Below are 57,671 nucleotides of genomic sequence, written 5' to 3' on the forward strand. Positions count from 1 at the left end.
TCGCTGTTGCGCTCCAGCCCGCGCACCCGGATGTCGGCGACGACGCCGACGATCGTGCGATCTTTCGTCGCGAAGTTGAAGTGGTGGCCGATGGCGTCCTGCCCGGGCCAGTAGCGCTTGACGAAGGACTCGCTGACGACCGCCACCATCTGCGTCTTCATCGTGTCCGAGTCGCTCACGTCGCGGCCCGCGCGGACCGGAATGCTCATCGTCTGGAAGAAGCCCGGGGTGGTGAAGCGCAAGCTGGCGGTGTTGTTCTGGCGGCGCTCCAGCTCGGCGCCGTTGATCCCGACCGGCCAGATGCCGCCGCCCCAGACCATCGGCAGGCCGCTGATATAGGCGGCGCTCGTGACGCCAGGCAGCGCGCGGATCTGATCGAGCAGACGGAGGTAAAAGGTACTGCGTTTGTCGGTGCCCGCGTACTTCGCGGACGGCAAATCGGTCTGCAGGGTGAGGACGCCGTCCGCACGGAAGCCCGGATCGCGTCCCTGCAGGGTCCACAGCGCGCGCACGAGCAGGCCGGTGACGACGAGCAGGACGACCGTGCCGACGACTTCGGCGGCGACCAGAACGCCGCGCAGGCGCTGCCTGCGGCCGCCGATCGCCCGCGCTCCCTCCCGCAGATCCTGGACGCCCGCATCGGAGCCGGCACGCAGCGTTGGCGCGAGCCCGAAGATCGCCGCCGTTGCGATGGTGAGGACGGCGGCGAACACCAGGACGCGCACGTCGACGCCGGGCCCCGCCGGCGTCGGCATCTCGATCGGAATCATCCGCCAGATCAGCGGGACCAGGACGGCCGCCAGGGCGACGCCTATGGCGCCGCCGATGGCCGACAGCACGACGCTCTCGGTCACGAGCTGGCGGATCAGCCGTTCGCGTCCGGCGCCAATCGCCGTGCGCACGGCGAGCTCCTGGCGGCGGCCGAGCGCGCGTGCGATCAGCAGGTTGGCGAGATTGGCGCAGACGATCAGCAGGACGCACAGGGCGGCACCGCTGAGCGCGAGGACCGTCAGGCGCGAATCGTCAGACAGCTCGGATCGGAAGTCGCGCACCAGCGCATCGGTGTCCGCGTCCTCCTTGGGGAACTGCCGGCGGCTCTCCCCGGCGCGCACCGAGAGCTCGCTCTGCGCCGACGCGAGTGTCGCGCCGGCGTGCAGCCGTCCGACGCCATAGAGGAAATTGTTGGACCGATCCTGGTAGTCGCCCTGGTTGAGGCGCAGCGGCCGCCAGAATTCCGCCTCGGCCGACGGAAACGTGAACGATGGCGGCATGACGCCGATGATCGTGTAGGGCTCGTCATCGAGCCTCGCGGTCTGCCCGATGACCGCCGGATCGCCGCCGAAGGTAGCGCGCCACAGCGAATCGCCAATGATGAGCACCGGCGGTGCGCCCTCGCCGTCTTCGCCGGCGCGGAACACCCTGCCGAGCGCGGGCTGGACGCCCAGCGTCGGCAGCAGGTCGGCCGTCACCCAGGCGCCGGATACGCGCGAGGGTTCACCGGTGCTGGCGAGGTTGGCCGACACCGGCGTGTAGGCGCCGGACCGATCGAGCGAGCGGCTGCCGCGCCGCCAGTCGTCGAAGTTGGCCGGCGACAGTTCCATGCGCCCGTAGCCCGGCTGCCGCTGCCAGATCATGACGAGGCGATCGGCATCCGGGAACGGCAGCGGCCGCAGCAGGACGAAATCGGCGACGGAGAACGCGGCCGTGGTCGCGCCGATGCCAAGCGCGATGATCACGATCGCGGTGAAGGCGAACCCGCGTGCGCGGGCGAGCGTGCGGGCGGAGTAGCGCAGATCCTGGCGGAGGATGTCGGCGTGCACCGCCAGGGCGTTGCCGAGCACTTCGGGAATCGCCGCGGCGAGGAGCCAGGCGCGCCCCCAGGGCCCGTCGGCTTCGCGCCGCCGATCCGCATAGGCGAGCGTCATCTCGCCGCCGTACTCGTGGCGGAATGACGCCGGGTAGAGATGGAGGAGCCAGCGATAGAGACGCATCACGCCTTCCCGGGCGCGAGCCCGCTCGCGCGCGCCAGCCTGAGCATCTGCGTGAGCCGCCGCGCCTCCGCTCGTGCCACTTCGCGCCCGAACGGGGTCACCCGGTAGTAGCGGCGACGCTCATCGTCGTGCCGGGCCGGCCGCGACGCGAGTTCGACGATCAGCCCCTGCTCGAGCATCCGCTGGATCGAGCGGTAGAGCGTTCCCGGACTGAGCGTCAGCTCGCCATCGGTCCGGCCGGCGATGTCCTGCATGATCGCGTAGCCGTGCCGATCGCCGTCGACGAGCGCCACCAGGATCTGGAACGTCGCCGGCGGCAGCGGCATCAGCGCGTCGGTGTCGGGATTAGTCACAGGGTGATTATATCCACACTGATGATAGTTGGACGTGGGACGCCGCCGCTGGGTTCACCGGTCAGGAGCGCCGGCCGCGGCGAGCCGGAAGTCGGACCCTATGGCGCGATCGGCAGCCGCACCGTGAACGTCGATCCGCGTCCGGGCGTGCTGACCGCGTCGACGGTGCCGCCGTGCGCCGTGACGTAAGCCTTGACGAGCGAGAGGCCGAGGCCGAGGCCGCGTTCCGAACGGCTCGGATCGGCTCGATACAGCCGGTCCCAGATGCGCGGCAGGTGCGTATCGGCAATGCCGACGCCGGTGTCGGCGACCGTCACCGTCGCCCACCCATCGTCACGGTCCGCCGCCAGCCGCACCTCGCCCCCGTCGGGCGTGTACTTGATGGCGTTGTCGAGCAGGTTGGCGAACACCTGCCGCAGCCGATCGCGGGCGCCATCGACGATGACGTCGGCGCCGGGCTCCAGCCAGACGCGCACGTGCCGGGTCTCGGCCACGTCTTCGTAGAGCTCGACGACGTCGGCGAGGAGATCGCGGAGCGGCACCGCCTCGCGCCGCAGCCGCAGTACGCCGGTCTCGGCCTCGGAGATGTCCATCAGGGTGTTCACCATCGACAGGATCCGCTCGGCTTCTTCGAGGCAGTCGGCCAGCGCCTCGCGCTGCTGTTCGGGGTCGCCCGACTCCAGCCCGCGGCCGGCGACGGCGCGCAGCCGCGCGATCGGCGTGCGGAGGTCGTGGGCGACGTTGTCGAGCGATTCGCCCATCGCGCCGATCAGCCCGTTGATCCGGTCGAGCATCGTATTGAACAGCGTGCTCAGCTCGTGGACCGCGTCCCCCTGGCCGTCGCGGGCCGGCACGCGATCGTCCGTGCGCCCCGTGCGGATGATGGTCCGCACGACCTCGATCAACTGATAAATCGGGCGAACCGTCGAGCGGGTGAGCACCAGTCCGCCGGTGACGCCGACCGCCAGCGCCACGAACGAGACGAGCCCGACGACGATCTCGAAGCGCCGGAGCAGGGCCAGCCGGATCTCGTTGGTCTTGCCGACTTGCAGGATCGTGCCGTCGGGCAGCTCCGCCGACGCCACCTCGAGCACCGCCCGTCGATCGTGTCCGAGCTGCTCGCCGCTCGTGTTCGCGCGGTCTTCGAGCTCCTCGACGTCGTAGCTGCGCCAGGCCTGCGGCTCGCGCACGAATACGGCGTCGCCGCCGAACGGCCCGAACACCCGCACGAACAGGCGCTCCTGGTCGCCGGTCCGCTCCTCGAGCTCGACGGCGCGCTGGAGCGCGCCGAGACCGCCGAGCTCGTAGCGCGAGCCGTACTCCCGCAGCGTGGCGCGGATGATGTCGTGGTCGCGCTGGGCCAGCGACGAGGCAAGCAGCGCGTAGGTGATGGCCACCAGCCCGATCATGCTGATGGTGAAGACCGCCGCGTACCAGATCGACAGCCGCAGCCCGAGGGCGCGGCGCAGGGTACTCATGCGGACGCACCGGGCGGCCCGGCGGCCGCGGGCCGGAGCACGTAGCCGACGCCGCGCACGGTGTGCAGCATCTTGTCGGCGAACGGCTTGTCGACGCGGTCGCGCAGCCGGGAGACGAGGACGTCGACGACGTTGGTGTTGGGATCGAAGCTGTAGCCCCAAACGTGCGACAGAATCGACGTCTTCGAGACCACGCGGCCGCCGTTGCGCATCAGGTACTCGAGCAGCGCGAATTCGCGCGGGCGGAGCTCGATCTGGCGCCCCTCCCGCTGCACCTTCCGGGTCAGCAGATCGAGGGAGAGATCGCCGACGCTCAGCCGCGTCGGCTCCGACGCGCCGGTGGCGCGGCGGATCAGTGCCTGGACGCGCGCCAGCAGCTCGGCGAAGTCGAACGGCTTGGTGAGGTAATCGTCGCCGCCCGCCTGCAGCCCGCGGACGCGGTCGTCGACCGTGCGCTTGGCGCTGAGGATCAGCACCGGGATCCGGATCCCGCGCGCCCGCAGCGCGTCGATCAGCGCAAGCCCGCCGAGCTGCGGCAGCATGACGTCGACGATCGCCGCGTCGAACGGCTCGGCAGCGGCCCGATCGAGTGCGGTGCGTCCGTCGGCGGCGTGCTCGACCGCGAAACCGGCCTCGCGCAGGCCACCTTCGACGAAGCCGGCGATGGTCGGGTCGTCTTCCACCAGCAGCACCCGCATCTGCCGATCATGCCACGCGTCACCTTTCACGTATGTAACGGTCGCGACAGCGGCCGGCAAGGGTCCCCGCCGTCTAATAGTTCAGAGGTGATTCGCAACGATGACTAACGGATATTTCAGAAAGGGCGCCGTCGCAGCCATTGCCGCTGCCGCCGTGTCCCTCGCGGCGTGGAAAACGCCGCAGGCCAGCAGCTATCTGTTGGCTGCCGGCTCGACCGCCGCAGTCGCGACGGCGCCGGCTGGCGTGGTGCCTCCCGCTGTCGCCAGCGCCAGCTATGCCCCGGTCGTCGAGCGTGTGATGCCGGCGGTCGTGACGATCCGCGTCGAAAAGCGCGCGTCGTTCGCTCCCGCCGACCAGCAGATGCCCGACGAGCTCTTCCGCCGCTTCTTCGGCGAACAGGCGCCGCAGCAGCGCGGCCGCCGCATGCCGTCCCCCGTGGAGCGCGGGCTCGGCTCGGGTGTGATCGTCGCCAAGGACGGTTACATCCTGACCAACAACCACGTGGTCGACGGCGCCGATTCGGTCAAGGTCGACCTGCCCGACCGCCGCACCTTCAATGCCAAGGTCGTCGGCACCGACGCCGCGACTGATCTGGCGGTGGTCAAGATCGACGCGGCAGGCCTGCCGACGCTGGTCGTCGGCGATTCGGACGCCGTGCGCGTCGGCGACGTCGTGCTTGCGGTGGGCAACCCGCTCAACGTCGGCGAGACGGTCACCTCCGGCATCATCAGCGCCAAGGGGCGCCAGACGCCCACCGGCGACGACAGCTACCAGGATTTCCTGCAGACCGATGCGGCGATCAACCACGGCAACTCCGGCGGAGCCCTGGTCAACGCGGCCGGCGAGCTGATCGGGATCAACTCGCAGATCCTGTCCCCCTCTGACGGCAACATCGGCCTCGGCTTCGCCATTCCGTCGAACCTGGCCAAGCACGTGATGGACGAGCTCGTCGCGAACGGCTCGGTCCGCCGGGCCAAGCTGGGCGTCACGATCCAGGGCATCTCGCCCGACATGGCGCAGGCGATGAACCTGCCGAACACGCGCGGCGCGCTGGTCAGTACCGTCGACGCGGGATCGCCCGCGGAGAAGTCGGGGCTGAAGCAGGGCGACGTCATCACGCAGTACAACGGCAAAGACGTCCCCGACAACAACCAGCTGCGCAACGTCGTCGGCAACACGCTGCCCGGCACGAAGGTGCCGGTGACGGTCCTCCGCGACGGCCGTACCGAGCACTTCGACGTGACGCTCGGCACGCTGGACGCGCCGAAGGCGAGCGCGCACGGCCGCTCGAACGGCGAGCGCAGCAGTGAAGGGCGCTTCGGCATGGCGCTGCAGGACGGCGACAAGGGCGTGGTCGTCGCCCAGCTCGATCCCAACGGCGTCGCCGCCGAGAACGGGCTGCAGGAAGGCGACGTGATCACCAAGGTCGACGGTAAGGCCGTGAAGTCGGCGGTCGACGTCAAGGACGCGCTCGACCGCAAGGACGGGAAGCCGACGCTGATGGTCATCGAGCGCTCCGGACAATCGCTGTTCCTGACGTTGCGCGCGCAGTAAGGGACGGCTGCCAGCTCCCGGTCTCCGGCTGCCGGTTCCAAAACAGCCGTTGTTCATATAGCGAGGGCTCGTGGTTCATGACCACGGGCCCTTTTTGCGTGCATTGACACGGGCGGCAGGCACAGACAAGGATGGGCGAAGGCGGAGTGGGGCACATCGGAGACCGGCCGCCGTGTCCGCTTCTATCGGCTGACGCCGGGCGGACGCAGGCAGCTCGAGTCGGAGATGAGCGATTACGAGCGCGTCAACGCGGCGATTCGCGCCGTGCTGAGGACGGCATGATCGAGTGGCTCGCCGGGATCGGGCGCCGGGTCTGGTTCCTCCTGAACCGCGCCCGTCTCGAGCGCGAGCTTCGCGAGGAAATGGCGGCCCGCGGGCCGACTAGCGGTGCCGCCATTTCGCCGCCGGGCCCCCCGTTACTCGGCGCGCAGCGCGATGATCGGATCGACCTTGCTGGCGCGCCGCGCCGGCAGCCAGACGGCGACGAAAGCAACCGCTGCGAGCACGAGCGGCACGCCGCTGAAGACGAGCGGATCCTTGGCCGTCACGCCGAACAGGAACGCGGTGATCAGCCGGGCCAGGCCGAACGCCGCCGCCAGGCCGATCGCCACGCCGATGAGCGACAGCGCCATCCCCTGCGCGATCACCATCCGCCGAACCTGCGCGAGCGGCGCGCCGAGCGCCAGGCGGATGCCGATCTCCTGCGTCCGCTGTTCGACCGAGTAGGCCATCAGCCCGTAGATGCCGATCGCGGCGAGCAGCAGCGCGCACGCGCCGAACACCGTCATCACCCACATGTTGAAGCGCTGACGTGAAATCGACGTCGAGACGATCGAATCCATCGATTCCACATCGGTCACCGGCAGGCCGGTCGCCTGCCGCACCGTCTCCTGGATCTGGCTGCTGAGCGATTGCGGCGGCACCTGCGTCCGCACGACCCACGCAATCGGCGTCAACCCGACGTTGAGGGCGTTGGCGAGATCGGGCACCTGCGCCTGCGGGATCCACATTTGCGGCTGCGGATCGCTGTCGAGACCGCCCGCCTTGGTATCGGCGACGACGCCGATGATCTGCCGGTCGGACTCCGCTTCGAACTCGCGCATCACTCCTTTGCCGATCACCAGCTTGTCGGTGAGCGGATCGCCCTTGGGCCAGAACTGCTTCGCCATCGCCTCGTTGATGACCACGACCTTGGTCGCCGCGGCGGTGTCGCGATCGGTGAACGTGCGCCCGCGCTTGACCGGAATCCTGAAGACTTCGAAATATCCGGGCGAGACGGTCGCCCAGCCGCCGCCGCCGTGGTACGGGCCCTGGCTGTCGGCCGCGAGCGGGCGGCCGACGATGCGGAAGGGCAATCCGTAGCCCCCCTGCAGCGGCACGCAGCACGTGGCGCTCGCCTCGACCACGCCGGGAATCGCTTTCAGGCGGTCGACGCCGTTGTGAATGAGCTGGTCGACCGCGACCGACTTGTCGAACTGCGCGCCCTTTAGCGACATCCGCATCGTCAGGACGTTGTGCGTGTCGAATCCGGGATCGATGCGGCCGAGCGCCATCGCCGTGCGGATGAGCAGCGCCGAGCCGATCAGCAGCACCATCGCCAGCGCGACCTCGACCACCACCAGCACCGAACGTACCTTGTTCTGCCGGAAGCCGGTGCCCGACCGTCCGCTGCTCTCCTTCAAGGTCGTCGTCAAGTCGGTCTTCGAGCTCTGGAGCGCGGGAATCAGTCCGAACAAAATGCCGGTCCCGAGTGACACGGCCACCGTGAAGGCGACGACCCGCCAGTCGAGGCCGACGTTGACGCCGTCGGTGCCGAGGCGCGGCAGGCCGGCGGTGTTGATCGACAGCAGCGCGCGGATGCCGGCCCAGCCGAGCACCAGGCCGAACAGGCCGCCGGCAATCGACAGCACGACGCTCTCGGTTAGCAGCTGGCGGATGATCCGCGCCCGCGAGCCGCCGATGGCCGCGCGGATGGCTATCTCGCGACGGCGTCCGGTGGCCCGCACGAGCAGGAGGTTGGCGACGTTGGCGCAGGCGATGAGCAGCACGAACCCGACGGCGCTGAGATAGACGTAGAGCGACGATTTCACGTCGCCGCGGACGAGCGCGTCGCGGACGGTCAGCACGCCGAAGCCCCCCTGCGGGCCGATCCCGCTCTTGGGGAACTTGGCGCGGAAATTGGCCGCCGAGGCCTGCATCCTGGCGTAGGCCTGCTGCACCGTGACGCCCGGCTTGAGCCGCGCCATCACCTGGAAGTAGTGCCCCTGATCGTTCGTGTTCGGATCGAACTGAAAGAGCGTCCAGACCTGCGGCGTCGGGCCGTACTCCCGGAAGTCGAAGGTATTCAGCACGCCGACGATGGTGTACGGATCGTTGCCGAGCGAGATGCTCTTGCCGATGGCGTTGGGATCGGCGTTGAAGCGCGACTCCCAGAGGGCGCGGCTGATCACGACGACTTTCGGACCCTGTGGCTGGTCCTCGTCGGGGGTGAAATTGCGTCCGAGCAGGATCGGCGCTCCGGCCAGCTTCAGGAAATCGGCGGAGACGCGCGCCGATTTCAGCTGCTCGGGGAACGTCCCGCCGGTGTAGTTCATGACGCCGGTGTTGAACGCCGACACGTCCTCGACGATGTCGGTCTGCTGGCGGTAGTGCATGAACTTGGCAGGGGAGGCGGCCGGTCCGCCGGGGCCGCGCGGCGACGTGTTGATGAACACGACCACCCGTTCCGCGTCCGGCATGCTGACCGGCTTGAGCAGCACGGCGTCGACGACGGAAAAGATGGCCGTGTTGGCGCCGATGCCCAGCGTGAGCGCGGCGACCGCCGCCAGGGTGAACGCCGGGCTCTGCGCGAACATGCGCAGCGACTGCCGGAAATCGCGGATGAAAGACTCCATTGGCCCTTAGACGTCAGGAGGGGCTAATTTGTTGGGAGATCGGTCAATCCGGGCCCCGGGCGGATAGGAAAGGCGTCGGGCGTCCAGGCCTGAACGAAGCGCGCCGTGTCGGACGCTGGGACGAGTGCCCAGACGGCGCCGCCGAATCCAGCGCCGAAGCTGCACGCCGCAAAGGCGCCGGCAGCGCGCGCCGCGCGGGCCACCGCGACGGATTCGGGGATCTGGTTGCCCAGCAGATGCTCAGCGTCGCGCTGGGAGTCGTCGGCGAGCCGGCCGACCTCGTGCGCGTCGCCGCGTTCGAAGGCGGCCAGCGCCGGCAGGACGCGGCCGCTCTCGCGAATGAAGTGATCGAGGCGGTTGCGGCGGCCGCCCGCCGTCTGGCGCAGCCAGTCGAGGGCGCCCGGCGCCTCGAGCGCCGCTGCCAGGGAGATTGCGGGTGTCTCAGCCGCGGCGTGGGCGTTCCAGGCCTCGAGCAGCGCGGCGGCGTCAGACGAAAGACGGTTGAAGGCCTCCTGCACGCGGCCGGTCTTGTTGGCCTTGACGCCGCACGTCCCGACCACGAACTGCCAGTCGACCGGAACCCGTGCGGCGCCGAGCCCGCGCGAGGGGAGGAAGCCGAAGGCGAGCACCCGTTCGGACGCACCCGCGACGATGGCCGAGTGATCTTCGCTCCCGCCTTGCGTGCCGACGCCGACGTCGCCCGCGAGCGTCCCGAAATCACGGCCGTTCTCGATGCAGGCGTAGTAGCCGGCGGCGTCGAGCCGGTTGCGGATGTTGCGCTGCCACTGCGCGGTGTCGTGCACGCCGCCGACGCGACAGAGCGCTTCGGCGATCGCGATGACCAGCGCGCTCGAACTGCTCATGCCCGAGGCCGGCGGCAGATCGCTCGCGATGACGACGTCGGCGCCGAAGCGTTGACCAGGAAAGTTCGCGGCAAGGCGGCGCGCGGTCGTGTCGACGTAGTGCCGCCAGCCGGAGAGCCGCGTGCGGGCGCGTCCGGGCGCGAGCAGCAGCGACTCGCCGCGTCCCGCGTCGACCACGCGAATCGCGTCGTCGACGCGCGGCGACGCGGCGACGGCGAAGCCGCGCGGGGCGGCGGCCACCAGCGCGTGGCCGCCGCCATAGTCGGTATGTCGGCCGAATACTTCGAGGCGGCCAGGGACGAACCACGCGTGCCCAGGCACGTCGTCCCGAGTCGTGTGCCAGGCGGCGAGGAGGCGGGCGAACAGCGCCTGCTTGCGATCGCGCTCAGCGGCATCGAGACCACGATCGACGAGCGCCTCGACGAGCGCCGCCACGTTCATGGCCGCGGCACCGCGCCGGCGAGCCGGTGTTCGACGTCGCGCGCATCGGCGCGACGAGAGAGATCGAGGACCGGACCGCGCGCCGGCAGGGCGCGGAACCGCACGCCGCGCCGCATCGCCAGCGCCACCGCCTCGGGCAGCTCGAATTCCCCACGCGGCGATCGGTCCACATCGCGGCACGCGGCAAAGATGCGTCGGTCGAAACGCCACAGGTTCATCGACACCCCGCCGGCGTCGAGGATCGGATCCGCTACGGTGCCGATCGCGTCTGCCGGTTCGGGCGGCAGAGGGACGGCGGGCTTTTCCACGATGCGGGAAAGATATCCCGACTCGTCGACCGCGACCAGCGCGAACGCGCGGACGCGATCGGCCGGAATATTTCCGGTGCGGACGAGATCGGCCGCGTCGAACACCGGGAGTCCGGGTTCGCCGAGCGAGATGAGATCGCGCAGCACCGCGGCGGGATACAGGTTGTCGCCGTTGGCGACGAGGAACGGCTCGCCGCCGCTCCAGGCCTCGGCGGCCAGCACGGCGTCGGCCGTGCCGCGCGGCTCGGGTTGGACGACGAATTCCAACGCGACGCGCGAGGGTGGATGCGCGGCATAATGCGCCGTGGCGGGGCCATGGTCGGGCGCTACGACGACCCCGACGCGCGAGACACCGGCGTCGGCCAGCGCGCTCAGCGCGTAGTCGAGAAACGGACGACCGGCGATCGGCATCAGGGCCTTCAGCCCGGCCTCGGCGGCGCGCTGCTGATCCGGTGTGAGCGCCGCCGTTGTGTCGCCCTGCCGCATGCGCGTGCCGAGGCCACGCGCCAGTACCAGCGCGCGCGCTGTCGAAACGGCCATCTGCGTCAAAATATCTCACTACGAGGCAACTCAGCCCTGAAATACGATCCGAGCGAGCGAGGCACCGGAAGGTATCTCGCTATCAGCCCACGCAGCCGCGAAAATACGATCCGAGCGAGCGCCGCGAGCGAGGCGCCGGAGCGGAGCGAGCCGGAGCGGAGCGAGCCGGCGAAGCGGCGAGCGATCGAGGGTGTAGGGGAGTCCGAGGGACGAAGCCCCTCGGATGAGATCGAATGAGATCAGATGTGGACGATCGGAAGCGGCGGCGACGTCTTCCAGCGGCCGCGTGTAAAGTCCGGGAAGTCGATGGCGGATGATTTCCTGGCGACCGACTGCACGCTGAGGTGCACGACGGCGCTCAGCGAGGCGGCGTCGTATACGTTCATGTCGGTCGGCTGTCCTTCGCGCAGGCACTTGATCAGGCGGTAGTCTTCGATGAAATCCATGCCGCCGTGCCCGGCGCCTTCAGCCGCGGCGGCGATCTCCTTCCAGATCGGGTGTTCGAACTCCGCGAGCATCGTCTCGGCCTCGACCCACTGGTCGTCCTTGCCACGCCCTTCGACGTAGAGGCGGCTCGGATAGCCTTGGAACAGCCCCTTCGTGCCCTGCACCATGTGGATGCGGCTGTAGGGACGCGGCAGGTTCGTGCAGTGCTCGACGAGGACGGTCCTGCCCCTCGCGGTCCTGATCAGGCTGCAGTTGACGTCCCCCTCGACGTAGCGCTCACGGCGCTTGGGGGAATCGGCCGCGACGTGATCCGACGCCCAGTTCTGAAGGCCGCGTGCCGGGCCGCTCATCGACACGAGGTAGTCGAACCGATCGCCGCGGTTGATGTCGAGGCAGTTGGCGATCGGCCCGAGTCCGTGCGTCGGGTAAGTGTTGCCGTTGATCTTCGTGTCCCAGGCCCGCCGCCAGAGCCCTTCCCCCTCGTCGGCGAACTTGATCTCGCGCAGATCGTGGAGGTAGCCGCCTTCCGCGTGCAGCACTTCGCCGAACACGCCCTGACGGACCATGTTGTAGACCATCATCTCCATGCGGTCGTAGTTGCAGTTCTCCATCAGCACGCAGTGCTTCTGGTGCTTCTCGGCCGCGTCCACGATCGCCCAGCAGTCCTCGATCGTCATCGCCGCCGGCACCTCGGTCGCGGCGTGCTTGCCGTTCTTCATCGCCGCGAGCATGACGGGAACGTGCCATTCCCATGGCGTGGCGGTGTAGACGAGATCGAGCGACTCGGTCTCGCACAGGCGTTCGAAGTCGCGCGGGTCCTTGCCGTAGACCGCCGGCTTCGCGAACCCCGCCTCGGTGATGGCCTTGACCGCCCAGTCGGTGCGGTCGGAACGAACGTCGCACACGGCGATGATCTGACACCCTTTGATCTTGAGCAGGTTGCGGACGTGGCTCGAGCCCTGGCCGCCCACGCCGACGTAACCGATGCGGACCGTCGGGATCGGCGGCGCCGCGAACGCGGCCGTGCCGGCGGGCTGCGTCTGGGCGGCGGCAGAGTCGCGCGCCGCCAGAGCGCCGGCCGCAACCGCCGTGGTGCCGAGCTTGAGGAAGTCGCGTCGTTCCATGCGTGAATCTTAGTGCACGCGAGACGTGAGCTGCGAGGCGCGGGCCACCCGGCGCGCGGACGCGGGGCGCGCGGGCGCGGGGCGCGGACGCGGTGCGCGCGGGCGCGGACGCGGTGCGCGGACGCGGTGCGGTTATCGGCCGACCCCACCGTTATTCGCGCGGCTCTGCTAGAATCCGCTCACGATGAGACTTCGCACCGCTGCACTCCTGTCCGCGCTCATTCTTGCCGCCGCGCCTGCCAGCGCGCAGCGGGGAGCAGGAGCGCCGGCTCCGCCGCCGAATCCGAACGGGCCGTATGCCGCCACGCTGGTGGCACCCGTGCACGGCAAGGTCACACTCTCGCCGTCGCTGCCGGCTGACGGCAAGTATCCGAAAGGCACCGTCGTCACCGTCACCGCGACGGCCGACTCCGGCTTCGCGATCGATTCGGTCTGGTACTCGGTTCCAGGGCGCTTCGGGCAGATGTATCACGAGTCTGCGGGCCCGTCGTTCCAGGTGACGATGGACCAGGACAAACACCTCGGCGCGTCCTTCGTCGACGCCGCGGCGGTCAAGAACATTACCGTCACCAGCGACGTCGTTTACGCCAAACCGGGTGTCAAGCCGCTCAAGTACGACGTCTATGCGCCCACGGGCGCGCGCAACCTGCCGCTCGTCATCATCATTCACGGCGGCGGCTGGCAGGCGAACGACGAGGACGTGATGCGCGGCCTGGCCCGCGAGTTGACCCGGGACGGCAAGTTCGTCGTGTTCAGCATGGACTATCGCTGGGCCGGCAAGGAAGACGGCGACGCGGTTCCGAACACGATGGCGGATCTCATCGACGACGTGTACGGCGGGATCGCGCACATCATGGAGCACGCCTCCCAGTACGGCGGCGACCCGACGCGCGTCGGGCTGACCGGCGACAGCGCCGGCGGACACCTGTCGGCGGCCGCCTCGCTGATGACGAACATGATCGGCTCGAAGGGCTTCGGCAAGACGCCGGGCGTGTTCGAGTTCATGCCGTCGTATCTGCCCAAAGGCAAGAGCGCCGAGCAGGTGGCCGGCGAGATGTCGAAGGCGATCAAGGCGGCGGCGCCGAGCTACGGCGTCTTCAGCGCGGCGCAGCTCAATCCGTACGATGCCGACCACACCAACGACCAGGCGTGGAAGGAAGCGATCGCGCCGCTCAGCCACATCCCACCCGCTACCGAGCGCTCGGTACCGCAGTTCCTGACGCGCGGCACCGTCGATCCGCTGATCAAGGACGAGATGGTGAAGGAGTTCACCGACGCGCTCGTGAAAGCGGGGCAGCGCGCCGAGTACATTCAGGTTGGCGGCGCCAGCCACGCGTTCTTCGACTGGAAGCCGGACGACCGCACGAAGGCAACCTTCGCGAAGTACGGGGTCTACTACGCGGCCCGCATGAAGGACTTCTTCGAATCGACTCTGTATTAGTCAGGAAGGGCACGAAGGAGTTCGGCGAATCATAAAGGCCCATACAGTGTGAACTGCATGGGCCTTTTCGAGTTCGTGGAGGGGCGTCGGGACTGGCGTGTCCGAGTTGGCCTGCTATTGCCCGCCACGGCCGGCGCCACCGCCGCGGCCGGCCGGCTGCGGCAGGAGCGAGATCAATTTTGCGTCGTTGAGCGCCACCGATTCGCTCTGCGTGTCGAACACCATCGCCTGCGAGCTTTCCTTCGTGTACGGCTTCCACGCCAGCGACGGCTGGTTCGGGTTGCCCGTCTTCGCGAAGTTGATCCAGGCCTGCGACACCTTGTCCTGCAGCGCCATCGCGGCCGGACCGCCGCCCGTCGCCGTCTTGATCTGCGGCACGCTCAGTGCGTGGAAGCAGAACGCCAGCTCCGAGCAGTGGAACGCGGTGATGCCGCCGTTGACCGGATACTCCCACGCGAACACGTAGTTGTAGGTGGGCACTTTGCTCTTCTCGACCTTGCGGTCGAGCAGGTTCTTCACGCCCGGGCGCGTCGTCCCGGCATAGAACAGCACGTCCTGCGCCTTCTTGTGCGGGAAGGCCTTCTGGAATTCGGCGACGATGGCGCTCCTCTTGTCGCCGTAGGCGCGCGTCAGGTGCTCGTCGATCTCGCTTGGCGTCCAGGCGTTCTTGTTGTCCCCGCTCTGGAGATTGCCGGCGAATTCGCTGAAGACCGAGCCGGCGATGAGCGGGATGTTGTCGGCCCAGTCGCAGAACTCGCGCGTCACGGACTCGTCGTCGGCAATCGGATTCCAGCCGCCGATGTTGGGGAGGCCGAGCTCCTGCGCGGCGGAACGCAGCGCGGCCGTGCCGGCCGTGATCAGCGTGTAGTAGGGCACCGTCTTCAACTTGTCGAGGTCGGCGCTGGTCAGGTTCAGCTGCTTCAACACGTGCGCCGCGATGGTCCGCTGCGCCTTGATGCTCGCGGCGACGTCGCTGCCGCGGTAGTTGTTGTTGCCGCCGCTCTGCGCCGACACGCGATGGAAGAGGCCCTTCGCCTCCGGCATGTGCATCAGCCGCACCACTTTGCCGCCGCCGCCGGACTGCCCGAAGATCATCACGTTGTCCGGATCGCCGCCGAAGGTGGCGACGTTGTCCCGCACCCACTGCAGCGCAGACACGAGGTCGGCCATGCCGGTCTGACGCGAGTTCGCGTACTGCGACCCGTATGCCGAGAGATCGAGCGTGCCGAGGATGTTCAGGCGGTGGTTCATGCTGACGACGACGACGTCGCCGAACTCGCTCAGCGAGCGCCCGTCATAGGCATACGATTCCATCGAGGAGCCGTTGGTGAAGCCGCCGCCGTGCATCCAGACCATCACCGGCTTCTTCGTCGCCGGGGTCAGGCTCTGCGTCCAGACGTTGAGATACTGGCAGTTCTCGTTGGCGATGTAGTAACGGTGCGGGAAGACCAGCTCGTCGGCGCCGACGGCGGTCTGTTCCGGCGAGGGGCAGACGGGCCCCCACACCTGGGCGTTCTTGACGCCCGACCACGGCTTGACCGGCAACGGCGGCCCGAAGCGCTCGGCCTGCGCGTACTGGATGCCGAGAAACGACAGCGTCCTGCCCTCGCGCAGGCCGCGCAGCTTTCCACCCTTGATCTCGACCACCGGTGGATCCAGGTTCGGGCCGGCTGAGGTCGAAGGCGCCCCCTTCGCGGCGGGCTTGTCCTGCGCAAACACGTCTGCGGTGACGCCGGCGAGCGCGCCGCCGATTACCGCGGTGGTCGTCCCCAGCATCTGCCGGCGGTTCATCTCATTGGCCATGCATCTCCTCCATCTTCCAGACGGGTCATTTTACACGGTCGTTCAACGCCGCGACTGCGTCACAGCCGCATCGCGTCGAGACGGTTACGCGCCGCGACGATGTCCCGCTTGAGCCGGCGGACCTGCTCGGCGATCAGGTCCTTCCCGCGTGCCGCGGCCTGGTCGACCATCGCCCGCAGCTTCCACAGCGGTGACTCGTGCAGCTCCGCGAGTTCGCCTTCGCAGACGGCGAGCTGCTGCTCGGCCTGCGCGATGCGGCGGAGCAGCCGTTCGCGGGCGGCGTCCACGTCTTCCCCCAGCACCGCCTCGGGGGCCGTCTCCCAGGCCTGCAGGATCCGGCGCAGCCTCGCTTCGTCGCCCATGGCATAGGCGCGGTTGGCTTCCACCATCAGCGCGTGCCGTCGATCGCGCGCCGCGTCATCCTCGCCGAGGTCCGGATGGATGGCCTTGGCGACGTCACGGAACAAGCGGCGAACGGCATCGGACGTCAGCGCGCGGGTCGAGCCGGCGGCTGGCACGGACGCCTCGGCTGTCCTGGTGCCTCCTCCTTCCTCGTCGAGGCGCCTCGCGAACTCGCCGATCTCGAGCTCCGCGATGGCGCGCTCGAGCTCCTCGAGTTCCTCGTGCAGCAACCCGACGTCGCGTCGATAGCGCAGACGAAAGGCGGCGAGCTGGTGCTGCGCGCGGACGGCGCCGTCGCGGCCGGCGGCGAGGGCGCGCTCGAGATCGGCAAGGCGCGCGCCGAGCGCGTCGATGTCGTCATCGCGGCGCGGCCCAGGAACGAGAGCGGCCATCCCGATCGGCTACCAGGTGAAGAACGACCGGATCCCCGGCGCCACGGCGCCCGCCCCGAGCCGCGCCCGGCGTTCGCTTCCGGCGCCGGTCAGCGTCGTGGTCAGCTTCTGGATCACGAGCGGTGTCGACGCGCCGATCTGCAGCGCGGCGATGGCCTGCGCCTGGTGGCCGAAGTAGACGACCGCGAGCGCGCCGCCGGCCGCGATCATCGCGAGCGTCAGCCCCCAGTAGAGCGGACTGGCGGCGTAGGCGGGAAGGTCGGGCGCTTCGCGCAGGCCCCACCAGTGGAGCAGCTCCGCCAGCATCCCGCCGGCGCAGCCGACCCAGAACACCGCGGGCGCGCTCTCGAGAGTCATAGGCTCCTCCGGTGAGTGAGTCTAGCGGATCCTCCAGTCGCCCGAGGGCCGAACCGCGGGCGCGGCGCTGCTTCACGACGCGCGGGCAGCGTCGATCCATAATGCCGCCGCATGAAGCGTCTGCTTGCCGTCATGGCCGCCCAGGCGGTGCTCACCCAGGCGCCGCCGCGCCTGGCCGGCCAGCCGATCGTCATCACTCCGGCTCACTGCACGGCCGCCCGGCTCGGATCGATTCCGGCCAGCGTCATCGGCGAGCCGGTGTCCGGCGTGACGATCGCGGAACCGCGCTGGGTCGGCGCCGCCGATGGGCAACTGGCGCGATGTGAGGTCGACGGCACGCTTCTGCCGGTCGATCCCGCCGCCCGGCCGATCAGCTTTCGGGTGTGGCTGCCGGCCGCGTGGAATGGGCGGGCCGCCCAGCAGGGGGGCGGCGGGATGAACGGCGTGATACCGGACCTGCGGGGCGGCGGCTACACGATCGATGGGAAGACACCCGCCGATCTCGGATTCGTCACCTACGGCAGCGATTCCGGGCACGCCGTCCGCGAGTCACCGGTGTGGGCGCTCAACGACGAGGCGATCCGCAATCTCGGCTATGCGCAGCTGAAGAAGACGCACGACGTCGCGATGGCGATCGTCCGCCGCGTCTATGGCGAAGCGCCGCGGTATTCCTACTTCACCGGCACGTCGCAGGGAGGCCGTGAAGCGCTGACCGTGGCGCAGCGCTATCCCGCCGACTACGACGGCGTGATCGCCAACGTTCCGATCGTCGGTTTTTCGTCGCTGATGCTCGCGCCCGAGCTGATTCGCATCCACGAGAAGCCGCTCGCCAACTGGGTCACGCGCGCCAAGGTCCCGGCGATCCGGGCCGAGTTCCTGCGGCAGTGCGACGGCCTTGACGGCCTCGTCGACGGCGTGATCAACGACTACCCGGCCTGCAGAGCCATCTTCGACGTCAGCCAGGGCCTGCCCGACCGCCATCCCTGGTCGGCGAAGCGATGCCCGGACAACGTCGACCCGGATCCGTCCAATGCGACGGCGAACGCCTGCCTGACGGACGGGCAGATGTCGACGCTCGAACTCGTGTACGGCCACTACCGTTTTGCCGCGCCGCTCGCGCACGGCGTGGCGTCGTTCGGCATGTGGACGCCGACCACGGATCCCTCGGGCAGCGGCCTCATCGCCGCGACGCGCTTCCGCGGACAGGAGGGCGCCGCGCCAGACGCCGCGCTGCACACGCATCTCGGCGTGCTCGGCGTCACCGGATTCCTGATGCGCGACCTCGCCGCCAATCCGCTCGACTACGTCGAAGGGGGCCCGCTCAACGGGCGGCGCGAGGAGCTGTCGGCGATCCTCGATTCGACCGACCCCGATCTCTCCGCGTTCGCGCGCCGCGGCGCCAAGCTGATCGTGACGATCGGCACCAACGACACGCTGGCCTCGCCTGGCGCCCAGCTCGATTACTACCAGCGCGTCATCGACACGATGGGGCGGAAGACGGTCGATGAGTTCGCCCGCCTGTTCGTCGTACCGCAGGCGAACCATGGACTGATGGCATCGACGGCGGACGTCGACGGCAACGGCCAGCCGGTGGTTCGGGCCACGTTGCCGACCGCCTACGAACGCTTCGCGGTGCTGCTCGACTGGGTGGAGCGAAAGGCGGTGCCGCCGATGGCGTTGACCCTGACCGGCGGCGGCCGCACGATGCCGCTCTGTTCGTTCCCGTCGTACCCCAGATATCTTGGCGGCCCGGCCGCCGCCGCGGCCTCGTACACGTGCGCGATGGAGGCGGGCCGGTAAACGTCGCGGCGGTTTGCCGAAGGGCTCATGGTTCCCTGGAAGACTCTGCCCGTCCGGGGTGCGACCGGCCGAAGAGCAGCTGTCGCGCGCGGCTCTTGCCCGCCAGATTGACCAGGAACGACATCGCCACGATCCGGCAGTCGAGAATCAGGCACTGGCGGCGGCGGTAGCACCGGTCGAAGACCAGCGCCTCGTGCCGCGAACGCGCGGCGAGCTGCGCCAGCCCGGTGAGGCCGGGCGGCACGGCCCAGCGCGCCCGCGCCGACGGTCCGGTCCATCCAAAGCGCAGCGCGTCTTCCGCGGTAATCGGACGGGGACCCACCGCGCTCAACTCTCCGCGCAGGATGTTGACGAACTGCGGCAGCTCGTCGAGGCCGGTCGCGCGCAGGAAGGTGCCGATCCTCGTGATCCGGCCGTTGCGCATCGTGCGGAACTTCAGAATCGAGAAGGCCCGCCGCCCGCGTCCGAGCCGCGTCTGCCGGAACAGCACCGGCCGGCCGTCGTCGAGCAGGATCAGCGCCGCCGCGATCAGCATCACCGGCGCGAAGCACACCAGTCCGGCCGCGGCGCCGGCGAGATCGAAGGCGCGCTTGCCCGGAAACATTACTTTACGATACCAAGTAATGCTTTATAATGCAAAGCGTGACGCCATTCCATCGTCCGCTTCGCGTGAAGTTCGTTCTGCCGGCGCTGACCGAGGCCACCAGCCCGTTCTGGCGGCCGATCAAATACTCGCTCTTCCCGCCGCTCGGACTGGCGACGCTCGCCGCGTTTCTGCGTTCCGACGACGAGGCCGTCATCGTCGACGAGCACGTCGAACGGCTGGCGCTCGACGACGAACCGGACCTGGTCGTGATCCAGGTCTACATCACCAACGCCTACCGCGCCTATCGCATCGCCGACCACTATCGGGCGCACGGCGCGTTCGTCGCGCTCGGCGGGCTGCACGTCACCTCCCTCCCAGAGGAAGCGGCACAGCACGCCGACGCGATCCTGCTCGGTCCCGGCGAGCAGACGTTTCCGCAGTTCCTCCGCGACCTGCGCGACGGCTGTCCGCGCGGCGTCTACCGATCGACGGGCGGGCGAACGATCGAGGACGTGCCGCCACTGCGCCGGGACCTGATCCAGCGCCGCCGCTATCTCGTGCCGAACTCCATTGTCGTGACGCGCGGCTGCCCCCAGCACTGCGACTTCTGCTACAAGGACGCCTTCTTCGAGGGAGGACGCTCCTTTTACACGCAGCGCGTCGACGCCGCGCTGGCCGAGATCGGCCGCCTGCCCGGGCGGCACCTGTATTTCCTCGACGATCACCTGCTGGGCGATCCGCGCTTCGCGCGCGCGCTCTTCGACGGGCTGCGCGGCATGAACCGTCTCTTTCAGGGGGCGGCGACGGTCGACTCGATTCTGCGGGGCGATCTCATCGAGCGCGCCGCCGAAGCGGGCCTGCGCAGCCTGTTCGTCGGCTTCGAAACGCTGACCCCTGAGAACCTGCGCCGCAGCCGCAAGCACCAGAATCTCGGACGCGACTACTCGGCGGTGGCGCGGCGCCTCCACGACCTCGGCATCATGATCAACGGCAGCTTCGTTTTCGGGATGGACGACGACGGGGAAGACGTCTTTCCGCGTACGGTGGGCTGGGCGATCGATCACGGTCTCACCACCGCCACCTTCCACATCCAGACTCCATATCCCGGAACCGGGCTCCACGCCCGCCTGGCGGAGCAGGGCCGCATCGTGACGCGCGACTGGGACCTCTATGACACCCGGCACGTGGTCTTCCGTCCGGCGCGGCTCTCGCCGCGAGCGCTCGAAGAGGGATACTGGCGCGCCTACGCGGATTTCTACCGGTGGAGCGCGATCGCCCGCGCCTCGTTCACGCACGGCACGCTGAAACACCAGATCAAGCACTTCGGGTATGCCGCCGGCTGGAAGAAGTTCGAGGGATGCTGGAATCTGCTGATCCGCGCGCGTCAGCTGTCGGTGATGACGCCGCTGCTCGAAGGAGTACTCTCGAAAGTGTCGTCGGGAGGGACCACGAAGGCGGTCCACAACGTGGCGGCGCCGACGGCGGCGCTGGAACGGGGCAGTGACGTAGTGTGATCGGCGGCCGCGCCGCTACTCGGCGCGCAGCGCCACGATCGGATCCACTTTCAAGGCGCGCCGCGACGGCAGGTAGCTGGCCGCCGCCGCGACGAGCAGCAGCAGCGCCGACACCCCCGCCAGCGTCAGCGGATCACTGGTCCCGACGCCGAACACGAACGCCGACAGCGCGCGGCCCGCCGCCACGGCCGCGACGACCCCGCACGCGATCCCTGCCAGCGCCAGCACCACGCCGTCGGTCACCGACGGCAGCAGTACCTGCCTGGGGGCCGCGCCAAGCGCGACGCGGATCCCGATCTCGCGTGTGCGCTGCGCGACCGTGTAGCTGATCAACCCGTAGAGTCCGATCGCCGCCAGCGCCACTGCCAGCGCCGCGAACAGCCCGATCAGCAGCGTCCGGAAGCGCGCTTCGGCGAGGCTGCCGCGCACCTCTGTCTCGAGCGGATTGATGTCGCCAAACGCGAGGTCGGGGTCGACGGCGGCCAATTCCGCTTTCAACAGCGCGACGACCGAGGCCTGCGGTAGCCCGCTGCGGACCGCGACGGTCGTGAAGGGCAGCGAGAACTGCTCGTAGGGAACGTACAGGAGCGGCGGCGGCGCTTCCTTCAGTCCCAGCTGCCGCGTGTCGACGACCAGCCCGACGACGGTCGTCCAGGGCGTCTTCGGGTCGTCGTCGGTGCGGATCCGCTTGCCGATCGGATCCTGGCCTGGCCAGTAGCGCCCCGCCAGCGTCGTGTTGACGATCGCGACGTCCGGCCCTTCGGCGCGGTCGCGATCGTCGAAGGCCCGTCCGGCAATCCGCGGGATGCCCATCGCGGCGAAGTAACCGCCCGACACGGCCGCGATGTTGGCGCGCGGCCGTTCCCCTTTGGCGTGCATGTCGTCGCCTTCGCGCACGAACGAGCCGCTGGCGTTGGCGCCATGGAACGGACCGGGGAAGCCGACGGCCACCGCCTGCAGGCCGCCCCGCGCCGCGAGCCCGTCGATCAGCCGATGGTACAGGCGTGCCTGGTCGGTCCCTTTCGGATACCGCGTCTGCGGCAGCATCAGGTCCGCGACCGTGGCGTGTTCGACGGCGAATCCCGGGTCGACCTGTTGGAGACGCACGAAACTCCTGCCGAGGACGCCGGCGCCCGCGAGGAGGACCAGCGTCAGCGCGATCTCGCCGATGACCAGCGCGGCGCGTCCCCGCGTTCGCGACGAACCGCGATCACCGGACTGCTTCAGCGCCTGCGCCGAGTCGACCCGCGACGCCTGCAGCGCCGGCACGACGCCGAACAGGACACTGGTCGTCAGCGCCGCGGCAAGCGTCACCAGCATCACCGGCACGTCGACGCTCACGCTTGCGGCGCGCGGTACGCCGTCGGGCATCAGCCGGACGAGCGCCTGGACGAGCCAGAGGCTGGCCAGCAGTCCGAGAAGGCCGCCGCCGAGGCCGAGCAGGGCCGTCTCGGCGAGCAGTTGCGAGACGAGCCTGGCCCGCGAGGCGCCGAGTGCGGCGCGGATGGTGAGCTCGCGCCGCCGTCCGGCGCCGCGCGCGATCAACAGGCTCGACACGTTGGCGCAGGCGACCAGCAGCACCAGACCGACCGCCCCCTGGATGACGAGCAACGCGTCGCGGACGTCGCCGACCAGGTCCTCTCGCACCGGAACCAGGCGCACGTCGCGGCCGCCGTTGTCGGGATGATCGCGCTGGATCGTGGCCGCGATTGCGTGCAGATCCTGCTGCGCCTGGGCGATCGTGACGTCGGGCGCCAGATGCGCCACCGCTTCGAAGTAGTGGCTGTCGCGATTGGTCAGCGGATCGGCCTCCTTCACGTCGAGCGGCGACGGGGGCACCGGCTGCTGCGCCAGCAGCCACAGCGACGAGCCGTCGATCCATTCGAATCGCTTCGGCATGACGGCGACCACGGTGCAGGGCTCGCCGTTGATGCGGACGCGCCGGCCGACTGCCGAGGCATCGCGATCGAAGAGCTTCTGCCAGGCCTCGTCGCCGATGACGACCTGGCGCTCGCCCCTGAGGTCGGCCGCGCCGGTGAACGTGCGCCCCAGCGCCGGAGGCGTGCCGAGCACGTCGAAGAAGTCGGCGGTGACGTGTTCGAGGCCGAGCTGCACGGTCTCACCAGGCTTGGCGCTGGCGGCGGCAAGCTCGCCGCGATAGCCGGCGATCGCGGCGAGCGAACGGTTCTCACGCTTCAAATCGAGGAAGTCGCCGGCCGAGTGGTTGCTGCGTTCGCCGCGCGTGTTCGTCGTCCACACCCGGACGACGCGAGCCTCGTCGCGGAACGGCAGCGGCCGCAGCAGCACGGCGTTGACCACACTGAAGATCGCGGTATTGACCGCGATGCCGAGCGCCAGCGTCGCGATCGCGACGACGGTGAACCCGGGGGTTGCGAGCAGCGCACGGGCAGCGTAGCGCAGGGAAGCCATGCGGTTATTCCAGGCCGGCAGGCGTCACCGAGGACTGCAGGAGCCGCGCGAACTCGGGCCCTTTTCCCTGTTCCTCGTGCTTGAAGTAGACGAACGCGTCGCGCGCCGCGGACAGCCCGGCGATCGTCGCCCCCCAGCGGCGGATGTCGTCGGGCTGATAGCCTTCGTCGCGCAGACGGAAATACGAATAGTCGGCGGTGGCGACGACCGGCGTGCTCATTTTCTCGCTGTCGGCCACGCAGAGCGCCAGGTTGCGGGCGGCGAGGGCCGCGAACACTGCTTCGTCGTGCCACGATTCGTGACGGAACTCGAAGGCCGCACGGGTGCGTTCGGGCAGCGAGTGCAGAAACGCGGCGAGCACCTCGTCGTTGCGCTTGAAGTTCGGCGGCAGCTGGAAGAGCAGGACACCCAGCTTGCCGCCCAGCGTCGCCGCGGTGCGCACGAAGGTCTGGGTGAGCTCGGCGCAGTCGCGCAGCTTCGCGTCGTGGGTGATGCGCCGCGGCGCTTTCAGCGTGAAGGTGAAACCGTCGGGGGTGCCGGCCGCCCAGCCGTCGAGAAGTTTGTCGGTCGGCATGCGGTAGAAGGTGTAGTTCACCTCGACCGTGGTGAAGCGTTCGGCGTAGAAGCCGAGCATCCGGTTGGCGGGGAACTTCTCGGGATAGAAGCTGCCGCGCCATTCGGGATAGTTGTAGCCGGAGGTGCCGATCCAGTAGCGCATCAGCACTGATGGTAGTGCAGCCGGGCGGCGGCGTGCGTCAGTTGGTGACCGATGCCGCGAAGCGCACGATCTGGCGCTCGGCCCAGTAGCCGTCGTCGTCGGCGCCGTCGCCGGCGGCGAGGAATCCACAGTGCCCGCCGTGCGCGGAGACGACGACCCTGATGTGGTGGTTGGCGGCCAGCGCCGGATGCCCGAAAGAGTCGTACGGCACGAAAGGGTCGTCCTTGGCCGCGATGACGAGCGCCGGCACCCGGATCCGATCGACGACACGCAGCGCGGCGGCACGCGCGTAGTAGTCCTCGGCGCTCTCGAATCCGAAGTACGGTGCCGTGTAGGCCGCGTCGAACTGGCGGACGGTGTGGATCGCATCGAGCCGGGACAGGTCGAAGCGACCCGGATGGTGCGCGGCTTTCCGGCGCATCCGGTTCTTCAGGTTGCGGACGAAATTCCACTGATAGACGAAGTTCGACCGCCGCTCGAGCGCCTGCACGCAGGCTTCCAGGTCGATCACCGGCGAAATGGCGCAGACGCCCTTCAAGGTCGGCAGCTCGGCGGGGGAATGGGTTCCTGCCAGCCGCAGCGCCAGGTTGCCGCCGAGCGAATAGCCCGCTGCCACCACGCGGCTGAGGCCGTCGCGATCGGCGAGCTGCCGGATGAGCAGCGCGGCGTCCTCGACGAGCCCCGAGTGGTAGAGGCCCGGCCCGAGATGCTCGGTGCCACCGCAATTACGCTGATTGAGCAGCACGGCGTTGAACCCGGCGCGGAGCGCCTTGTCGGCGATGCCGAGCATGTAGTGGGCGGAGCTGGAGCCTTCGAGGCCGTGCAGCGCCAGAATCGTCGGATGCGCGGCGCGATCCGGCTGCCAGTAGCAATGGGCCAGTACCTGGGTGTCGGCGGTGACCTGCAGCAGCCGCGCTTCCGGCGCGGGCAGCGAGAACTGCCGCCGCGAGCCCCAGCAGTAGACGGTCATCAGGTGCCCGTGCGCCAGCCGCCGGCGCGGGACGAAGTCGGACGAGGTGCTCACCGCGATCCGGGATGACGAAGATCCTGCCGGCCGGAGCGGCGGCAGGTCGAAGCGGCGCAGCGGACGTTATCCCTCGTCAGCGGTCGGTCCGTAGACAGAGGGGAGCGGCACGTCGCGCAGCCGCAGATACACGGAGAGCTGGCCGCGATGATGGATCATGTGATTCATGACGAAGCTGCGCAGCACGGCGATCCGCGGCATCGTGAACACGTCCTGGCCGCCGCTCTTCAGCGTCCAGGGCACGAGCAGTGACGCGTCGGTCTGCTCGGCAATCTTCTCCCTCGCCTTCCGGACGTTGGCGTCGAACGTCTCGAGCAGCGCGCCGACCGACGCCGGCGGCCTGGGGCGCGCGTCGTCTCCGGCGGCGGCGACGTCGAAGGACGTGCCGTCGAGCGTGATCTCGACCCAGCGCGGGATGTTGCCGAGATGCCCGGCCAGGTGTCCGAGCGGAAACGACTTCTGATGAGGCGTCCAGGCGAGGTCCGCTTCGGGCACGCGTTCGAGCATCCGCCGCGTCGTGCCCATCTCGTGGTCGAACTCCGGAAGGATGCTGTCCTTGAGTGCCATCTACTTCTTTCCGAAGTCGACCTTCGGGACTGCCGTCGCCGACGGGGGCGCCTCGAAGTACGGATACTGCTTGAAGCTGAACATCTTCGCGGTGACGTTGCCCGGGAACCGGCGCGTGGCCGCGTTGTATTCCTGGATGCGCTCGTTGTAGCGCATCCGCGCCACGGTGAGGCGATTCTCCGTGCCCGACAGCTCGTCCATCAGCCGGTTGAACTGCTCGTTCGCCTTGAGGTTCGGGTAGTTCTCGACCACCGCGAGCAGCCGGCCGAGAGCGCTCGTCTGGCGGTTGGCGGCCTCGATCGTCTCCTCCGGCGACTTCGCGGCGAGCAGCTGCGACCGGGCGTCGGCGATCTCTTTATAGATGCCCTCCTCGTGCGCCGCATATCCCTTCACCGTCTCGACAAGATTCGGAATCAAGTCGCTGCGGCGCTGGAGCTGGTTCTGGACTTCCGCCCAGGCCGCCTTGATCGCCTCTTCCTGGGTCGTGAACTTGTTATACGAGCAGCCCGACAGCGTCGCCGCGACCCAGACGACCAGTGCGAGGCGCGCGGCGAACAACGCTTTCTTCATGGATGTCTCCGTTCCCCATCTCCACGTTTCCACATTTCGTGATTTCCACATTTCGGCGTCCGCTCACCAGCCCCCCGAGGCGCCGCCGCCGCCCGAGCCGCCGCCACCGAACCCTCCGAAGCCGCCGCCGCCCCCCCCGCCCCCGCCGCCGCCAAACCCGCCAAAGCCACCACCGCCACCGAAACCGCCGACGCCGCCTGTCCAGCCACTCCACGGGCCGCCCCAGTAGCGGCGCCGTCCCGGACGGTTGTTGTTGATCAGGAAGATGATCGCCATCACGATCCAGAAGAGCAGCCCAAATGGAAACCCGCCGCGTCCGCCGCCGGTCCGGACCGGACGATCGGCCGGCACGTCCGGGACGGTGACCCCGCGCTTCTCGGCGATCCGGTTGATGAGCGCGGTCGTGCCGGCCAGGAGGCCCGCGCCGTACTGCTCCTGCCTGAAGTACGGACGGATGATGTCGCGGACCTCGCCGGCGAAGCCGTCCGGAACGATCGCCTCGAGCCCGTACCCGACCTCGAGCCTGAGCGCGCGATCCTGGACGGCGACGACGATCAGCAGGCCGTTGGCTTTGTCCTTGTCGCCAATCCCACGGCCGCCGTTCTCGAACATCTTGACGGCGTACTCGTCGATGCTGCCGTACGGCTTGAACGTGGGCACGGTTGCGACGACCAGAGTGTCGCCGGTCGCTTGACGCATGGCCCGGATGCGGCGATCGAGCTCGGCGCGGCTCGACGCGTCGACGATTCGGGCGAAGTCGTTGACTGTGTCGGTGAGCGCCGGCGGCGCCGGCTGCGCGACGGCGCGCGCCGCACCTGCCAGGAGGAGAACGCCGACGGCGACGGCGGCCGCGAGCCTCTGCCGCGCGCCGCCCGGATGCGACATCAACGCATTATATCGGCCCGGGTGACTCCTGGCGCCTCGCCCACCTGACTATGCGGTCCAGCCGTCGACGAAGCTCCAGATTCGCTCGGAGGCCTCGACATAGAGCGCGAGCAGATGGCTGGGATCCGTGATCATCGAGGAACCCTCGGTGGAGGCGGCGAGCACGTCGCGGATCACTCCGGGCGACACGCCCATCCGCGTCTCGGCCATTCCGGCCAGCGCGTCATCGTTGATCGTCGCGTTCATCGTCGTGGCCGGCCCGTCGACGAGCCGCGCCAGGTTGCTGAGCAGCGCCCGCAGCGAGGGGGTCGACGCGGCAATCAGGCGCGCGACGCGCGTCGTCTCGCCGTGCGACTCCAGGTAAGCCTCGCGCAGATGGATCAGGTGGCTCTTCGCCTGGGCTTCGGTCGCGCGGCGCAGATCCGCGGCCGGGACCACGAGCCCGGCGAACGGATCGGCGCCGCGAAGGACGAGGTGATCGGCCGCGATCGCGGCGTACTCGAGCGGAAAGATGTCGAGCGTGCGCGGCAGCTCGTCCTGCGACAGCATCAGCGGGACGGCGATGCGGCGCTGGTGCCACCGGCTCGTGAAGGGCAGGCACTTGCGCAGATCCTCGAACGACAGCGCGTCGACGATCGCGCAGGAGTGGACCGAGCCGTCGCCGTGCGATCCCGGATACGCGACCAGCGCGCGCAGCCGGGCGCCGAACACATCGTCGAGATCCCGGGCGAACGACTCGAGCGCGCTGTGCTGCGACGTGGTGAAGCTGGGCATCAGTGGATTGTATTCCGTGGCAGAATCGTTTGTTCGCATGCAGTTCAGGACCTTCAACATCGGGTGCTTCGGCGGCGGAACAGGGCTGCCCAGCCTGCTCGGGGGGCTCAAGTCCAACCCGTGGCTGCTGGTCCACGCGGTGGTGACGATGTTCGACAGCGGGGGGAGCTCGGGTGTCCTGCGGGATGAGCTCGGCGTGCTGCCGCCCGGCGACGTGCTGAAGTGCGCGCTGGCGCTGGCGCGCAACGAGCGCGAGGCGCGGCGCGTCCTGCTGGCGCGGCTGCCGGCGCTCGAGCATGCGCGCCTCGGCGGACACACCGGCGGCAACCTGCTGCTCTCGATGATGCAGCAGTACAGCGGCGATTTCCTGGCCGCGGTCGACGGACTGCGGGGGTTGCTCGGCTGCGATGGACGCGTGTGGCCGGTGAGCATCGAGCAGGCGAGCGTCTGCGCGGAGTACGGCGACGGCCTGCGCACCCGCGGCGAGGCGGAGGTGGACGCGGCGCACCGCTTCGGGAGTGGCGTGACCCGGCTCTGGCTCGAGCCGGGCGTCCAGATCCTGCCGCAGGCGGCGCAGGCGATCGCCCGGTTCGACGCGGCGGTGATCGGGCCGGGCAGCTTCTACACCAGCTTGATGCCGATCTTTCTCGTCAACGGGGCCGCCGACGCCATCCGCCGCGTGCGCGGACCGATCGTGCTGGTCACGAACCTGCTGACCGAAGGCCGCGGCATGACCGGCTTCACCGCGGCGGACGCGGTGCGGGTGCTGGGCGACACCATCGGGCGCCCCATCGACGTCGTCGTCGTCAACACCGCGCGCCCGTCTGCCGCGACACTCGAACGCTACGCGCAGGAAGACAAGGCGCCACTCGAACCGGGCGATCTGCCGGCGGCTTGCGAGGTTGCGTCCGGCGAGTTCTGGTGCAACGAGATCGCGCGCCACGATCGACGCCGCCTGGCGCAGGCGGTCTGGGCGGTGCTGGCCCGCCGGTTGCTCTGACGGGCGAATCCCCGGCGTTCCAATTTCCAACCACCAACTCCAGCCTCCACCTTCCAGATCGTGCCGCTGCTCCATCTTCAGAACGCGTCGCTGGCCTTCGGGCACCTGCCGCTCTTCGAGCGCGCCGATCTTCGGATCGAGTCGGGCGAGCGGATCGCGTTGATCGGACGCAATGGCACCGGGAAGTCGTCGCTGCTGAAGGCGATCGCCGGGGACATGCCGCTCGACGCCGGGACTGTCTGGCGCCAGCCGGCGCTGCGCGTCGCGCGACTCGATCAGGAAGTGTGGCAGGACGGCGCCGATCGCACCGTCCGCGACGAGGTTGCGCGCGGCCTCGAGTCGCTGGCGATTCGCGAGCCCGACGAACGCTGGCGCCACGAGCAGAAGGTGGCGCTCGTCATATCGCGTCTGTCGCTGCCGGCGGAGCGCCGGGTTTCCGAGCTGTCGGGCGGCTGGCGCCGCCGGACGCGGCTCGCCCAGGCGCTGGTCGGCGAACCGGATGTGCTGCTCCTCGACGAACCGACCAATCATCTCGACATCGACGCCATCGCGTGGCTCGAAGCGTTCGTGGCGGAGTACGCCGGCACCGTGCTCTTCGTCACGCACGATCGGGCGTTCCTGGCGCGCCTGGCGACCCGAATCGTCGAGCTCGATCGCGGGCGCCTGACCTCGTGGCCGGGATCGTATCCGTCGTATCTGGAGAAGAAGGCCGCGGCGCTCGACGCGGAGGCGCGCGATCTCGATCGGCTCGACAAGAAGCTCGCGCAGGAAGAAGCGTGGCTGCGGCAGGGCGTGAAGGCGCGCCGGACGCGCAACGAAGGGCGCGTCCGCGACCTGATGAAGCTGCGTGCCGAGCGGGTGGCGCGGCGCGATCACCTCGGCGCCGTCCGGATGGCCGTGGACGGCTCGGAGTCCTCCGGACGCCTCGTCTTCGAGGCGCGCGACCTCGTCAAGCGATTCGGCGAGCGTACCGTCATCGATCGTTACACGCAGCGGATCGTGCGCGGCGACCGCGTCGGATTGATCGGCGCGAACGGTTCTGGCAAGTCGACCCTGCTGAAGCTGCTGGTGGGCGAGCTCGAGCCCGACGCCGGCGAGGTGCGCCGCGGCACCCGCCTGCAGGTCGCCTATTTCGATCAGCAGCGCGAGCAGCTCGACCCCGATGCGACCGTCATGGACACCGTCAACGACGGCAACACGACCGTCACCGTCAACGGCCAGCCGAAGCACGTGCTCGGCTATCTAGGCGACTTTCTCTTCCCCAAGGAGCGCGCGCAGTCGCCGGTGCGATCGCTGTCCGGCGGCGAGCGCAACCGCCTGCTGCTGGCCCGCCTGTTCGCGAAGCCCGCCAACGTGCTCGTGCTCGACGAGCCGACCAACGATCTCGACATCGAAACGCTGGAGCTGCTCGAGGAGCTGGTCGGCGACTTCGCTGGAACCGTCCTGCTGGTGTCGCACGATCGGGTGTTTCTCGATCGAGTGGCGACCAGCACGCTGGCGTTCGAAGGGGAGGGACGCGTCATCGAGTACGTCGGGGGGTATGAGGACTATTTGAGACAGCGCCGTACGGGCGGTGCCAAGGGGGGTGCTCAAGGTGCTGGTGCCAAGGGTGCTATGGGTGCCGGGGGTGCTGAAGGTGCTGGTGCCAAGGGTGCTATGGGTGCCAAAGGTGCCGAGGGTGCCGACACGCGACGCGACCGGCCGCGGCGTCTGTCCTACAAGCAACAGCGCGAGCTCGAGGCCCTGCCGGAACAGATCGCCGCGCTCGAGGACGAGCAGTCGCGGCTGAAGGCCGAAGTGGCGTCACCGGAGTTCTACAAGTCGCCGGCGGATCACATCCACGCCGTCCTCGCGCGCGTCGACGCCGGGCACGCCGAGCTCGACGCGGCGCTGGCCCGCTGGGTGGAGCTGGAGGCGATCGGCGAGTAGACGGAGCTTGTCAGCGTCGGCCGCCGGTTACCCAGTGACCCGGTGAGCGGCCAGTTCCGTCCGCGGAAACTGTTCTCCCCGTCAGCGGAAGCTGTTCTCGAAGAGCGCCTCGATCGCCTGCCTGCCGGCGCCGTGAATCTGCCGCGTACCGGTGCCGGTGAAATGCGGATGGCTGATCTTCGGGACCCCCTCGGCTTCCCACGCCGACCCGCTCCAGGAGAACCAGCTGTTCTTCTCTTCGTCGAACACCGAGAGCGGCTTGTTACAGAGCTTGGCGAACTCGGCGCCCCAGCCGGTGCCGCCGCGGACCGTCCCGTCCGGCAGGATCACGCCGATGACGTAGATCTCCTGGCCGTGGTTGACCTGATACCAGATCGTCTGCAGCACCCGGCGCAGCGTCGGGCTGTCGGTGTAGCGGCGGTTCATCAGCTTCGACACGTATTCGAGGCTGACGTCACCCGCCTGCAATTCCTCGTGATTGAGGACGCGGATCCCGCGCCGCCGCGCCTCGGTGTGGCCGTCGAACGTGAAGTTCACTTCCTCGACGCCATGGCGCTCGGCGCATTCGCCGAACGCCGCCTCGGCGCCAGGCGCCGCACCGCTGAACAGGATGAAGTCTGATTTGGTCATCGCGTCTTCTTCCCCGTTGGCTTCTTCGCCGCAGGCTTTTTCGCTGGCGCCCTTCTGGTTGACGGCTCCTTCGGTCGCTTCGGCTTCTTCGTGCCCGTCGTGTCCTTCGTGTTCTTCGTGAGCTCCAGTGCGCGGGCGATGATCTTTTCGAACATCGCGCCGGTTTCGCCGCCCTGGGCGGGACGGTTCGACGTCCAGATGTCGGGGTTGCCGCCGGCGAGGATGTCGGCGAAATCTCCTTCGCTCTTGACGCTGAGCGGTGCGAAGGTGGCGATGTCGACGTCGCCGGCCCATTCGTCTTTGTGCTTGATGAGTAGCCACGAACGATCGCCGCTCCCGCCAGGGTAACGGCCGCCGGTGCGCACGAGCACCCACGATCCCTTGAGCTTGTAGCCGTCGAGCGTGAGCTTGAGGTCTCCCTTCTTGAGGGCGGCGTCGACGTCTTCCACTTCCGGCCGCCACGTGCCCTGATCCCAGAGCATGACGATGCCGGCGCCGTAGCCGTCCGGGATGACCCCCTCGAAGGTGCCGTACTCGATCGGATGGTCTTCGACGTGCATCGCCAGGCGCTTCGTCTTCGGATCGAGCGACGGGCCCTTCGGCACCGCCCAGGAGAGGAGCACGCCCTTGTATTCGAGCCGGAAATCGTAGTGGAGATGGCTCGCCAGGTGCTTCTGCACGCAGAAGAACAGGCCGTCCTGCGGCGATTTCTGCGCGCGCTCGCCGGCGAGCCGGACGTCGCCGGAGGGTTCGGGCGTCGAGGTGAAGTTCCGCTTCTGCTTGTACTTCTCGAGGACCATCAGCGGACGTCTCCCATCAGCCGCTTCGCGGGCTTCACGGCGAGGAACATGACGACCGCCGCCCCGAGCAGCACCGCGGTCGTAATCGTGAAGAGCTGGTTGAGCGGCATCGAGCTGAAGAAGCCCGCCGCCCAGCCCGCCAGCTTGTTGCCGAAGGCGTTCGAGAGGAACCACACGCCCATCATCAGCCCGACGATCCGCAGGGGCGCGAGCTTGGTCACCGCGCTCAGGCCGATCGGACTCACACAGAGTTCGCCAATCTCCGACACGAAAAACGCCACGACCAGCCACATCGGGCTGACGCGGACGCCCTGTCCGCTCGCGATCGCGCCGGCCGGAATCAGCACGAGGAACGACAGACTCATGAAGAGCAGGCCGAGCGCGAACTTCGCCGGCACCGACGGTTCGCGCGATCCCAGCCGCAGCCAGAGCCAGCCGAAGAGCGGCGACAGCACGATCACGAACACCGGCTGGACGGACTGGAACCACGACGAGGGGAACGAGACGCCCAGGATCGACAGCCGCGTGTACCGATCGGCAAACAGGTTGAGCGTCGAGCCGGCCTGCTCGTAGCCGCCCCAGAAGAGCGACGCCGCCATGAAGAAGATGACGATCGCGCCGATGCGCTTCCACTCCTCGCGGCTCAGGCCGCCGCGAGCCTCGGTGCGCTGTGCCGCCGCGGTGTCGGCCGTCGCCACCGTCGACGGCCGGCCGAGCCGGGCGATCCCCGCCTCCAGCTTGTGCCGCCCGAGCACGTACTGGATCAGCCCCGCCGTCATCCCGACGCCGGCGCAGGCGAACCCGATGTGCCAGCCGACCCGCTGCGCCAGGTAACCGGCGATGAGCGGACCAAACAGCGCGCCGAGGTTGATCCCCATGTAGAAGATCGAGAATCCGGCGTCGCGGCGGCTGTCCCCCTGCGGGTAAAGCGAACCGACGAGTGTGCTCACGTTCGGCTTCAGGCAGCCGGTGCCGAATGCGATGAAGGCGAGCCCGGTATAGAAGAAGGGGAGCGCGTGGAACGCGAGCGTGAAGTGCCCGGCGGCGATGACGATGCCGCCCAGCAGCACGGTGCGGTACTGGCCCAGGAGGCGATCGGCAATGAGGCCGCCGAGAATCGACGCCGCCCACGCGCTTCCCGTGTAGGTGCCGTAGATCGATGCCGCGCTCGCGTCGCTGAAGCCGAGCCCGCCGCTGGCCCCCGGCGCGACCATGTAGAGGATGAGGAACGCGCGCATCCCGTAGTAGCTGAAGCGCTCCCACATCTCGGTGAAGAAGAGCGTCGAGAGACCGCGCGGATGGCCGAAGAAGCCGCTGTCGACGTCGCTCGTCATCGCCGGCGAGTGTAACCTATCGTGCGAGGCCGGATGTCCGATAGCCGAGGCGGGAATGGCGGCGGCGTCGCCGCCACTTCGTCCCAGCCGATCATCTGCTTGCCGTGCGCAGCGACGATCGCCTGGACGCGCTCGACGAAGGCGCGATACTGCTCCGCGCCAGGCGAGACGAGCGACGCGTGCGGAGCCCGACGAGCGACCCGCGTCGGACAGGCATAGAATCTCAAGATTGCGCGTCGTCCTCATCAGCACCTACGATCTTGGCCGCCAGCCCTTCGGACTGGCGTCGGCGGCCGCCTGTCTTCGGGGCGACGGGCACGACGTGTCGTGCGTCGACGTCAGCCGGGGCGCGTTCAGTGGAGAGGCAGCCGCGGGCGCCGATCTGATCGCGTTCTTCCTCCCGATGCACACGGCGACGAGGCTCGCGCTGCCCCTGATGGATCGGGTGCGCGAGATCAACCCGTCCGCCCGGCTGGCGGCATATGGCCTCTACGCGCCGCTCAACGCGGGGTTGCTGCGCGAGCATGGCATCGACGTCGTGCTCGGCCCCGAGTTCGAGGACGATCTGCTCCAGCTCGCGGGCGGCGGCCCGCTGGCGGCGGGCTCGCCGGCGAAGGGCGTCGGCCGTGTTCGATTCCTCACACCCGACCGGGCCGGGCTGCCGCCGCTCTCCCGCTATGCGTCGCTGCAGATAGGTAGCGCGCGCAAGGTGGTGGGATACACCGAGGCCACGCGCGGCTGCAAGCATCGCTGCCGCCACTGTCCGATCGTGCCGGTGTACGACGGACGGTTTCGCGCCGTGCCGGCCGGGATCGTGCTGGCCGACATCCGTGCGCAGGTCGCCGCCGGCGCCGAACACATCACCTTCGGCGATCCCGACTTCCTCAACGGTCCGGCGCACGCCCGCGCCATCGTCACCGCGCTCGCGGAGGAGTTTCCGCGGCTCACCTACGACGCCACCATCAAGGTCGAGCATCTGCGGCGCCATGACGACCTGCTTCCCGTGCTCGTGTCGACGGGCTGCGCGCTGGTGACGACGGCGGTTGAATCGTTCGACGACCAGGTGCTCGAGCGGCTGCAGAAGGGCCATACCTTCGCCGAGTTCGAAGCCGTCGTGGCGCGGTGCTCGGCGCTGGGGCTGCCGCTGTCGCCGACCTTCGTCGCCTTCACGCCGTGGACGTCGATCGACGGGTACCTCGAGATGCTGCGCGCGATTGCGCGGCTCGATCTCGTGCCGGCGGTCGCCGCGATCCAGTACGCCATCCGGCTGCTCGTGCCGGAGGGGTCGCTGATGCTCGAGCTGCCGGAGATGCGGCATCTCGTCGAGCGGTTCGACAGCCGATCGCTGACCCACGTGTGGCGGCACTCCGATCCGCGCGTCGACGCGCTGCAGCGCGAGGCCGAGCGGCTCGTCGGGGCGCGACTGAACGCGCCGCGCGCCGAGGTGTTCGCGCGCCTGTGGGCGCTGGCACACGACGCGGTGGGACGCCCGGCGCCCGACCTGCCGCTGCTGCCGTCGCGCGCGACCGTTCCGTATCTCAACGAGCCCTGGTACTGTTGAGCGGAGCCGACGTCGGAGCAGGTGGCTCTGATATGAACGGCGGACTCCATCCATGACGATCCCTCGAGTGCTGCTCGTCTCGCACACGACCGGATATCAGTTGCGGGCGTTCAACGACGCCGCCGAGCAGCTCGGGATCGAGATCGTCTTCGCGACCGATCGCTGTCATCGCCTCGAGGATCCCTGGCAGGACCGCGCCGTCGCGGTCCGCTTCCACGAGCCCGCCGCCGCCGTGGCGGCGATTGTCGCGCGGGCGGCGTCCGCGCCGATCGACGGCGTGCTGGCGGTCGGCGATCGGCCGGTGCCGCTGGCCGCGCGGGCGGCGGCGGCGCTCGGGCTGCCGTGGCATTCGGTGGCCGGCGCCGATGCCAGCACCGACAAGCGCCGCTCGCGGTCGACGCTCGCCGCCGCCGGCCTTCCGGCGCCGCGCTTTGGCGTCCTCCCGGCGACGGCGGCCATCCCGTCCTCCGAGCTCCGTCCTCCGTATGTGCTGAAGCCGGTGGGCCTGTCCGGCAGTCGCGGAGTGATCCGCGCCGACAGCGCCGAGCAGTGTGTCGCGGCGTTCGAGCGGATACGCGCGCTGCTCGCGCGTCCGGCGATCCGGGCGGCCCGCGCCGGGCTCGAGGACGAGATCCTGGTGGAGGAATACATCGACGGCGCCGAGTTCGCCGTAGAGGGCGTGATGACGCACGGCCGGCTGCTGACGCTGGCGCTCTTCGACAAACCGGACCCGCTCACCGGTCCGTTTTTCGAGGAGACGATTTACGCCACGCCGTCGGTACAGCCCGCCGAGGTCCAGGGGCGGATCGTCGAGCACGTGCGGCGCGCGGCGACGGCGCTCGGACTGCGCCATGGGCCGGTGCACGCCGAGTGCCGTGTGACGCCGGCCGGAGACGTGTACGTGCTGGAAGTGGCGGCGAGGCCGATTGGAGGACTATGCGCCCGCGTCCTCCGCTTCTCGGACGGTGCCCGATTGGAGACGGTGCTGCTGCGTCACGCGATCGGAGGAGACGTCAGCGCGACCCGACGGGACACGAGCGGGGCTGCAGTGATGATGATCCCGATTCCGGCGCGCGGCATGCTGCGCGGGATCAGCGGCGAGGAGGCGGCGCGCGGGGTGCCGGGCGTGACTGAGGTCACCATCACGGCGAAAATCGGCCAGCTGCTCGAACCGCTGCCCGAGGCCGGCAGCTATCTGGGGTTCATCTTCGCCAGCGGCGATACCGCACGCGCCGCCGAGGCGGCCGTCCGTGAAGCCCATCGCCGCATGGTGTTCGCCATCACTCCGGAAATCGCCGTCGCCGCTGCGGCAGAGTTGGCCGCCGGTGAGCGGCGGCCCGCCGGCTAGTTTTTTCCCTGTGCGGGCGGTACGAAGCCCGGCGGCAGCGCCGCTCCCTCGCCGAAAAAGAAGTCCTCCATGTGCTTGGCGACCAGCTGCTGAGCCTCCTTCTGCCACGGCATCAGCCGGTACTCATTGAGGATCATCTTCATGCGCTCTTCCCACATCTTCCAGGCATCTGCCGAAATGTGGTCGTAGATGCGCTGCCCAAGCTCGCCGGGCCAGGGGGCGAATTCGAGCCCGGGCGCGTCGCGCTGGAGTTTCTGACAGAACACGGTGCGAGGCATGAGGTGATCCTAACGCTGATAACTCCCAACCCCCAACTCCAACCTCGGCTCCGGCCGAGACAACCGCCGCCCTGGCCCATAGCCCACCTCATGTATTGGTGACACCTCGGGGTGTAGGGATTTGCTCCAGCCGTGCAGAGGCGGCTGACGCGCGCGCAACTATCTCTGCTGTGATCAACGACTTAGCGGGCACTTTCAGCCGCCTTCCCACCGCTCAGTCTGGCACAGCGTTTGATAGCCCAGCCCTGCGGTAGCGCGTGTCACCGAGCGAATCAGCGCATGGGCGAATCAAAATGACGGATGTTGCAAAGGATCGGATGATGAACAACGGAGAACGCAAGGAACGCCGCGGTTTCGCGTCGATGTCCCCGGAGAAGCAGCGCGAGATCGCCAGCAAGGGCGGGCGCGCAGCGCACCAGAAGGGCAGCGCCCACGAGTGGACCTCCGACGAAGCTCGCAACGCCGGCCGCAAAGGCGGCCAGATCAGCCGTGGAGGGCGCGGACGTCTCGTCGAGACGCCGGACGCCGTCACCGGTATCGCGCCGGAAGCGATCGGGGAGTAATCGAGAGAGCGTCGCGCGAGTCCTGGCTGCGCCCCGTGGGCCGGCCGCTCGCGTCAGCCGGTCAGTCACGGAGGCAGATGTGCGTATGTTGAATCGCGTTGTGATCGCCGCTGCGTTGGCGCTCGCCGTGGCGGGGAGTGCCTCGGCGCAGTCCACGACGACGTCCGGTCAGGGGCAGGCGCCGGGCACGCCACCCCCGGCGGCGTCGACACCCTCGACGTCTACCGATGTCGAAACGCGCCCGGCGACGACAACCTTCATGGGCGACACCGGCCTCTGGATGGTGCCGACCGGCGAGGTCCTGCCGCGTAAGAAATGGTCGATGAGCGCGTATCGCGTCAACTTCGACGACAACCAGGGCTTCACCGACGTCTCGAACTGGCCGCTGACGTTCGCTTTCGGCGCCGGCGATCACGCCGAGGTTTTCGGCTCCTGGGTGCTGGTCAGCCGCATCGATCGCGATATCCGCCCGCTCTTCGTCTCGTCGATTCCAGGGGCGGGCGGCGTCGTACCGCAGAATCCGCTGATGGCCGACACCTGGAGCGGCAACCAGCTCGGTGATCTGTGGCTCGGCGTGAAATGGAACTTGATGTCGCAGTGGCAGCAGCGGCCGGTCGCCTTCGCGTTGCGGCCGATGATCAAGATCCCGACGGGCAGCAAGAGCGGCGGCGCCAGCACCGGCAAGGCCGACGTCGCCATCGACGCGGTGGTCAGCAAGGAAGTGAATGCGCGCATCGAGGTGTCCGGCTACGGCGGCTTCATCTTCCGCGGCAGCCCCGACGAGGTCGAGACGACCAACGGTTTCCGCTGGGGCCTTGGCGCCGGCATGCCGTCGCGCAAGTCGCTTCGCTTCACCGCAGAGCTGACCGGCGAGGCCTACACGAATGGCTCGCTCGCGACCAAGTCGCAGATTCTCGCGACCGACGGCTCGTTTCTGCCGGTCGGCTTCACATCCGACGTGAAGAGTCCGGTCCAGCTCGATCTCGGGTTGACCTGGCAGGGCAGGAGCGGCGTGTTTGCCGGCATCGGCTGGACGAACCGCTTCACGGTCGATCGGCGCGATACCTTCCTGTCGCAGTACGGCAACGGCGCCGGCGATCACATGGACATCGTCGGCCGGCTCGGCTATCACCCGGGGGTGCGTGTCTACGTTCCGCCCCCGCCGCCGCCTCCGCCGCCGCCCCCCCCGCCGGCCGTCACGGCCCACGATCTGTCGGTGAAGGCGAACTGCAATCCGTGCACGGTCGACGTCGGCAAGACCTCGACGGTGACGGCGATCGCCACCGATTCGATCGGCTGCACCGTTACCTACGTGTGGAGCGCTCCGGCCGGCACCTTCACCAACGGCACCGCGCAGAACACGCCGTGGACCGCGCCGCAGACTGAGGGCCCCGTGCCGGTGACCGTCCGCGTCACCTGCCCGCGCGACAACAAGACGGCCAGCGACACGGTCACCATCCAGGTCGTCAGGCCGGCAGCGGCCGAGCCGATCGTCTTCGAGGATGTGCACTTCGACTTCGACCGCTACAGTCTGCGGCCGGAAGCAGTGCGCACGCTCGACGAGGCGGTGGCTGCGCTGCAGAAGAACCCGAACATCCGGGTCACGATCGAAGGCCACACCTGCAACATCGGGACGGCCGAGTACAACCTCGCGCTCGGCGAGCGCCGCGCGACCTCGGTGCGTGAGTACCTCGCCAGCCGCGGGATCAGCGCCGAACGTCTCACCATCGTGAGCTATGGTGAGGAACGGCCGAAGTACGACAACTCGCGTGAGGAAACACGTCGGCTCAACCGGCGCGCCGCGCTGGTGGTGCGGTTGACCCAGTAGTCGGGGGTTCTAAGTCGGCAATCACAGCCCGAGCGGGAAGGCCAGGCCTTCCCGCTCGTCGCACGAGAGGACCATATGCGCTTCATCAACATGTATCTGGCGGGCTATTTCATCCTGCTCATCGGCGCAGTGGCGGCGCTCTGGTATGGCGGCATCCTGCGGCAGGTGTCGCCCGTGTGGGTCGTGATTGGTTTGGTGATTGCGGCCGGACTTGGCATCATGCTGTCTGTTTCAGGTGGAAAGCCGCAAATCACGCAAGAATAGCCCGCCTCCGATTTTGTCGGCCGGGCTTCGTCCCGTCGAACAATTGGCACGTGATGTGGTTACAGCTCATCACGTGCCTTTCGTTTTTCTCAGGCGGTCCGCCGCCGCGGCATCCGCTCTGCTGCTGACATGCAGCCTGACCGCCTGTATCACGACCGATGCGGTCGTCAAGGTGACGTCGCTGAAGCTCAATGGCGTGTCGGCGATCAAGGCCTCGCAGCTCAAGCCGGCGCTCGGCACGAGCGCCAGCTCGAAGCTGCCGTGGGGCGCCAAGCGGTACTTCGTCCGTCCTGAATTCGACGCCGACCTGAAACGGATCGTCGCGTTCTACAAGGATCGCGGTTATCCCGACGCCAAGGTGACGTCCTTCGACGTCAAGATGAACGACAAGCAGGACGCCGTCGCCATCACCATCAACGTCGACGAAGGCGCCCCGCTGCTCGTCGATCGCATCGACTACTCGGGTTTCGACTCGCTGCCGGCGCGGCACCTCGATGCGCTCAAGGCGCGGCTGCCGCTCAAGGAGCACGCGCCGCTCGACCGCGCGCTCGCCCAGGCGTCGCGCGAATCGGCGCTCGACGAGCTGCAGGATCACGGCTACCCGTACGCGACGGTCCGAGTAACCGAGCAGCCCGGACACGACGACCACTCCCGAGTGATCACGCTGGCGGCGACCCCGGGCACATCGGCCCGATACGGCGACATCGAGATCGTCGGCAACTCCACTGTCAGTGACAACGTCATCCGGCGGCAGCTGTTCATCCGTCCTGGCGGCCTCTTCCGACTGAGCTCGCTGCAGGGCAGCCAGCGGCGGTTGTACGACCTCGGCACGTTCGATTTCGCGAACGTCGAAACCGACGTCAAGGAAGGGGAGCAGCCGGCAATCGTCCCGATCAAGGCGACGGTAACCGAGAGCAAGCCGCGCAAGGTCAATTTCGGCGTCGGCTACGGCTCGGAAGAGAAGGCGCGCGTCTCGATCGACTGGCGCCACGTCAATTTCTACGGCGGCGCGCGCACGTTCGGGGCCGAGGCGGAATACTCGTCGCTGAACAAGGGCGCGCGGCTCACCTTCCGCCAGCCCTATCTCTTCGGCCCTCGCCTGAGCCTGCTGCTCACTGCCCAGTCGTGGCATCAGAACGAGCCCGCCTACGTCCTCAACACGCGCGGCGGCAAGGCGACCGTCGAACGGCGATTCGCGCGGAACGGACCGCTGTCGCAGCGCGCCGCCGACATGACCATGTCGGTGAGCTATACGGGAGAGTACGAAGACTATCGCGTCGGCGACGAGGCGCTGAGCACCGCGTCCTTCCTGAAGACGCTGATCTCGCTGGGGCTCGATCCGCTGAACGGCACCGCCAGCGGATGGCTGTCGTCGCTCGGCTACGATCTCCACCGCAGCACCGCCGACAGCACCGTGAACGCGAAGCACGGCTACCTGTTCAATGCGCATCTCGAGCACGCGGGAGGCACGCTCGGCGGCGATTTCGACTTCACCGAAGCCGTCCTCGAAGGACGCTTCTATACCGCGATCGCGGACAAGGCGGTGTTCGCGGTCCGCGCGCGGGGCGGATCGATCGGCGACATCGGCAGCCCCACCAACCTCAAGGTGCCCTTCTACCGCCGCTATTTCCTCGGCGGCGCGCAGAGTCTGCGCGGCTGGGGGCGCTTCGAGGTGTCGCCGCTCGTCGATGGCGTCACCGTCGGCGGCCATTCGATGCTCGAGAGCTCCGCCGAGGTGCGCGCGCCGCTCTGGGGCAATCTGAGCGCGGTGGCGTTCGTCGACGCCGGCAATGTCTGGAACGACGCCTGGAACCTCAATTTCAACGATCTTCGCTACGACGTCGGGCCAGGACTGCGCTATCTGACCCCGATCGGTCCCATTCGCGTCGACCTCGGCTACCAGTTGAACCCGATTCCCGGCCTGCTGATCAACGGCACCCCCGAGACGCGGCACTTCCGGGTCCACTTCTCGATCGGGCAGGCGTTCTAGAGCCATGACATCGGGGCAGCGGCCAGCTTCTCGGTCACGCGCGTATCTGCGCCGCACGCTGCAGATCGCGGCGTTCGTCGGCACGCTGGTGGTCGGCGTCATTGCGCTGGCGCTCATCGCCTCGCAGACGCCGTGGTTCCGCGACTGGCTCCGGCGGTTCGTCGTGCGCGAGGCCGGCAGCTATGTCAACGGCACCGTGTCGATCGGCAGCCTGGGCGGGAATGTGTTCTACGGCATCGAGCTCGGCGATGTCGCCATCGACGTCAACGGCGAGCACGTGGTCACGCTCGAGCACGTGGAGATCAAGTACAGCCTCGCCGAGCTCGTGTCGACGGGCATGACCGTCCGGCGGATCGTGGTGCAGCGGCCGTACGCCCTGCTCCGGCACGACGCCGCCGGCTGGAACGTGGCGAGTCTCGTCAAGAGACAGCAGCAGGAAGCGGATCGCCAGGGGCCGGGCCGGCCGCTGTCGCTGCCCGACATCGAGATCGTCGACGGCCGGCTCGCGATCGACGATCGCGCCCCGTCGCCGCTCTACAGGCTGCCGTCACGGATCGACGGGCTGAATGCGAAGGGCGGGTTCGCCTACGAACCGGTGCACTACAGCGTGACGCTCGATCGCGTCGGGTTCAACGGCCACGCGCCGGACCTCACCGTCACGGCGCTCAGCGGCCGCGTCGGTACGCGAGACGACGATCTGCACGTCGAGACGCTGTTCCTGCAGACCGCGCAGAGCTCCGCGACGATCGACGGCGTGGTGCGGAACTACCTGGCTACTCCCTCGCTGCAAGTCAGCCTCTCGGCGCCGCGCGTGTCGGTCCCGGAGTTGGCGGGTGTACTCCCGCCAGTGAAGGGCTACGACCTGCATGGGAAGCTCGATCTGAAGGCGACCGGCCCCGACAACGACCTGCAGCTGGCGGTCAACGTCGCGTCGGAGGCAGGAGCGATTCACGGGACGCTGCGAGGCGACGCGCAGGCCCCGGATTTCGCACTGCGCGGCGATGTGTCGGCCGAACATCTCGACCTGGCACCGCTGCTTCAGGATCCGTCGCGGACAAGCGACATCACCGGGGCAGCGAAGCTGGACGTGCGGCTGGCGTCGAACCCGGCGTCGGCGCCGCTCATCGACCGTGTGCGCGGCACGGTCACCTTCGACGGCCCGCGCGTCGTCGCGGAGGGCTACACCACGACCGGCGTCCATCTTTCGGCCCAGGCGCAGGGGCGCCGCGTCAATCTCGACGCCCGCGCCAACGCCTACGGCGGACGCGCGAGCGTGAAGGGAGCCGTCACGGTGCCCTCCGCCACCGGTGAGCCGCTGGCGTTCGACGTCACCGGACAAGCGTCGCACGTCGACCTCGCGGGGCTGCCGCGCGCGACCGGCGCGCCACGCGTCAGGACCGACCTGAACGTCGAGGCGTTCCACGCGCAGGGATCGGCGGGGAAATCGACGAACGTGGAGGGTTCGGCGACGTGGGGACGGTCGACCGTCGCCGACGGGACGATCGTCGGCGGCACGCAGACGGAAGTTTCGGTTGCGTTCGGGCCGGGCAAGGCCGGTCTTCAGTCGGCGACCTATGCGGCGCGCGGTGAAGTGCGGGACGTCAACCTCCGGCGGGTCGGGCAGGCATTCCAGATTGCCGCGCTCGACAGTCCGGAGTACGACAGCCGCATCAACACGACCTTCGACCTGAAGGGCAGCGGCATTGCCCTCGACCGTATGCGGCTCGATGGCACGGCGACGGCCGTGGACTCGCACATCTACGGCGGCACGGTGCCGCGGCTCGTGGTCGAGGCGCACCTCGCCAACGGTGCGGTGAACGGCCGCGCCACTGGCGAGCTGCGCGGCTTCGATCCGGCGCGGATCGCGAAAGATCCGCAATACAAAGGAGAGGTCAACGGCGCCGTCGACGCCGCCTTTGGCATCGCGAACATCCACGCGCCGATGACCGCCGACGCGATCACCGCCGATGGTCGGCTGACCATCGCCCCAAGCGAGGTGGCCGGGTTCAGGATCGACAGCGCGGATATCGAAGGGCAGTACGCGAACCGCCGCGGCGTGCTGCGGCGGGCGACCGTGAAGGCATCAGATCTCGACGTGACGGCCTCCGGCCCGATCGTGCTCGACGAGAGCGGCCAGACCAACGTGAAGTATCACGTCGCCGCCAGCGACCTGGCGGCGCTTGGCAAGCTGGCCGGTCAGCCGGACCTGTCGGGGTCCGCCATCCTCGACGGCGCGATCACCGGGAACGGCTCGTCGCTGCGCATCGCCGGTGCACTCGACGGATCGAACGTCGGCTACCAGGACGACAAGGCGCTGGACCTCAACAGCCACTACACCGTGACCGTTCCCGACCTGCAGTTCACGCGGGCGGCCGTGCAGGCCCAGACGACCGGCTCGTTCATCCAGGCAGCCGGCCTCCAGATCAATACGCTGACGCTCGCGACGACCTACGCGAATCAGACGCTCGACTTCCAGACGCATCTCGCGGCGGGACCGGACGGCGGCCCCACCAACCAGCCCCGCGAGCTCGACGCGTCCGGCTCGGTCGTCTTTCATCCCGACCACCAGGAGATCCACCTGCCGTCGCTGGCGCTGCGCACGCAGGGCGTCGAGTGGAAGACGGCGCCCGGCAGTCAGACGGCGATCGAATACGGCGCGAACCGCGTCACCGTAAACGACCTGCATCTCGTCAACGGCGATCAGTCGCTGGCGGCCTCGGGCAGTTTCGCGCTGGGCAGTAACCCGCAGATCGGCGGCCTCACCGTCGAGGCGAAGAACGTCGACCTCGCCCAGCTCGAGAAGCTGGCCATGCAAGACCGCGGCTTCACCGGACGCCTCAACGCGAACGCGACGTTGTCGGGCAATGCCAAGGCGCCCGACGTGAAAGGGCACGTCGACGTGCAGAACGGCGGGTTCCAGCAGTTCACATATCAGTCGCTTGCCGCCGACGGCTCATTCGTCAACGACCGCATCGCCATCGACGCGCGGCTGGTGCAGGCGCCGGGTGTCGAACTGACGGCGGCGGGAACGGCGCCGATGAGCGCGCTCACCGCGAAGGCCGCGCCTGGCGACGAGCACGTCACCCCGGCGCCCGGACAGGGCATCGATCTGCATGTGCAGTCGACGCGCATCGATCTCGGGATCGTGCAGGGGTTCACTCGTCAGATCACCAACGTGACCGGCACGGTTCAGGCTGACGTCCAGGTCACCGGCACGGCCGCCGATCCGCACCTGAACGGGTTCGTCGACTTTCAGAACGGCGCCTTCTCGATTCCGCAGGCAGGGACGCGGTTCACCGGCATGACCACCCGCATCGAGCTGCAGCCGGATCGGGTTCGCGTCCCACGATTCCAGATCCTCGATCAACACGGCAAGGCGCTGACGATCGAGGGGGAGCTCGCGGTCCACGAGCTCCAGGGGGGGGCCGTCGACGTGGCGATCGACGCCGACGACTTCAAGCTGTTCGACAACGAGCTGGGGAACGTCCATCTCGAGACGCACCTCAAGCTGACCGGCGAGCTGCGGCGTCCGCGGATCGAGGGAGAGGTGCACGCCGACGCGGCGCGCCTCGAGATCGACCGGATCCTCCTCCTCACCGCGAGCCCGTACTCCGAGCAGGCGCTGCCCGATGTGGTCTCGGCCGAGGACACCGAGACGTCGAGCATGGGGGCCGACCAGGCCACGCGCGCGGCGCTCGAGAAGGGGCGCGCCATCGCGGCCGCCGCGGCGCCGGGACAGAATGCGACCGCCCCAGCGACGCCACCGCCGGCCGGGCTCTTCTCCGCTCTTGCGCTCGACGTCCACCTCGTCGCGCCCGACAACCTGGTGATGCGAGGCGATGACCTCCACCCGGGCGGTCCGAGCACGATGGCGGTCGGCTCGCTGAACGCGACGGTCGGCGCCGACGTGCAGATTGTCAAGAAGATCGACGGCCCAATCACGATCCGCGGGACCGCCGACACGGTGCGCGGTTTCTACGAATTCCAGGGGCGGCGGTTCACGCTGCAGCGCGGCGGCACGGCGCAGTTCACCGGCGGCGCCGACATCAACCCGCTGCTCAACGTGACGGCCGAGCGCCTGATTCCCAACACCGGGGTGACCGCGCGCATCCACGTCACCGGTACGCCGCGCGCGCCGAAGCTGACGCTGACGAGCGATCCGCCGCTCGACGAAGCCGACATCCTGTCGCTCATCGTGTTCAACCGCAACATCAACGACCTCGGTTCCGGCGAAAAGGCGTCGCTCGCCGAGACCGCGGGCGGTATCGCCAGCGGCTTCGTCGCGCAGTCGCTGGGCAAGTCGATCGGCAAGGCGCTCGACGTCGATCTCTTCGAGATCACCACGACCGATCCCGAGACGGGAGAGAGCGCCGGCGGCGTGACGCTCGGCAAGCAGGTCAGCGATCGTGCATTCGTGCAGTTCCGGCAGCAGTTCGGCAACCGCAGCTTCACCGAGTTCATGCTCGAGTACCAGCTGGCAAAATTCCTGCGCCTCGACCTGCAGACCGCGCCGCAGTCGAGCGGCGTGGCGAACCGCCTGACGCAGCGGCGGGTCGAGCGGGCGGGCGTTGACCTGATTTTCTTCTTCAGCTACTAGCGTTCAGACGCCGGACTATCTTCGAATTGCGGTGGCAACCAGCGGCGCGGCGGGCCTTCGTTCAGTCGATCCGAAGCGCGTCTGCCGGCTGAATCGAGGCAGCTCGGTTCGCTGGAATCGCGGCGGCCATCATCGTCGTGACAAACAGCACCAGGCTGACCGCGACGAGCATGACCGGATCATTCAGACTGCCGATCGACCACTGAGCGACAACCTTGTTCAGCCCCACGCTCAGTACGAGACCGGCGAAGAGGCCCGCGACGATGGCCGCGGCCGCCGGCAGCACCGCGGCGTTGACGATGCGCCCGCGACCGGCGCCGAGCGCCATACGGATGCCAAATTCTCTGGACCGGCAGGACACCGCGTACGACACGACACTGTAGAGTCCGACCACTGCGAGCATCAGCGCACACACCGCGAAGCCGAGCAACAGCAACGTCACGAACCGCTCACGCGCCCATCCCGCGTTGGCCAGCTCGTCTTCCGCCGTGCGTACCCCGTTCACCGGTTGATTTGGATCGACGGTACGCACCGCCTCCCGAATCGAACGGGTCATCGAAAGCGGCTCGTGACTCGTCCGCAGGATCACATTCAGGGAATCGCTCAACATGAGCGTGTACGGCACGTAGATCGACGGCGCCGGCAGGTCATGGAGACCGATATTGGGTGTGTCGCCGACAACACCGATTATCTCGAACCAGCCGTCGCTGCCGGGCGCCGCTAGCCTGAATGGGTTGGGTGGCTTGATGTACCCGGGCATTCGAACGCGCCGTCCGATCGCGGAGTTGTCAGGCCAACGCTCACGAGCCATCGTTTGGTTGACGACGGCGACGTGGGGCGTTCCACCGCTCTCTGAATCTGACCACACGCGGCCTCGCATGAGCGGGATCTTCATCGTCGAAAAGTAGTCGGCGCTGATCCGTTGGAGAATCGGCGCTTCGTCTCCCGGCGTGTCCCGCCCGGGAACTTCGACTACTGCCCGTTCACCCGACCGCGGTGGTATCCCGCTGTAGGTGGCGAGCGCGACCGACTCGACCTGGGGCACCCCTGCCATGCGATCCCGCAGGCGCTCGTAGAACGTGGCGCGGCCGGCCCATTCCCTGTAGGCGTTCTCTGGAAGGTTGATCGTCGCGACGATCACGTCGTGCGGATCGTAGCCAAGTGATGTCCGGTACAGATCGATGAGCACACGGACAGCCGCACCAGTGCCCGCGAGGAGTAGCACCGTCATCGCGATTTGAGCCGCGAGCAGGAGATGATGCGCTCGCCGGCCTTGGGCGCCGGCGGTCGTCCGGACCGCCGCCGTGAGGCGCGGGCGCGAAAATGACAAGGCCGGCGACAATCCACACAGCAGGGCCGACGCCATCGCAAGGCCCGCACTGAAGAGCAAGACCGGTACATTGACGGGCACGGCCACGAGGTTCCCGACCGGAACCGAATTGGGGGGCAAGCGCCTGAGCGCGGCCGGCAGGCCCCAGTAGCCCGCCGCAACGCCCAGCGCGGCGCCTGCGACCGCCAGGAGCAGCGATTCCACGAGGAGCTGCCTCATCAATCGTCCACGACTGGCCCCAAGGGCGGCGCGCACGACGAACTCATACGCCCGCGAGGTGCCGCGCGCCAACAGCAGAATGGACACGTTCGCACAGGCGAGCAGGAGCAGCAACAGAGACGCCGCGAAGATCAGCAGGAGGGTCGGCACGGACCCGTCCTCCCGTTGTGACTCCACCAGACCTCGTACGAGCGGACGCACCTCCTTCGAAAAGCGTTGCGGGGCGTCCTTGGCGTACTGGTCGAAGATCGGCTGAAGTCGCTGTTCCGCCATGCGTGGAGTCACGCCGGGCTTGAGACGGGCCTGGACGGTCCAGGCGACTTTCGGGTCGAACGTCAGGTCAATGGGAACGACAACCTCCGGCCCGGTGGGAAAGTATTGCCGGGGCAGCACGCCGACCACGGTGTAGGGCTCGCGATTTAGCAGGAGGGTCTGCCCCACGGCCTCGGGCCGCCCGCCGAAGTGGCGCTGCCAGAACCGATAGGTGACCACGACGACCCGCTGGGCCTGCTCGCCGGCCGGACCGTCCGCCTCGTGGAAGACTCGTCCGAGGAGGGGTGGAACCCCGAGTACGTCCAGACCGTTCGCGGAATAGTACTGGGTGCGCACCGTTTCCGGGAGGTCCTGGCCGGTCAGCGTCATCTCCCAGGTGTTCAAGACGAAGGCGCCGCTCAGGACTTCGCTTTGTTGGAGGGCGACGAGCTGGCGAGCCGTGACAGACAGACCCCGCGTCCTCCCTGTGTCGAGCGTGCCGAGTCTGACAATCTGATCGACGTCAGCGAATGGGAAGGGATTCAGGAGCGCGGCATTCACGATGCTGAACAGCCCGGTGGCGGCGGCAATCCCGACTGCCAGGGAGACGACAGCCGTCGCGGCGAAACCGGGGTTCCGGCGGAGGATACGCAGCGCATATCGGAGATCCGCGGCGAGGCTGTCCAGCAAGAAAGTCCTTGGCCTGGCTAGTGCCTGCCGAGCAGGGCGACCTGGACCCTGGCGTCGTTGAAGCAGGCGCCGCCGCCCAGATCGGTGAGCGTGTCGGGCACCAGCGCGTTCGAGGTCGACCCGTTGTAGCTGTTCCGGCGCCAGACGCCCTTGGCGTAGGCGACCGTACCGGGACGGACGTCCGCGTTGAGATTCGCCGGGCACTGCATCTCGCCGAGCGCGTTGAACACTCGTACTGGATCGCTCTGGGCGATGCCGCGCGCCGCGGCGTCGGCGGGATGGATGTGGAGCATGGCGGCGCGCTTGCGCAGCTCGCCGAGTGTCGACGAGATCGTCTTCTCCGACGCGGGTGAAATCAGCGCCAGCGGGAAGTCGTCGCTGCCGGGATCCGCCTGGTAGCCGTAGAGCCCCGCCGGTGCGTCGTGCGCAACCGTGTCGGGATCGAGGTCGACCTTGCCGTCAGGCGTCAGCGGGAACACGTCGACGAACTGCACCGGCGTGCCGCCGTGCGGCGGTGTAGCGCTGCCGTGCTCCATCAGCTCCCGGCCGGGGCCGTCCATGCGCGTGGTGACCCGCAGCAGCGTATCGATTTCGTCCTCGGCGGTGCCGACGCCGAGCCGCTCGGCCAGCTCCGAAAACACCTGCGCGTTGGTGCGCGCCTCGCCGCACGGCTCGATCACCGGGCGGACCAGCTGCAGCGTGATCGGCCCGTACGACTTGGCGATGTCGTACTGCTCGAGGAAGGTCGTGGCCGGCAGCAGGACATCGGCGAAGCGGCAGGTGTCGGTCAATACCTGCTCGAAGACCACCGTGAAGAGGTCCTCGCGTTCGAGCCCCTGCAGCACGCGGTTCTGATCGGGGGCCGTCGTCAACGGGTTGCCGTTGTAAACGAACAGCATCTCGACGGGCGGGGCGTCGTACGACGTCAGCGCCCGCCCGAGGTGATTCATGTTGACGAGCCGCGTCGCCGGCTCGGGCGCGTCGAGCCACTGCGCCGATTTCAGCCCGAAGGCTGCCGAGCTCGACATCGAGAAGCCGCCGCCGCGGACGCCGAACTTGTTGGCGACCGAGGGCAACGCGAGGATCGCCGCCGCTGCGTTGCCGCCGTTGCGGTTGCGCTCGACGCCCCATCCGCAGCGGATCAGCGCCGGAGCCGAGCGCACGTAGAGATCGGCCAGCCGGCGTAGATCGGTGGCCTCGATCTGCGCTTCCGCCGCGGCCCGCTCGATCGTCCACGGCGCGGCGGCCGTGCGCAGCCGGTCGCTTCCGGTCGTGTGCTCGGCCAGGAACGCCGGATCGGCATGCCCCTCCTCGAAGAGCACGCGGTGGAGCGCCAGCGCCAGAGGCAGGTCGGTTCCGGGGCGGGGTGCCAGGTGCAGGTCCGCCTTCTTCGCGAGGGAGGTGCGTCGCGGGTCGACGACCACCAGCGTGGCGCCTGCCTCCTGCGCCTGGTTCAGATAGGGAATCAGGTGGATACCCGACGCCGAGGGATTCACTCCCCAGAGCACGATGAGCCGGGCGTGGACATAATCCTCGTAACTGACGCCAGGCATCTTCCCGTAGAGCGCCTGGTTGGCGGCGCCGGTCGGGGCCGCGCAAATCGTCGTGGCGAGGCGCGACGTCCCGAAACGCCGCCAGAGCTCGAGGTCGTTCGTATTCTGCGTCAGCAGCCCGTTCGAGCCGCCGTAGTAGTAGGGCAGGATCGCTTCCGCCCCGCGTCGCTCCTTGATCTCCAGCATCCGCCGCGCGACGAGGTCGAGCGCTTCCGTCCAGCTCACCCGTTCGAACGTGCCGCCGCCCTTGCGGCCCGTGCGCACGGCGGGGTGGAGCACGCGGTCCTCGCCATAGACCCGATCGCCGAAGCGCCGTACCTTCGCGCAGATGAAATTGTTCGTGACCGGGTTGGCATCGCCGCCGTCAATCTTTTGGATGCGTCCGTTTTCGACGGTGACGTCGAGGGTGCAGGAATCGGGGCAATCGAGCGGACAGGCGGTGCGGACGGTCGAATGCCCCCACCGTTCGGCGTCGGGCTGAGCTGGGCGAGCCATTCGACATTATAGAGGGAGTGAGCAAGGTCAGTGGGAGCGGCAGTGAGCAGTGAGCTGCTCACTGCCGACTGCCCGACGCTCACTCTGGTTCGATGTCCGTGCCCTCGCCGCCGGCGCCCATGTCGATACCGGTGGCTCCACTGCTGCGCGCCGGCGCCGCCGGTCCGGGCGTCACCTCGTCCGCTCCCTCGCTCATCCGGTGATGGCGATGTCGGGCGTCTGATTCATGGCGCCTGTTCGTGTCGGCCGGAAGTCCGGTCGTGCTGGATATATTGCCGAGCCCGAGGACGTCTCCGACGCGGTCTTTGCTGGATGTGTCGTCCATGTCGCTATAGCCTCCTGGCCGTTACAAGAGCAAACCGCGTGCTGAGTTACACTGCCGGGGCTCATGGAGGGTGCCGAATGGCTGATCTGACAGGACGGATGATTGGCGCGATTCAAGGGGACGTGAAGACGCTCGAAGAGATCGAAGCCGACCCGGGCGCGTTCAGCCAGGCGGTCACCGTGATCATCATCGCAGGCGTCGCGGCGCTCATCGGCAACTTCTTCCGCATCGGGGTGATCGGCGGGATCGTGCACCTCGTGGCCGCGCTCGCGGAGTACGCGTTGTTCTCGGTCCTGGTCTTTCTCATCGGCACCAAGCTGATGCCGGAACCGACGACCAAGGCGGATTTCAACGAGGTGTTCCGGACCGTCGGGTTCGCCGCGTCTCCGGGCATCTTCAGCGTGGCGGCGATCGTGCCGTTTCTCGGCCCGGTGATCTCGCTGCTGGTCGGTGTCTGGAGCCTGGTGATCGGCGTGATCGCGGTACGCCAGGCGCTCGACTATTCCAACACCGGGCGCGCGATCATTGTCTGTCTGATCGCCGGCGTCATCTGCTGGATCGTCGTCATCGTGGTATTCCTGCCGCTGGCGCTCGCCGCCGCGGTCACCCACGCTGCGCTGACTCAGTGAACGGGGGCGGCGTGGACGCCCCGGCTGGTTTCCGCTAGACTGTGCCCCCCAGCCCATTTCGCTCAGGAGGATTAGATGGCGGACGTGCCTGCCGGCAAGGTCTCCCAGAACCGAACGGTCATGATCGTGCTCGCGTACCTGTGGCTGCTCGCCCTGGTGCCGCTGCTGGTCGAGAAGGAAGATGCGGAGGTCCAGTGGCACGCGAAGAACGGCCTGGTCCTGACCGCGGCCGAAGTCGTGCTCTGGATTGTGCTTACCATCCTGACGTTTATTCCGGCGTTGGGCTGTCTGTTTGCGATCATGCACCTGTTCGTCTGGCTCGGTATCCTGGTGCTGCACATCGTCGCAATCGTCAAGGGCGTGAACGGTGGACGCCTGGTGGTGCCAGTCTTGAGTGACTACACCAGCAAATTCTGAACCCCGCCGCCGGTGGCGGTCGCCGCGTGCGGCCGCCATCGCGCTCACGGCCGTGCTCCTCGTCTGTGGAACGCTGCAGACGTCAGCCGCTGAGCGTGCCACGCTCGGTGCGATCGGTTTCTATCGTGCCCACGGATCCGGGGTGATGCGCCGTCTTGGCGCTGAGTGCCGTTTCCAGCCCACCTGCAGCCGCTACGCCGAGCTGGCCGTCCAGAAATACGGCGTGGTCCACGGTCTCGCGAAAACGAGCGCGCGCCTCCTGCGCTGCAATCCCCTCCTCAGCAAGCGCGGCGAAGTCGACCTGCCGTAAATCCACGTTCGCGCCGTTCGTGGCGGAACGCGCGCCATGCCGCCGGTGTCCAACGGTGGCGAGGGAAAGGAGCGTCCCATGGCGCGACAACAGCTGCGGAGCCATCTGTCCGGAAGCGTCCCCGTCTCGATCGTGGTGCATGTCGTGGTGCTGCTCGTGCTCGTCGTCATTCCCGTTGTCGGCGATATCATCCCGCCGATTCCGCTACTTGCCATCCCAACGTACATGCTGGCCGCGCCGCTCCCGCCGCCTCCGGCGGTCCTGCCTCCCCCGACGCCTTCGCGCAGAGCGGCCGTCCCGACGGGCGCGCCGACGACCCCGCCGGATCGGATCCTGGCCGAGCCGCCGCCGGCACCTCCGGCTGGGCCAATAAATGCCGTGCCCGGTGGAGTGCCGTTGGGCGTGGGGGAGGATGCGGGGACGCTGTCGACCGACGTCCCGGCGCCGCCACCTCCGCCGCCACCGCCGCCGGCTGCCCCGACGGTCCGGGCGGCCCAATTGCCCGAGCAGCCGCGCAAGCTCGTCGACGCGCGTCCGGTCTATCCCGAGGTGGCGCGATCGGCCCGGATTGAAGGCACCGTGATTCTCGAGGCGGTACTCGACACGAGCGGCCGTGTCACCGAGTTGCGAGTCCTCCGTTCCGTGCCCATGCTCGACCAGGCGGCACTCGATGCCGTCCGGCAGTGGCGCTATTCGCCGACGATCTATTACGGGCGCCGGGTTTCCGTCCTGATGACGATTACCGTTCGATTTACGCTGCAGCCATGACGCTGGCGTTTCTGGCGGTGACGCTCTGGCTCGCGATCGCGCAATCTCCATCGACGCCGGCTGCACCGGTGTCGCCGGACGAAGAGGCCCTGCGCGCTGCCGTACAGCAGTACTACGACGCGCAGTCCGCGCGCGACGCCGATCGGGCCGTCGCGTTCTGGAGCGCGGCGGCCGACCCGCGCCCCGGGCGCGACGCGTACCTGGCGGTCTTCGGCGAGCCGGCCGAGGACCGCTTCCAGGTCGCAATCGGCAGCGTTGAGATCGCCGGCGCCGAGGCGCGCCTGCGCGTCAGCGCCTTGCGCACGCGTCTCACCATGAAGGACGGCCAGCCGAACACGCAGCGGACCGCGCTGCTCGAGTCGCAGGTCTGGCGGAAGGAGAGCGGCGGCTGGAAGCTGCTGCGCGACGGACCGTTCGCCGAGGCGATCGCCGACGATCTGATCGCCGCCGCGCCCGCCGACCGGCCGGCCCGCTACGAGAAGATCAGCCGTCCCGATCTGGTGCAGGCGCGCCTCGCCATCTCGCAGCGGGCGACGATGGCGATCACGCTGCAGAGAAACTATCTCCGCGGCCGCGAGCTCTTCGGGATCGCCCTCGACGTCGCCCGCGCGTCCGGCGACCGCCACGGCGAGGCCAACTCGCTTCACAATATCGCGCAGGCCGCGTACTTCCTGCACGACTATGCCGCCGCGACCGACGGCTACCGGCAGGAGCTCGAGGTCGCGCGCGCGATCGACGATCAGTTGACCGCCGCCGCCGCGTTGTTCGGGCTGGCGTCGGTCGCGTACTCGCAGGCGGACTACATCCCGGCGCTCGGTCTCTACCGCGACGCGCTCGCCATCTACGAGAAGAACGAGGACGCCTCGTCGATCGGCCGGACGCTGGTCAGCATCGGCAACATCCAATATCTGCAGGCCGACTACGATGCCGCGCTCGCCAGCTATCGCCGCGGCCTCGCATCGCTCGTGGAGGGCGGCGATCCGGCCGGCGCCTCCTACGCCCGCCGCGGCCTCGCGCGCGTCCTGGGCGCGCAGGGAGACGTTGCCGCCGCGCTCGCCATCTACGGCCAGGTGCTCGCCGACGCCCGCGCCGCCCTGGCGGCGGACGCGCGCCTGACCCCCGACGTGGCGTCGGCGCTCGAGGGCATCGCCGAGCTGTATTTCCGTGTCGGTAACACCGACCAGGCGCGGGCCTCGTTGGAGGAAGCGGGAAGGCTCGACGACAAGGATCCGGAGGGAGCGGGCCGCGTCCTCGCTGCGCTCGGCATGACCGAACTCGTGGCGGGCCGCTTCGACGCCGCGCTGGCCGCTTACACCGGGAGTCGCACCCGGTTCGAGACCGTCAAGATGCCGGACGGCATCGCGCGGGCCTGGGTGGGTATCGGCTTCAGCCAGTCGGCGCGCGAGCGCTTCGCCGACGCGATCGCCGCATATCGGAGCGCCATCGCGTTGTTCGAGCAACAGAACAACAACGACGGCGTCGGCCGCGCGTGGCTCGGGCTGTCGATGGCGCAGTCGGGGGCCGGCGACCACGCCGCCGCACTCGACAGTGCCGGCAAGGTCGCGGCGATCGCCGAGGGGCTGAAGAGCGAGGACCTCGCCTGGCGCGGGTCAGTCCGCGCCGGCGAGGCACTCCGCAAACTCGGCAGGCTCGAGGAGGCGGTGCAGGCCTTCACGCGCGCGACGACCGTGCTCGATCGGCTCGCCGCCGACGCGCCGACGAATACGGAGGCGCGCGCCGAGTTGAACGACAGCGCCAGCGCGTGGACCGGTCTCGCGTTTTCCCGTGCGGCGCAGGGCGATGCCGCCGGAGCCCTTGCCGCCATGGAAGGCCGGCGCGCGCACCTTCGGCGCGTGTGTCTGGCCCCCTTCGAGCACGACGTGGCTCCGGGCGCCAGCGCGGCCGAACTGGCCGACGAACAGGCGATCGCGCGCGACATCATCTCGGCCCGGGTCAAGCTCCGCGCCCAGTCGCAGGCGCCGCGTCACGATGCGGCACGGCTCGAGCAGCTCGATCGCCAGTTGTCCGAGCTCGTTGCCAAACGGACCGACCAGCAGGGGACGCTCTATGGCCGCCTGCCGGACCTGCCGCGGTGGCGTGGCCTCCCCCAGCCGCCGCTGTCGGCCTCGGCGATTGCCGACCTCGTTCCCGGCGACGGCGGAGTGCTGGTCGCCTACCTGCTGAACGACGACGAACTCCTCGCCGTGACCGTCGCGCGCGCTGAGCACGGCGCCGACGTGGAGGCCGTGACCGCGCCGTTCGACCGCCGCGGCGTCGCCGACGCGCTGGCCGCCGCGATGCAGCCTGACGTGCTGGAGGACGCGGCCGAGTGGCGCCGGCACGCCGCCCCGCTGGCCGCCGCGTTGATCGATCCGATCGCGCCGCGCCTCGCCGGCCGCGATCGCCTCGTGTTCGTTCCCGACGATCTGCTCTGGAAAGTGCCGTTCGAGGCACTGTCTGGCGTTCCCGCCTCGGCAACCGTCACCTATGCCACATCGCTTGCGACGCTGGCGCTCGAGCGTCAGGCGCCGCCGCTTCCCGAGCACCGGACAGCCGCAATTGTCGCCGCTCCGGCCATCCCCGACACCGTGCGCGCGCAGATGACGCTGATGCTGCCGTCGTGGCGGGCCCCCGACGCCGCCGCCTCGCTGGCTGCCGCCGAGGCCGACGCGAGGGCATACAGCGAGGGTGTCCCGGTTCGAGCGGCGGCCGACGCCAGCGAGTCGGCCGTCCGTGCCCTCGTCGGCAGCGCCGACGTGCTGCACGCCCAGGCGCCGCTCCAGGTGAGTGCCACGGCGCCGCTCCTGTCGTCGGTCCTGCTCGCCGCGACTGGAGACGCGCCGGAGGAAGACGGACGGCTGGAGGTCCGGGAGTGGTTCAGGTTGGCCGGCCGTGCCCGCGTGGTCGTGCTGTCGGACGGCTCGGCGTTCGGCGCCGCCGGCGTCGGTAACGCTATGGACGCGATGGCGTGGGCGGCCGCCGCGGCCGGCGCCTCTACGATGGTTATCGGCCGCTGGCCCGCCGACGGCTTCACCGCCGACGCCGTCGCCGCGGCATTCCACGCAAAGCTCGCCGGTGGCTTGTCGCCGATCCAGGCGTGGCGCGCGGCGATTGCGGCGGCGCGGGTCGCCAACGCGCCGCCGTCGCTCTGGGCCGGGCTCAGGCTCGTCGGGGGAGGGAATTGACGGCCCGATCGGGGATGAAATCGCGGCCGCGCACGATCTCGGCGACGGCCTTCATCGCGCCGACGACGGGCATTGCGTTCAGCGCCGTGTCGACACCGCCGCGCACGACGCCTTTCCGCTTCATGGCGCCGGCCACCGTCATCAGCGCGATCGCCGCGCCGAGCCACGGCAGGCTGCGCGACAGCCGTCTCGGCAGCCGCGCGCCACTCCAGCTGACGATGTGGTTGGCGATCCTCACGCGTTGTTAACAGTGCAAAACGGCTTCCAGCTATGCTGAGGACATGGCGCGGCCGCGCGTGGTCATCATCGGCGGCGGGTTCGGCGGCCTGCAGGCCGCGCGCCGTTTGCGCGGCCACGACCTCGCCGTCACGCTGGTCGATCGGCGCAACCATCACGTCTTCCAGCCCCTGCTGTATCAGGTCGCCACCGCAGGGCTGTCGCCGGGTGACATCGCGTCGCCCATCCGCTGGATTCTACGCAGGCAGCGTAACGTCGAGGTGCTCCTCGACGAGGTCGTCGGGATCGACACCGCCGCCCGCGAGGTGTCGTTCCGCGACGGGGCGCGTTGTCCCTACGACTACCTGATCGTCGCCGCCGGCGCGACCCACGCCTACTTCGGACACGACGATTGGCGCCCGTCGGCGCCCGCGCTGAAGACGCTCGAGGACGCGCTCGCCATCCGACGCCGCGTGCTCAGCGTGTTCGAGGCGGCCGAGCGCGACTCGGTGCTCGCCAACCGTCACCCGAACCTGACGTTCGTCATCGTCGGCGGTGGGCCGACCGGCGTCGAACTCGCCGGCGCGCTCGCCGAGATCGCGCGGCATACGCTGCGGCACGACTTCCGGCGCGTCGACACGCGCGCCGCGCGCATCATCCTAATCGAGGCCGGTCCCGCGATCCTCTCGACGTTTCCGGCGCCGCTCCGCGAGGCCGCGTGGAGAGATCTCGAGCGGCTCGGTGTCGAGGTGCGGACCGGCACGCCCGTCACGCGCATCGATCCTGGCGTGGTCGAGGCGGGCGGCGAGCGCATCGAGGCCGTCTCGGTGCTGTGGGCCGCCGGCGTCGCGGCGTCGCCGCTGGGCGGGATGCTCGGCGTGCCGCTCGATCGCGCCGGCCGCGTGCAGGTACAGCCGGACCTCACGATACCCGGACACCCCGACGTCTTCGTGATCGGCGATCTGGCCACGCTCGCGGGGACCGACGGCAGTCCGCTGCCTGGAGTGGCGCAGGTCGCCATCCAGATGGGCGCGCATGCCGCGAGCAACGTCGTCCGCGCCGTCGGAGGGCAGCCGCTGCGCCCCTTCCGCTACAGGAATCTGGGGAACATGGCGACGATCGGCCGCGCCGCTGCGATCGCCGATCTGCCGGCGTTACAGCTCAAGGGGTTCATTGGCTGGCTTGCCTGGCTGTTTGTCCACATC

The 57,671-nt window shown here is 68.8% G+C and carries 45 protein-coding genes (2 of these 45 running past the window's edge); 18 read left to right on the forward strand and 27 right to left on the reverse strand.

Annotated elements, in window-relative coordinates; all coding sequences use genetic code 11:
• The 4 genes from VGI12_04620 to VGI12_04635 form a co-directional block, all read right to left on the reverse strand.
• A protein-coding gene (locus VGI12_04620) for an ABC transporter permease (GenBank protein HEY2431938.1) crosses the window boundary here: on the reverse strand, positions 1-1,991 show its 5' portion. 595 nt of this gene lie to the left of the window's left edge; 1,991 of the gene's 2,586 nt are visible here — the first part of the coding sequence; it begins with the start codon at positions 1,989-1,991; its stop codon lies beyond the left edge, outside the window.
• Positions 1,991-2,344: a PadR family transcriptional regulator gene (locus VGI12_04625; GenBank protein ID HEY2431939.1), complete on the reverse strand. Its 354-nt coding sequence runs from the start codon at positions 2,342-2,344 to the stop codon at positions 1,991-1,993. The genes VGI12_04620 and VGI12_04625 overlap by 1 nt, the downstream gene beginning before the upstream one ends.
• Positions 2,345-2,442: 98 nt before the next feature.
• Positions 2,443-3,822, reverse strand: coding sequence for a HAMP domain-containing sensor histidine kinase (locus VGI12_04630; protein ID HEY2431940.1), 1,380 nt, complete (start codon positions 3,820-3,822; stop codon positions 2,443-2,445).
• Positions 3,819-4,520: a response regulator transcription factor gene (locus VGI12_04635; GenBank protein ID HEY2431941.1), complete on the reverse strand. Its 702-nt coding sequence runs from the start codon at positions 4,518-4,520 to the stop codon at positions 3,819-3,821. The genes VGI12_04630 and VGI12_04635 overlap by 4 nt, the downstream gene beginning before the upstream one ends.
• A gap of 100 nt (positions 4,521-4,620) precedes the next feature.
• Between VGI12_04635 and VGI12_04640 the strand changes: the two genes are divergently transcribed.
• Positions 4,621-6,075, forward strand: coding sequence for a DegQ family serine endoprotease (locus VGI12_04640; GenBank protein HEY2431942.1), 1,455 nt, complete (start codon positions 4,621-4,623; stop codon positions 6,073-6,075).
• Between the two features lie 416 nt (positions 6,076-6,491).
• Here VGI12_04640 and VGI12_04645 read toward each other — a convergent pair whose 3' ends face one another.
• The 4 genes from VGI12_04645 to VGI12_04660 form a co-directional block, all read right to left on the reverse strand.
• Positions 6,492-8,969 (reverse strand): ABC transporter permease, encoded by a 2,478-nt coding sequence (locus VGI12_04645; GenBank protein ID HEY2431943.1) that lies wholly within the window; start codon positions 8,967-8,969, stop codon positions 6,492-6,494.
• 23 nt (positions 8,970-8,992) lie between these two features.
• Positions 8,993-10,273, reverse strand: a complete 1,281-nt coding sequence (locus VGI12_04650; GenBank protein ID HEY2431944.1) for a galactokinase family protein — start codon at positions 10,271-10,273, stop codon at positions 8,993-8,995.
• Positions 10,270-11,121 (reverse strand): nucleotidyltransferase family protein, encoded by an 852-nt coding sequence (locus tag VGI12_04655; protein ID HEY2431945.1) that lies wholly within the window; start codon positions 11,119-11,121, stop codon positions 10,270-10,272. Before VGI12_04655 ends, VGI12_04650 begins: the two co-directional genes overlap by 4 nt.
• Before the next feature lie 239 nt (positions 11,122-11,360).
• Positions 11,361-12,692 carry a Gfo/Idh/MocA family oxidoreductase gene (locus tag VGI12_04660; GenBank protein ID HEY2431946.1) on the reverse strand — a complete coding sequence of 444 codons (1,332 nt, stop codon included), beginning with the start codon at positions 12,690-12,692 and terminating at the stop codon, positions 11,361-11,363.
• A gap of 184 nt (positions 12,693-12,876) precedes the next feature.
• Here VGI12_04660 and VGI12_04665 point away from each other — a divergent pair, with 184 nt between their 5' ends.
• On the forward strand, positions 12,877-14,133 hold the full coding sequence (locus VGI12_04665) for an alpha/beta hydrolase fold domain-containing protein (protein ID HEY2431947.1): 1,257 nt from the start codon (positions 12,877-12,879) through the stop codon (positions 14,131-14,133).
• Positions 14,134-14,247: 114 nt separating this feature from the next.
• On the opposite strand, the gene VGI12_04670 is transcribed toward VGI12_04665, so the two are convergent.
• Genes VGI12_04670 through VGI12_04680 form a run of 3 tightly spaced genes read right to left on the reverse strand, consistent with a single transcriptional unit; the run spans position 14,248 to position 17,087 of the window.
• Positions 14,248-15,936 carry a carboxylesterase family protein gene (locus VGI12_04670; protein ID HEY2431948.1) on the reverse strand — a complete coding sequence of 563 codons (1,689 nt, stop codon included), beginning with the start codon at positions 15,934-15,936 and terminating at the stop codon, positions 14,248-14,250.
• A gap of 59 nt (positions 15,937-15,995) precedes the next feature.
• Complete coding sequence (locus tag VGI12_04675; protein HEY2431949.1) at positions 15,996-16,730, reverse strand: hypothetical protein; 735 nt, start codon at positions 16,728-16,730, stop codon at positions 15,996-15,998.
• Positions 16,731-16,739: 9 nt separating this feature from the next.
• Positions 16,740-17,087 carry a hypothetical protein gene (locus VGI12_04680; protein HEY2431950.1) on the reverse strand — a complete coding sequence of 116 codons (348 nt, stop codon included), beginning with the start codon at positions 17,085-17,087 and terminating at the stop codon, positions 16,740-16,742.
• Between the two features lie 111 nt (positions 17,088-17,198).
• Between VGI12_04680 and VGI12_04685 the strand changes: the two genes are divergently transcribed.
• The gene (locus VGI12_04685; GenBank protein HEY2431951.1) at positions 17,199-18,887 is read left to right on the forward strand and encodes a tannase/feruloyl esterase family alpha/beta hydrolase; all 1,689 of its coding nucleotides are present in this window, start codon (positions 17,199-17,201) and stop codon (positions 18,885-18,887) included.
• 25 nt (positions 18,888-18,912) lie between these two features.
• Here the strand turns inward: VGI12_04685 and VGI12_04690 are convergent, their stop codons facing one another.
• Positions 18,913-19,491 (reverse strand): sugar transferase, encoded by a 579-nt coding sequence (locus VGI12_04690; GenBank protein HEY2431952.1) that lies wholly within the window; start codon positions 19,489-19,491, stop codon positions 18,913-18,915.
• 38 nt (positions 19,492-19,529) lie between these two features.
• Between VGI12_04690 and VGI12_04695 the strand changes: the two genes are divergently transcribed.
• On the forward strand, positions 19,530-20,987 hold the full coding sequence (locus VGI12_04695; GenBank protein HEY2431953.1) for a radical SAM protein: 1,458 nt from the start codon (positions 19,530-19,532) through the stop codon (positions 20,985-20,987).
• Between the two features lie 15 nt (positions 20,988-21,002).
• Here the strand turns inward: VGI12_04695 and VGI12_04700 are convergent, their stop codons facing one another.
• The 7 genes from VGI12_04700 to VGI12_04730 all read right to left on the reverse strand — a co-directional run bounded on the left by VGI12_04700 (position 21,003) and on the right by VGI12_04730 (position 27,955).
• On the reverse strand, positions 21,003-23,417 hold the full coding sequence (locus VGI12_04700; GenBank protein ID HEY2431954.1) for an ABC transporter permease: 2,415 nt from the start codon (positions 23,415-23,417) through the stop codon (positions 21,003-21,005).
• Between the two features lie 4 nt (positions 23,418-23,421).
• Entirely contained in the window at positions 23,422-24,135 is a 714-nt protein-coding gene (locus tag VGI12_04705) for a DUF72 domain-containing protein (protein HEY2431955.1), read from the reverse strand.
• 37 nt (positions 24,136-24,172) lie between these two features.
• Positions 24,173-25,159 carry an alpha/beta fold hydrolase gene (locus VGI12_04710; protein HEY2431956.1) on the reverse strand — a complete coding sequence of 329 codons (987 nt, stop codon included), beginning with the start codon at positions 25,157-25,159 and terminating at the stop codon, positions 24,173-24,175.
• Between the two features lie 66 nt (positions 25,160-25,225).
• Positions 25,226-25,726 (reverse strand): DinB family protein, encoded by a 501-nt coding sequence (locus tag VGI12_04715; GenBank protein HEY2431957.1) that lies wholly within the window; start codon positions 25,724-25,726, stop codon positions 25,226-25,228.
• Positions 25,727-26,296, reverse strand: a complete 570-nt coding sequence (locus tag VGI12_04720) for a LemA family protein (GenBank protein HEY2431958.1) — start codon at positions 26,294-26,296, stop codon at positions 25,727-25,729. It abuts the gene before it with no gap.
• Positions 26,297-26,359: 63 nt separating this feature from the next.
• Positions 26,360-27,181, reverse strand: a complete 822-nt coding sequence (locus VGI12_04725; GenBank protein ID HEY2431959.1) for a TPM domain-containing protein — start codon at positions 27,179-27,181, stop codon at positions 26,360-26,362.
• Between the two features lie 48 nt (positions 27,182-27,229).
• On the reverse strand, positions 27,230-27,955 hold the full coding sequence (locus tag VGI12_04730; protein HEY2431960.1) for a hypothetical protein: 726 nt from the start codon (positions 27,953-27,955) through the stop codon (positions 27,230-27,232).
• 37 nt (positions 27,956-27,992) lie between these two features.
• Here VGI12_04730 and VGI12_04735 point away from each other — a divergent pair, with 37 nt between their 5' ends.
• Together VGI12_04735 and VGI12_04740 are read left to right on the forward strand one after the other, a co-directional pair.
• Positions 27,993-28,955, forward strand: a complete 963-nt coding sequence (locus VGI12_04735; protein ID HEY2431961.1) for a gluconeogenesis factor YvcK family protein — start codon at positions 27,993-27,995, stop codon at positions 28,953-28,955.
• A gap of 60 nt (positions 28,956-29,015) precedes the next feature.
• Positions 29,016-30,884: an ATP-binding cassette domain-containing protein gene (locus tag VGI12_04740; protein HEY2431962.1), complete on the forward strand. Its 1,869-nt coding sequence runs from the start codon at positions 29,016-29,018 to the stop codon at positions 30,882-30,884.
• A gap of 81 nt (positions 30,885-30,965) precedes the next feature.
• Here VGI12_04740 and VGI12_04745 read toward each other — a convergent pair whose 3' ends face one another.
• From VGI12_04745 to VGI12_04755, 3 genes are read right to left on the reverse strand one after another with little or no spacing between them, the layout of a single operon-like run.
• Positions 30,966-31,514 carry a hypothetical protein gene (locus tag VGI12_04745; GenBank protein ID HEY2431963.1) on the reverse strand — a complete coding sequence of 183 codons (549 nt, stop codon included), beginning with the start codon at positions 31,512-31,514 and terminating at the stop codon, positions 30,966-30,968.
• Complete coding sequence (locus tag VGI12_04750) at positions 31,511-32,314, reverse strand: DNA polymerase ligase N-terminal domain-containing protein (GenBank protein ID HEY2431964.1); 804 nt, start codon at positions 32,312-32,314, stop codon at positions 31,511-31,513. The genes VGI12_04745 and VGI12_04750 overlap by 4 nt, the downstream gene beginning before the upstream one ends.
• Positions 32,314-33,648, reverse strand: a complete 1,335-nt coding sequence (locus tag VGI12_04755) for a peptide MFS transporter (protein HEY2431965.1) — start codon at positions 33,646-33,648, stop codon at positions 32,314-32,316. Before VGI12_04755 ends, VGI12_04750 begins: the two co-directional genes overlap by 1 nt.
• Positions 33,649-33,877: 229 nt before the next feature.
• Here VGI12_04755 and VGI12_04760 point away from each other — a divergent pair, with 229 nt between their 5' ends.
• Together VGI12_04760 and VGI12_04765 are read left to right on the forward strand one after the other, a co-directional pair.
• The gene (locus tag VGI12_04760) at positions 33,878-35,209 is read left to right on the forward strand and encodes a CUAEP/CCAEP-tail radical SAM protein (GenBank protein HEY2431966.1); all 1,332 of its coding nucleotides are present in this window, start codon (positions 33,878-33,880) and stop codon (positions 35,207-35,209) included.
• 52 nt (positions 35,210-35,261) lie between these two features.
• On the forward strand, positions 35,262-36,557 hold the full coding sequence (locus VGI12_04765) for an ATP-grasp domain-containing protein (protein HEY2431967.1): 1,296 nt from the start codon (positions 35,262-35,264) through the stop codon (positions 36,555-36,557).
• Here the strand turns inward: VGI12_04765 and VGI12_04770 are convergent.
• Positions 36,554-36,835, reverse strand: coding sequence for an oxidative damage protection protein (locus VGI12_04770; protein ID HEY2431968.1), 282 nt, complete (start codon positions 36,833-36,835; stop codon positions 36,554-36,556). The two genes, VGI12_04765 and VGI12_04770, sit on opposite strands and share 4 nt — an antisense overlap.
• Positions 36,836-37,155: 320 nt before the next feature.
• On the opposite strand from VGI12_04770, the gene VGI12_04775 reads away from it, so the two are divergent.
• From VGI12_04775 to VGI12_04795, 5 genes are all read left to right on the forward strand, one after another.
• A complete protein-coding gene (locus tag VGI12_04775; protein HEY2431969.1) occupies positions 37,156-37,398 on the forward strand; it encodes a KGG domain-containing protein in 243 nt (80 codons plus the stop codon).
• 85 nt (positions 37,399-37,483) lie between these two features.
• Positions 37,484-39,226: an OmpA family protein gene (locus VGI12_04780; GenBank protein HEY2431970.1), complete on the forward strand. Its 1,743-nt coding sequence runs from the start codon at positions 37,484-37,486 to the stop codon at positions 39,224-39,226.
• A 75-nt stretch (positions 39,227-39,301) separates the two neighbouring features.
• Positions 39,302-39,490 carry a hypothetical protein gene (locus tag VGI12_04785; protein ID HEY2431971.1) on the forward strand — a complete coding sequence of 63 codons (189 nt, stop codon included), beginning with the start codon at positions 39,302-39,304 and terminating at the stop codon, positions 39,488-39,490.
• A 73-nt stretch (positions 39,491-39,563) separates the two neighbouring features.
• Positions 39,564-41,480: a BamA/TamA family outer membrane protein gene (locus tag VGI12_04790; GenBank protein HEY2431972.1), complete on the forward strand. Its 1,917-nt coding sequence runs from the start codon at positions 39,564-39,566 to the stop codon at positions 41,478-41,480.
• Between the two features lie 4 nt (positions 41,481-41,484).
• Positions 41,485-46,077 carry a translocation/assembly module TamB domain-containing protein gene (locus VGI12_04795; GenBank protein HEY2431973.1) on the forward strand — a complete coding sequence of 1,531 codons (4,593 nt, stop codon included), beginning with the start codon at positions 41,485-41,487 and terminating at the stop codon, positions 46,075-46,077.
• Positions 46,078-46,138: 61 nt separating this feature from the next.
• On the opposite strand, the gene VGI12_04800 is transcribed toward VGI12_04795, so the two are convergent.
• On the reverse strand, positions 46,139-48,568 hold the full coding sequence (locus VGI12_04800; GenBank protein ID HEY2431974.1) for an ADOP family duplicated permease: 2,430 nt from the start codon (positions 48,566-48,568) through the stop codon (positions 46,139-46,141).
• A gap of 17 nt (positions 48,569-48,585) precedes the next feature.
• The gene (locus VGI12_04805; protein ID HEY2431975.1) at positions 48,586-50,616 is read right to left on the reverse strand and encodes a molybdopterin-dependent oxidoreductase; all 2,031 of its coding nucleotides are present in this window, start codon (positions 50,614-50,616) and stop codon (positions 48,586-48,588) included.
• A 402-nt stretch (positions 50,617-51,018) separates the two neighbouring features.
• Here VGI12_04805 and VGI12_04810 point away from each other — a divergent pair, with 402 nt between their 5' ends.
• Positions 51,019-51,570, forward strand: coding sequence for a YIP1 family protein (locus tag VGI12_04810; GenBank protein ID HEY2431976.1), 552 nt, complete (start codon positions 51,019-51,021; stop codon positions 51,568-51,570).
• A 75-nt stretch (positions 51,571-51,645) separates the two neighbouring features.
• A complete protein-coding gene (locus tag VGI12_04815) occupies positions 51,646-51,987 on the forward strand; it encodes a hypothetical protein (protein ID HEY2431977.1) in 342 nt (113 codons plus the stop codon).
• An 82-nt stretch (positions 51,988-52,069) separates the two neighbouring features.
• On the opposite strand, the gene VGI12_04820 is transcribed toward VGI12_04815, so the two are convergent.
• Entirely contained in the window at positions 52,070-52,402 is a 333-nt protein-coding gene (locus VGI12_04820; GenBank protein ID HEY2431978.1) for a hypothetical protein, read from the reverse strand.
• Between VGI12_04820 and VGI12_04825 the strand changes: the two genes are divergently transcribed.
• Both VGI12_04825 and VGI12_04830 read left to right on the forward strand, forming a co-directional pair.
• Positions 52,376-53,065, forward strand: coding sequence for an energy transducer TonB (locus VGI12_04825; protein ID HEY2431979.1), 690 nt, complete (start codon positions 52,376-52,378; stop codon positions 53,063-53,065). The two genes, VGI12_04820 and VGI12_04825, sit on opposite strands and share 27 nt — an antisense overlap.
• Entirely contained in the window at positions 53,062-56,250 is a 3,189-nt protein-coding gene (locus VGI12_04830) for a CHAT domain-containing protein (protein ID HEY2431980.1), read from the forward strand. The genes VGI12_04825 and VGI12_04830 overlap by 4 nt, the downstream gene beginning before the upstream one ends.
• Here the strand turns inward: VGI12_04830 and VGI12_04835 are convergent.
• The gene (locus VGI12_04835; protein HEY2431981.1) at positions 56,225-56,488 is read right to left on the reverse strand and encodes a hypothetical protein; all 264 of its coding nucleotides are present in this window, start codon (positions 56,486-56,488) and stop codon (positions 56,225-56,227) included. The genes VGI12_04830 and VGI12_04835 overlap by 26 nt on opposite strands.
• 43 nt (positions 56,489-56,531) lie before the next feature.
• Here VGI12_04835 and VGI12_04840 point away from each other — a divergent pair, with 43 nt between their 5' ends.
• Positions 56,532-57,671, forward strand: the 5' portion of a protein-coding gene (locus VGI12_04840; protein HEY2431982.1) for an NAD(P)/FAD-dependent oxidoreductase. Its footprint extends 117 nt past the window's final position; only the first 1,140 of its 1,257 coding nucleotides appear in the window; the start codon lies at positions 56,532-56,534; its stop codon lies beyond the right edge, outside the window.

The organism is Vicinamibacterales bacterium, assembly GCA_036496585.1.
Classification (GTDB): Bacteria; Acidobacteriota; Vicinamibacteria; order Vicinamibacterales; family 2-12-FULL-66-21; genus JAICSD01.

Coding starts and splice junctions, on each gene's coding strand:
- VGI12_04630 (HEY2431940.1), bottom strand. CDS start 3,822: ATGAGTACCCTGCGCCGCGCCCTCGGGCTGCGGCTGTCGATCTGGTAC.
- VGI12_04635 (HEY2431941.1), bottom strand. CDS start 4,520: ATGCGGGTGCTGCTGGTGGAAGACGACCCGACCATCGCCGGCTTCGTC.
- VGI12_04640 (HEY2431942.1), top strand. CDS start 4,621: ATGACTAACGGATATTTCAGAAAGGGCGCCGTCGCAGCCATTGCCGCT.
- VGI12_04645 (HEY2431943.1), bottom strand. CDS start 8,969: ATGGAGTCTTTCATCCGCGATTTCCGGCAGTCGCTGCGCATGTTCGCG.
- VGI12_04650 (HEY2431944.1), bottom strand. CDS start 10,273: ATGAACGTGGCGGCGCTCGTCGAGGCGCTCGTCGATCGTGGTCTCGAT.
- VGI12_04655 (HEY2431945.1), bottom strand. CDS start 11,121: ATGGCCGTTTCGACAGCGCGCGCGCTGGTACTGGCGCGTGGCCTCGGC.
- VGI12_04660 (HEY2431946.1), bottom strand. CDS start 12,692: ATGGAACGACGCGACTTCCTCAAGCTCGGCACCACGGCGGTTGCGGCC.
- VGI12_04665 (HEY2431947.1), top strand. CDS start 12,877: ATGAGACTTCGCACCGCTGCACTCCTGTCCGCGCTCATTCTTGCCGCC.
- VGI12_04670 (HEY2431948.1), bottom strand. CDS start 15,936: ATGGCCAATGAGATGAACCGCCGGCAGATGCTGGGGACGACCACCGCG.
- VGI12_04675 (HEY2431949.1), bottom strand. CDS start 16,730: ATGGCCGCTCTCGTTCCTGGGCCGCGCCGCGATGACGACATCGACGCG.
- VGI12_04680 (HEY2431950.1), bottom strand. CDS start 17,087: ATGACTCTCGAGAGCGCGCCCGCGGTGTTCTGGGTCGGCTGCGCCGGC.
- VGI12_04685 (HEY2431951.1), top strand. CDS start 17,199: ATGAAGCGTCTGCTTGCCGTCATGGCCGCCCAGGCGGTGCTCACCCAG.
- VGI12_04690 (HEY2431952.1), bottom strand. CDS start 19,491: ATGTTTCCGGGCAAGCGCGCCTTCGATCTCGCCGGCGCCGCGGCCGGA.
- VGI12_04700 (HEY2431954.1), bottom strand. CDS start 23,417: ATGGCTTCCCTGCGCTACGCTGCCCGTGCGCTGCTCGCAACCCCCGGG.
- VGI12_04705 (HEY2431955.1), bottom strand. CDS start 24,135: ATGCGCTACTGGATCGGCACCTCCGGCTACAACTATCCCGAATGGCGC.
- VGI12_04715 (HEY2431957.1), bottom strand. CDS start 25,726: ATGGCACTCAAGGACAGCATCCTTCCGGAGTTCGACCACGAGATGGGC.
- VGI12_04720 (HEY2431958.1), bottom strand. CDS start 26,296: ATGAAGAAAGCGTTGTTCGCCGCGCGCCTCGCACTGGTCGTCTGGGTC.
- VGI12_04725 (HEY2431959.1), bottom strand. CDS start 27,181: ATGTCGCATCCGGGCGGCGCGCGGCAGAGGCTCGCGGCCGCCGTCGCC.
- VGI12_04730 (HEY2431960.1), bottom strand. CDS start 27,955: ATGCCCAGCTTCACCACGTCGCAGCACAGCGCGCTCGAGTCGTTCGCC.
- VGI12_04735 (HEY2431961.1), top strand. CDS start 27,993: ATGCAGTTCAGGACCTTCAACATCGGGTGCTTCGGCGGCGGAACAGGG.
- VGI12_04745 (HEY2431963.1), bottom strand. CDS start 31,514: ATGACCAAATCAGACTTCATCCTGTTCAGCGGTGCGGCGCCTGGCGCC.
- VGI12_04750 (HEY2431964.1), bottom strand. CDS start 32,314: ATGGTCCTCGAGAAGTACAAGCAGAAGCGGAACTTCACCTCGACGCCC.
- VGI12_04755 (HEY2431965.1), bottom strand. CDS start 33,648: ATGACGAGCGACGTCGACAGCGGCTTCTTCGGCCATCCGCGCGGTCTC.
- VGI12_04765 (HEY2431967.1), top strand. CDS start 35,262: ATGACGATCCCTCGAGTGCTGCTCGTCTCGCACACGACCGGATATCAG.
- VGI12_04770 (HEY2431968.1), bottom strand. CDS start 36,835: ATGCCTCGCACCGTGTTCTGTCAGAAACTCCAGCGCGACGCGCCCGGG.
- VGI12_04775 (HEY2431969.1), top strand. CDS start 37,156: ATGAACAACGGAGAACGCAAGGAACGCCGCGGTTTCGCGTCGATGTCC.
- VGI12_04780 (HEY2431970.1), top strand. CDS start 37,484: ATGTTGAATCGCGTTGTGATCGCCGCTGCGTTGGCGCTCGCCGTGGCG.
- VGI12_04785 (HEY2431971.1), top strand. CDS start 39,302: ATGCGCTTCATCAACATGTATCTGGCGGGCTATTTCATCCTGCTCATC.
- VGI12_04795 (HEY2431973.1), top strand. CDS start 41,485: ATGACATCGGGGCAGCGGCCAGCTTCTCGGTCACGCGCGTATCTGCGC.
- VGI12_04805 (HEY2431975.1), bottom strand. CDS start 50,616: ATGGCTCGCCCAGCTCAGCCCGACGCCGAACGGTGGGGGCATTCGACC.
- VGI12_04810 (HEY2431976.1), top strand. CDS start 51,019: ATGGCTGATCTGACAGGACGGATGATTGGCGCGATTCAAGGGGACGTG.
- VGI12_04815 (HEY2431977.1), top strand. CDS start 51,646: ATGGCGGACGTGCCTGCCGGCAAGGTCTCCCAGAACCGAACGGTCATG.
- VGI12_04825 (HEY2431979.1), top strand. CDS start 52,376: ATGGCGCGACAACAGCTGCGGAGCCATCTGTCCGGAAGCGTCCCCGTC.
- VGI12_04820 (HEY2431978.1), bottom strand. CDS start 52,402: ATGGCTCCGCAGCTGTTGTCGCGCCATGGGACGCTCCTTTCCCTCGCC.
- VGI12_04830 (HEY2431980.1), top strand. CDS start 53,062: ATGACGCTGGCGTTTCTGGCGGTGACGCTCTGGCTCGCGATCGCGCAA.